This window comes from Mesorhizobium sp., assembly GCF_041661565.1.
Classification (GTDB): domain Bacteria; phylum Pseudomonadota; class Alphaproteobacteria; order Rhizobiales; family Rhizobiaceae; genus Mesorhizobium.
Window position 1 is genome coordinate 1 of record NZ_JBAZUD010000025.1, and the last position, 43522, is coordinate 43522.

Annotated in this window: 38 protein-coding genes and 2 tRNA genes; 25 read left to right on the plus strand and 15 right to left on the minus strand. The window is 63.2% G+C overall.

What is annotated here, in order from left to right; all coding sequences use genetic code 11:
* The 3 genes from WC739_RS06865 to WC739_RS06875 form a co-directional block, all read left to right on the plus strand.
* Nucleotides 1-488, plus strand: a 488-nt coding sequence (locus WC739_RS06865; RefSeq protein WP_372952268.1) for a DUF445 family protein, incomplete at its 5' end; no start/stop codon positions are given.
* 106 nt (nucleotides 489-594) lie between these two features.
* A complete protein-coding gene (locus tag WC739_RS06870; protein ID WP_372952269.1) occupies nucleotides 595-1023 on the plus strand; it encodes a phasin family protein in 429 nt (142 codons plus the stop codon).
* Nucleotides 1024-1211: 188 nt separating this feature from the next.
* Nucleotides 1212-1709, plus strand: coding sequence for a MaoC family dehydratase (locus WC739_RS06875; RefSeq protein ID WP_372952270.1), 498 nt, complete (start codon nucleotides 1212-1214; stop codon nucleotides 1707-1709).
* Between the two features lie 36 nt (nucleotides 1710-1745).
* Here the strand turns inward: WC739_RS06875 and WC739_RS06880 are convergent, their stop codons facing one another.
* A complete protein-coding gene (locus WC739_RS06880) occupies nucleotides 1746-3212 on the minus strand; it encodes an MFS transporter (RefSeq protein WP_372952271.1) in 1467 nt (488 codons plus the stop codon).
* A 129-nt stretch (nucleotides 3213-3341) separates the two neighbouring features.
* Between WC739_RS06880 and WC739_RS06885 the strand changes: the two genes are divergently transcribed.
* On the plus strand, nucleotides 3342-4232 hold the full coding sequence (locus WC739_RS06885; protein ID WP_372952272.1) for a LysR family transcriptional regulator: 891 nt from the start codon (nucleotides 3342-3344) through the stop codon (nucleotides 4230-4232).
* Nucleotides 4233-4250: 18 nt separating this feature from the next.
* Here the strand turns inward: WC739_RS06885 and WC739_RS06890 are convergent, their stop codons facing one another.
* Entirely contained in the window at nucleotides 4251-5669 is a 1419-nt protein-coding gene (locus WC739_RS06890; RefSeq protein WP_372952273.1) for a PLP-dependent aminotransferase family protein, read from the minus strand.
* A gap of 105 nt (nucleotides 5670-5774) precedes the next feature.
* Here WC739_RS06890 and WC739_RS06895 point away from each other — a divergent pair, with 105 nt between their 5' ends.
* The gene (locus WC739_RS06895) at nucleotides 5775-6638 is read left to right on the plus strand and encodes a DMT family transporter (RefSeq protein ID WP_372952274.1); all 864 of its coding nucleotides are present in this window, start codon (nucleotides 5775-5777) and stop codon (nucleotides 6636-6638) included.
* A 12-nt stretch (nucleotides 6639-6650) separates the two neighbouring features.
* Here WC739_RS06895 and WC739_RS06900 read toward each other — a convergent pair whose 3' ends face one another.
* Together WC739_RS06900 and WC739_RS06905 are read right to left on the minus strand one after the other, a co-directional pair.
* Nucleotides 6651-7691, minus strand: a complete 1041-nt coding sequence (locus WC739_RS06900; protein ID WP_372952275.1) for a zinc-dependent alcohol dehydrogenase family protein — start codon at nucleotides 7689-7691, stop codon at nucleotides 6651-6653.
* Between the two features lie 120 nt (nucleotides 7692-7811).
* Nucleotides 7812-8507, minus strand: coding sequence for a fumarylacetoacetate hydrolase family protein (locus tag WC739_RS06905; protein ID WP_372952276.1), 696 nt, complete (start codon nucleotides 8505-8507; stop codon nucleotides 7812-7814).
* A 172-nt stretch (nucleotides 8508-8679) separates the two neighbouring features.
* Between WC739_RS06905 and WC739_RS06910 the strand changes: the two genes are divergently transcribed.
* On the plus strand, nucleotides 8680-9363 hold the full coding sequence (locus WC739_RS06910; RefSeq protein WP_372952277.1) for a response regulator: 684 nt from the start codon (nucleotides 8680-8682) through the stop codon (nucleotides 9361-9363).
* A 33-nt stretch (nucleotides 9364-9396) separates the two neighbouring features.
* Here WC739_RS06910 and WC739_RS06915 read toward each other — a convergent pair whose 3' ends face one another.
* Both WC739_RS06915 and WC739_RS06920 read right to left on the minus strand, forming a co-directional pair.
* Nucleotides 9397-10737, minus strand: coding sequence for a hybrid sensor histidine kinase/response regulator (locus tag WC739_RS06915; protein ID WP_372952278.1), 1341 nt, complete (start codon nucleotides 10735-10737; stop codon nucleotides 9397-9399).
* 15 nt (nucleotides 10738-10752) lie between these two features.
* Nucleotides 10753-11937 (minus strand): FIST N-terminal domain-containing protein, encoded by a 1185-nt coding sequence (locus WC739_RS06920; RefSeq protein WP_372952279.1) that lies wholly within the window; start codon nucleotides 11935-11937, stop codon nucleotides 10753-10755.
* A gap of 250 nt (nucleotides 11938-12187) precedes the next feature.
* On the opposite strand from WC739_RS06920, the gene WC739_RS06925 reads away from it, so the two are divergent.
* From WC739_RS06925 to WC739_RS06935, 3 genes are all read left to right on the plus strand, one after another.
* Nucleotides 12188-12688, plus strand: a complete 501-nt coding sequence (locus tag WC739_RS06925) for a (2Fe-2S)-binding protein (protein ID WP_372952303.1) — start codon at nucleotides 12188-12190, stop codon at nucleotides 12686-12688.
* Nucleotides 12689-12813: 125 nt separating this feature from the next.
* A complete protein-coding gene (locus WC739_RS06930) occupies nucleotides 12814-15165 on the plus strand; it encodes a xanthine dehydrogenase family protein molybdopterin-binding subunit (protein WP_372952280.1) in 2352 nt (783 codons plus the stop codon).
* Nucleotides 15166-15176: 11 nt separating this feature from the next.
* Complete coding sequence (locus tag WC739_RS06935) at nucleotides 15177-15974, plus strand: xanthine dehydrogenase family protein subunit M (RefSeq protein WP_372952281.1); 798 nt, start codon at nucleotides 15177-15179, stop codon at nucleotides 15972-15974.
* 221 nt (nucleotides 15975-16195) lie between these two features.
* Here WC739_RS06935 and WC739_RS06940 read toward each other — a convergent pair whose 3' ends face one another.
* The 3 genes from WC739_RS06940 to WC739_RS06950 all read right to left on the minus strand — a co-directional run bounded on the left by WC739_RS06940 (nucleotide 16196) and on the right by WC739_RS06950 (nucleotide 17999).
* Nucleotides 16196-16696, minus strand: a complete 501-nt coding sequence (locus WC739_RS06940) for a GNAT family N-acetyltransferase (RefSeq protein WP_372952282.1) — start codon at nucleotides 16694-16696, stop codon at nucleotides 16196-16198.
* Entirely contained in the window at nucleotides 16693-17469 is a 777-nt protein-coding gene (locus tag WC739_RS06945; protein WP_372952283.1) for a copper homeostasis protein CutC, read from the minus strand. Before WC739_RS06945 ends, WC739_RS06940 begins: the two co-directional genes overlap by 4 nt.
* Nucleotides 17470-17567: 98 nt before the next feature.
* Nucleotides 17568-17999, minus strand: coding sequence for a cupin domain-containing protein (locus WC739_RS06950; RefSeq protein ID WP_372952284.1), 432 nt, complete (start codon nucleotides 17997-17999; stop codon nucleotides 17568-17570).
* Between the two features lie 626 nt (nucleotides 18000-18625).
* Here WC739_RS06950 and WC739_RS06955 point away from each other — a divergent pair.
* Nucleotides 18626-19705, plus strand: a complete 1080-nt coding sequence (locus WC739_RS06955) for a calcium:proton antiporter (RefSeq protein WP_372952285.1) — start codon at nucleotides 18626-18628, stop codon at nucleotides 19703-19705.
* A gap of 24 nt (nucleotides 19706-19729) precedes the next feature.
* Here the strand turns inward: WC739_RS06955 and WC739_RS06960 are convergent, their stop codons facing one another.
* On the minus strand, nucleotides 19730-20089 hold the full coding sequence (locus WC739_RS06960) for a winged helix-turn-helix transcriptional regulator (RefSeq protein ID WP_372952304.1): 360 nt from the start codon (nucleotides 20087-20089) through the stop codon (nucleotides 19730-19732).
* Between the two features lie 152 nt (nucleotides 20090-20241).
* Between WC739_RS06960 and WC739_RS06965 the strand changes: the two genes are divergently transcribed.
* Nucleotides 20242-20976, plus strand: coding sequence for an SDR family NAD(P)-dependent oxidoreductase (locus WC739_RS06965; protein ID WP_372952286.1), 735 nt, complete (start codon nucleotides 20242-20244; stop codon nucleotides 20974-20976).
* Nucleotides 20977-21257: 281 nt separating this feature from the next.
* Nucleotides 21258-22373 carry an acyltransferase family protein gene (locus WC739_RS06970; RefSeq protein ID WP_372952287.1) on the plus strand — a complete coding sequence of 372 codons (1116 nt, stop codon included), beginning with the start codon at nucleotides 21258-21260 and terminating at the stop codon, nucleotides 22371-22373.
* Nucleotides 22374-22576: 203 nt separating this feature from the next.
* Here the strand turns inward: WC739_RS06970 and WC739_RS06975 are convergent.
* A tRNA-Asn gene (locus tag WC739_RS06975) sits at nucleotides 22577-22651 on the minus strand.
* Nucleotides 22652-22876: 225 nt separating this feature from the next.
* On the opposite strand from WC739_RS06975, the gene WC739_RS06980 reads away from it, so the two are divergent.
* The 9 genes from WC739_RS06980 to WC739_RS07020 all read left to right on the plus strand — a co-directional run bounded on the left by WC739_RS06980 (nucleotide 22877) and on the right by WC739_RS07020 (nucleotide 34222).
* Nucleotides 22877-23134, plus strand: coding sequence for a hypothetical protein (locus WC739_RS06980; protein WP_372952288.1), 258 nt, complete (start codon nucleotides 22877-22879; stop codon nucleotides 23132-23134).
* Between the two features lie 170 nt (nucleotides 23135-23304).
* Nucleotides 23305-23378 (plus strand) — tRNA-Cys (locus tag WC739_RS06985).
* 89 nt (nucleotides 23379-23467) lie between these two features.
* The gene (locus WC739_RS06990) at nucleotides 23468-24136 is read left to right on the plus strand and encodes a protein-L-isoaspartate O-methyltransferase (protein ID WP_372952289.1); all 669 of its coding nucleotides are present in this window, start codon (nucleotides 23468-23470) and stop codon (nucleotides 24134-24136) included.
* A 186-nt stretch (nucleotides 24137-24322) separates the two neighbouring features.
* Complete coding sequence (locus WC739_RS06995) at nucleotides 24323-25711, plus strand: TolC family outer membrane protein (RefSeq protein ID WP_372952305.1); 1389 nt, start codon at nucleotides 24323-24325, stop codon at nucleotides 25709-25711.
* A gap of 194 nt (nucleotides 25712-25905) precedes the next feature.
* Nucleotides 25906-26754 (plus strand): DUF2497 domain-containing protein, encoded by an 849-nt coding sequence (locus WC739_RS07000; protein WP_372952290.1) that lies wholly within the window; start codon nucleotides 25906-25908, stop codon nucleotides 26752-26754.
* 233 nt (nucleotides 26755-26987) lie between these two features.
* A complete protein-coding gene (locus WC739_RS07005) occupies nucleotides 26988-29771 on the plus strand; it encodes a valine--tRNA ligase (RefSeq protein ID WP_372952291.1) in 2784 nt (927 codons plus the stop codon).
* A 358-nt stretch (nucleotides 29772-30129) separates the two neighbouring features.
* The gene (locus WC739_RS07010; protein WP_372952292.1) at nucleotides 30130-31395 is read left to right on the plus strand and encodes an OmpP1/FadL family transporter; all 1266 of its coding nucleotides are present in this window, start codon (nucleotides 30130-30132) and stop codon (nucleotides 31393-31395) included.
* Nucleotides 31396-31686: 291 nt separating this feature from the next.
* Nucleotides 31687-33411: a dihydroxy-acid dehydratase gene (gene ilvD, locus WC739_RS07015; RefSeq protein ID WP_372952293.1), complete on the plus strand. Its 1725-nt coding sequence runs from the start codon at nucleotides 31687-31689 to the stop codon at nucleotides 33409-33411.
* Nucleotides 33398-34222, plus strand: a complete 825-nt coding sequence (locus WC739_RS07020; RefSeq protein WP_372952294.1) for a tetratricopeptide repeat protein — start codon at nucleotides 33398-33400, stop codon at nucleotides 34220-34222. The genes ilvD and WC739_RS07020 overlap by 14 nt, the downstream gene beginning before the upstream one ends.
* Before the next feature lie 42 nt (nucleotides 34223-34264).
* On the opposite strand, the gene WC739_RS07025 is transcribed toward WC739_RS07020, so the two are convergent.
* The 4 genes from WC739_RS07025 to erpA all read right to left on the minus strand — a co-directional run bounded on the left by WC739_RS07025 (nucleotide 34265) and on the right by erpA (nucleotide 36178).
* Complete coding sequence (locus WC739_RS07025) at nucleotides 34265-34564, minus strand: hypothetical protein (RefSeq protein ID WP_372952295.1); 300 nt, start codon at nucleotides 34562-34564, stop codon at nucleotides 34265-34267.
* A gap of 69 nt (nucleotides 34565-34633) precedes the next feature.
* Nucleotides 34634-35428, minus strand: a complete 795-nt coding sequence (xth, locus tag WC739_RS07030) for an exodeoxyribonuclease III (protein ID WP_372952296.1) — start codon at nucleotides 35426-35428, stop codon at nucleotides 34634-34636.
* 7 nt (nucleotides 35429-35435) lie between these two features.
* Nucleotides 35436-35828 carry a VOC family protein gene (locus WC739_RS07035; protein WP_372952297.1) on the minus strand — a complete coding sequence of 131 codons (393 nt, stop codon included), beginning with the start codon at nucleotides 35826-35828 and terminating at the stop codon, nucleotides 35436-35438.
* Between the two features lie 2 nt (nucleotides 35829-35830).
* On the minus strand, nucleotides 35831-36178 hold the full coding sequence (gene erpA, locus WC739_RS07040) for an iron-sulfur cluster insertion protein ErpA (protein ID WP_372952298.1): 348 nt from the start codon (nucleotides 36176-36178) through the stop codon (nucleotides 35831-35833).
* Nucleotides 36179-36254: 76 nt separating this feature from the next.
* Here erpA and WC739_RS07045 point away from each other — a divergent pair, with 76 nt between their 5' ends.
* The 4 genes from WC739_RS07045 to nagZ all read left to right on the plus strand — a co-directional run.
* Entirely contained in the window at nucleotides 36255-37469 is a 1215-nt protein-coding gene (locus WC739_RS07045) for a deoxyguanosinetriphosphate triphosphohydrolase (protein WP_372952299.1), read from the plus strand.
* A 74-nt stretch (nucleotides 37470-37543) separates the two neighbouring features.
* A complete protein-coding gene (argS, locus tag WC739_RS07050; RefSeq protein WP_372952300.1) occupies nucleotides 37544-39301 on the plus strand; it encodes an arginine--tRNA ligase in 1758 nt (585 codons plus the stop codon).
* 103 nt (nucleotides 39302-39404) lie between these two features.
* A complete protein-coding gene (locus WC739_RS07055) occupies nucleotides 39405-42521 on the plus strand; it encodes an SPOR domain-containing protein (RefSeq protein WP_372952301.1) in 3117 nt (1038 codons plus the stop codon).
* 132 nt (nucleotides 42522-42653) lie between these two features.
* Nucleotides 42654-43522 (plus strand): beta-N-acetylhexosaminidase (gene nagZ / locus WC739_RS07060; RefSeq protein ID WP_372952302.1); only part of this gene is annotated, 869 nt, incomplete at its 3' end.

Here is a 43522-nt window from a genome sequence, read left to right on the forward strand (position 1 = left end):
AGTTCGACCATTTCGTCCAGACATTCATCGAGAAACTCAGGACATCGAAGCAATATGCCAAGCGCGCGGAGAAGCTGAAGCGCGATTTCCTGGCCCGGCCGGAGGTCGTGGGATTGGCGAACGACATGTGGGCAAGCCTCGGCCAGTTCATCGAGCAGGACACCAGGGCTTCGGATTCGATCATCCGCGCGCATCTGGCGAACATGTTCGTCGAGGTCGGACGGCACCTCGCCGGCGACTCGCGGATTAGGGCCGACATGAACCAGGGGTTCGTCGTGGCCCTGGCGGCCTTCGTCGAAAGCCAGAAGAATGGCGTGTCGAAATTCATCGCCGACCAAGTCAAGCGCTGGGACCTTGCCCAGCTGACGCGGCTGATCGAGATGAACATCGGCAGGGACCTGCAATATATCCGCTTCAATGGCATGATCATCGGCGGGCTTGCCGGTGTGGTGCTCTACATGGCCGAGCGGCTGTTCCTCGCCGGCTGACACCCCGTCTGTGATTGCGCCGGCTCGAATGGACACGCGGCGCTTCGATGCTATTGTCATTCCCGGGAAAAGCCATTTCGGTGGCGACAGGGAGGAGACCACTATCATGGCAAAGCAACCGGAATCCGATTCGTTCATGGACATGTTCGGCAGGTTCGGCCGCGATTTGAAGCTGCCCACAGTCGATGTCGAAACCATCCTTGCGCATCATCGCAAGAATATAGAGGCGTTGGAGCAGGCGGCACGAGTGAGTGCCGCCGGAGCGACCTCGCTGTTATCGAGGCAACGCGAGTTGCTGCAGGACACGCTGCGCGAGGTCACCGATATGGCGCAAAGCTACAAGGCGCCCGGCACGCCGCAGGAACTGATGACCAAACAGACCGACTTTGCCAGGAAATCCTTCGAAACCGCGTTGAAGAACGCCGGCGAAGTGGCTGATCTGGTCAAGAAATCAGGTGCCGAGTCCGTGGACATCCTGCGCTCGCGGATCAAGGAGGCGATGGAGGAGATCCGCGCCGGCTACGAGAAGAAGTAGCGCCTTTGAGCCGAGCCGCTTGTCTGCCGACGGCGCCTAAAGCGAGGAGAATTCCGATTGGACCCGCCGCCGCGCGGGCAAGATGGCCGGATGGCGGCCGAAATCGGCGGAACGGATTCCCCGACGATGAATTGACAGAGGCCGCCGGTTCGTGGTCGGGAGGCGTGGAAGCGATCGGGATAGCATGAATGACCGAAATACGGCCTAAAACGCCGCCGACCTACGCAGAGTTGAGGACGATGGCCGGGCAAGAGCTTGGCGTGTCGGAGTGGACAACGGTCGACCAGGACCGCATCAACCAGTTCGCCGAATGCACCGGCGACCATCAATGGATCCATGTCGACCCTGAAAGGGCGCGGCGGCAAAGCCCGTTCCGCACGACGATCGCGCATGGCTACCTGACGCTGTCGATCATCGGCGCGCTGGCGCTCGGCATGGGGATCGTGCCCGAGAACACGCAGGCCGCTTTCAACTACGGCTTCGACAAGGTTCGTTTCCTGGCGCCGGTGAAGGCCGGCGCGCGCATAAGGCTGCGCGTGGTTCTGCTTTCCGTGGAAGACTGGGGGCCGGGCCAATATTTAATGAAAGCAGCCAACACGGTGGAGATCGAGGGCGAAGAAAAGCCGGCTTTGACCGCTGAGACACTGGTCATGCTCTATGAGCGCCGCAAGCGGGCAGGAGCCTGAGGCGTTCTCCAGCGGGTCGACGGCCAGGCGTGACCTTCAAGACGAGGCGCCCAGCAGCCGACGCGTGGCGTCGGCGCGATCCGAGAGCAGCGCGACGACCAGCGCGACCACCGCAAGCGCCGTCGCCACCTGAAAGGTGACTTGCATTCCCTGGGCCGCCGCCGCGGAGCTCAAGACATTCTGGGCGATGCCGTGCTGCCTGCCGGCGGACGCGGTCGCGAATATTGCGCCCATCAGCGAGGCACCGGTGATCAGGCCGAGATTGCGCGACAGGTTGAGCAGGCCCGATACGACGCCTCGTTCGCCGGCGCCTACACCGCTCATGACGGCTGCGTTGTTGGAGGTTTGGAACAGGGCGTAGCCGAAGCAGGTGACGGTGATGGGAACGACATAGCTGGCAATGCCGAGCCTCGTCATGGCGAGCGACAGCAGAAATGTGCCGATGGCGAGAGCGAACAGGCCGGCTGCCATCATCCTGGGGGCTCCGAAGCGATCGGCGAGCCGTCCGGCCAGCAGCGCCGACAGGGCCGAGACAAGCGGCCCTATCGACAGCGCCACGCCGACCATGGCGGCATCGAGCCCAAGCCCGCGCGATAGATAGAACGGGGCGACCACCAGGGTCGCCATCATCACTGTGGCGACGATGAGGTTCATGGCCAGACTGGCGCTGAGCCGTGGATCCCGGAAGCTGCCAAGCTGGACCAGAGGGGTCTTAACTTTCCCCTGGGCGATGGCGAAAAGAGCCGTGCCGAGAACAGTCGAGGCCAGCAGGCCGATGTTGAGTGCGCCAAAACTACCCCGGCCAAGCGTCATGGCCAATGCATAGGCGGCCAGCGTCACGGCCAGCAGGACGGTGCCCATCGCATCGAACTTGCCTCGATCCGCCTGCGCGCTCTTGTCGCCCGCAGGCAGGCCCCGCCAGGCGAGCGCGAAGGTCAGAAGGCCCAGTGGGACGTTGACGAGAAAGATCGCCCGCCAGCCGAGGCCGGCGATCAGCAAGCCACCGAGCGAGGGTCCAAGTGTCGTGCCAATGGCCGACATGGCGCCGAGCAGGCCCATGGCGCTGCCGGTCCGGTCCTTGCTCACGGTCTGCGCCACAAAGGCCAGGGTCAGCGACATCATCAACGCCGCGCCAAGCCCTTGCAGGGCACGCGCGGCGATCAGCAGCCAAAGCGTAGGCGCCAGCCCGCACAACACCGATGCCGAGGTGAACAGCGCGATGCCACCCAGCAGCAAGGGGCGACGCCCGAACATGTCGGCCAGCCGCCCGGCGCTGACGATCAGCGTGGTGATCGCAAGCAGATAGGCCAGCACCACCCATTGCACGGCCTGGAACGGCGCCCCGAACGTCTGCATCAGCGACGGTAGACCGACGCTGGCGATGCTTGTTCCGAGCGACGACAGCAGCGTGGCGAGCGAAAGGCTTGCCAGCGCCCAGACGGCGGATGAATTTTCCTGTGGGGCCGACAGCGGCCTATCCCGATTTTGCGCGGCGACTGCCATGGCGATCTCCTTTCCATTCGCCCCGGAAGCGGAGCTGTCGGAGATCTAGTCCTGCCCTTGATATGGCGGAAGGCGCAGCATTTGCATCATAGTCGTGCGCCGGACGCCATATCATGTTAGAGTCCGTGGATGACATCGCCCGATCTCAACCTGCTGTTCGCCCTCGACGTTCTGCTGGCTGAAGGCAGCGTGGCCCGCGCCGCGCGCCGTCTGCGCCTCAGCCCTTCGGCAATGAGCCGGACGCTGGCGCGGCTGCGCGATGCGACGGGTGATCCCTTGCTCGTCCGCGCCGGGCGAGGCCTGGTGGCGACGCCACGCGCGGAGGAACTGCGCCAGCAGGTCGGCACTGTCGTCCAGAACGCCGAGGCCCTGCTGCGGCCTGTCAGACTGCTCGACCTCTCACGCCTGGACAGGGTCTTCACGCTGCGCACCAATGAGGGCTTCGTCGAGGAATTCGGGCCTGGCCTGGTCGCCCGCATCGAGGTTGATGCACCAGGAGTGCGGCTGCGTTTCGCGCCCAAGTCCGACAAGGATATGATGTCGCTGCGCGACGCGGAGATCGACCTTGAAATCGCCGTCGCCGGTGAAACCGGGCCTGAAGTGCGCATCCAGGCGCTGTTCCGCGACCGCTTCATCGGTGCCGTGCGAGCAGGCCATCCGCTGGGGGAGGGCGTGGTGACGCCTGAACGCTATGCGGCGGGTCGGCACATCAGCGTCTCGCGACATGGCCGCGAGAAAGGGCCGATCGACGATGCCCTGGCAGCGTTGGGCCAGCAGCGGACAGTGGTGTGCATGGTTTCCGGTTTCTCGGCCGCGCTCGCCATGGCTCGCGCATCCGACCTCATCGCCAGCGTGCCGGAGCGGCACACCGAAGGAGCGCGGGCCGGAATGCACAGCTTTCCGCTGCCCTTCGCCACCATGGAAGTCACCATCTCCATGCTCTGGCATCCGCGCCTCGACGCCGATCCGGCGCAGCGCTGGTTACGCGACCGCGTACGGGAGGTCTGCGCGAGCCGCTGATTTCAGAGTGACGTGCAATCAGCGCGACATTGCAGTTTCAAGAACCTTGAAAATCCGCTCGTCTCCGCACTGGGCAACGTTGAAGCGCAGGAAGCGACTTGCCGTCCCCGACAGACTGAACGCGTTGCCGGGCGCCAGCACGACATTGTCGGCCAGAGCGCGGCGGGCGACTTCGGCCGCATCCACACCATCGGGCAGGCTGCACCAGAGGAACAGGCCGGCGGGCTGGTCGATCCACGGCGTGATGCCGATAGACTTCAGCCTTGTGCCGGTCTCGGCCATGGCGCGCGCGAGTTTGACGCGCAGCAGGTCCATGTGTTTGCGGTAGCTGCCGTCCTTCAGCAGGGTCAGCACAAGGTCAGCCGCCAGCCTTCCACCGCCGAATGTCGTGGCGATCTTGAGGTCGGTCAGCCCCTCTATCCAGGCGCGGGGCGCGGCGATGAAACCGCAGCGGACCGAGGCCGACAGCGTCTTGGAGAAACTGCCGATCTGGACGACCCGGTTCAGGCCATCGAACGCCGCCAGCCGGGGCGCGGGCGTATGTTCGAAATCAGCAAAGATGTCATCCTCGACGATGGTCAGATCCGATTGCTCTGCCAGTTTCAGCAACCGGTGCGCCGTGACCGGCGACAGCACCGCACCCGTCGGGTTGTGAATGGCGGAGTTGGTGATGTAGAGGCGCGGCCGATGTTCCGCCAGCGCCTGCGCGAACAGGTCGACGTCCGGGCCGGAACGTGTGTAGGGAACGCCGACGACCTTGGCCCGGTGGGCGCGCAGCAAAGCATGGAAGTTGAAATAGCAGGGGTCGTCGACCAGCACCGCATCGCCAGGTTCGATCAGGAACCGGCAGAGGAGGTCGATGGCCTGCGTGCCCGATTCCGTCAGCATGATCTGTTCGGGAGAGGCTTCGATGCCATGCCCGGCCAGGCGTCGCGCCAGCAGTTGGCGCAGCGGTGGCAGGCCGAGCGGCGTGCCGTAGTCGGCAAGTGCGACATCATCTGCCCGCGCCGCCGTGCGCAGTGCCCGGCGCAATGCCGCCTGCGGCATCCACGAGGCCGGCAGCCAGCCGCAGCCGGGTTTAAGCATCTCGTCGCCTCCCTCCAGCGACTGGCGCGAGACCCACAGTGGATCGACGGCGCGGTCGAGCCGGGGACCGATCTCGGCCAGCGACAGCGGCGCCAGCGACCCGGCCGCATAAAAACCGGAGCCCGGCCGGGAGCGGATCGCGCCTTCGGCGGCAAGACGTTCATAAGCTTCGACCACGGTGGATTTGGACACCTGCATGGATTTGGCGAAGGCGCGGATGGAGGGCAATCGAGCCCCCGGTGGCAGGCTGCGCGCAGCGATCCGCTGGCGAATGGTCGCCATGGTGGTCTCAACCAGGCTAGGGCTGAGCAGGGTTCGCCCGCTGTCGTTTTCCAGAGCGACACTTGCCATCCGTACTGCTCAAACATCCATTACAGTTTCACGGAATTGTACCCCATTGGCTCTGGTCGCGCCATGGCTATCCGGGCGATGGAGCGCAAGAACATGGAGCCTGGAATGGACAAGACCGCGAGCGGCTGGCTGAACGGATTCGTCGGGGTGTTGATCTTCTCGGGATCGCTGCCTGCGACACGTGTGGCGGTGATGGATTTCGACCCGATATTCCTGACCTCGGCCCGGGCAGCGATCGCCGGATTGCTTGGCCTGGCAATGCTGGTCCTGTTCCGGCAGAAACGTCCGGAGCGCGGCGACCTGCTGTCACTGGTGATCGTGGCGCTGGGCGTGGTCGTCGGTTTTCCCTTGCTGACTGCCCTGGCGCTCAAGCATGTCACCTCGGCCCATTCGATCATCTTCATTGGCCTGTTGCCGCTGGCGACCGCGGTCTTCGGCGTGTTGCGGGGCGGTGAGCGGCCAAGGCCGGCCTTCTGGCTGTTCTCATGCATCGGCAGCGGGCTCGTCGCCGGCTTCGCGCTGATGCAGGGCGTGACAGCTTCGCCGCTAGGCGATAGCCTGATGCTGGCCGCCGTGCTTGCCTGCGGCCTCGGCTATGCGGAGGGCGCCGCTTTGTCGCGCCGGCTCGGTGGCTGGCAGGTGATCTGCTGGGCGCTGGTGCTGTCGCTGCCGATCATGCTGGCACTGACCTTCGCGACGCTGCCGCAGTCCTTTGCCGCTGTCGGCTCCCACGCCTGGATCGGTCTCGCCTATGTGTCGCTGTTCAGCATGCTGATCGGCTTCGTCTTCTGGTATCGCGGCCTGGCGCAAGGCGGCATCGCTGCGGTCGGCCAGTTGCAATTGCTGCAGCCCTTTTTCGGCCTCGCGCTTGCGGCAACGCTGCTGCACGAAAAGGTCAGTCCCCTGATGATCGTCGTTACGCTCGGTGTGGTGGCGTGCGTGTTCGGGGCGAAGAAGTTCGCGCGGTAGTTTCGTCCGTTGCTAGAACTTCGTCACCACCCCGATGCCGATGCCCTCGAAGCCACCCATCGCCATCAAGGCAGCGGGCGCTTCGTCAAGGCTGATCTTCTTGCCGACCAGCAGCTCGGGATTGAGCTTGCCGGTTCGGATCATCTCCATCATCGCCTGATAGCGGAATGCCTGCATGCCGTGGCTACCCAGGATTTCAAGCTCGAAAGCGATTATCTTGCTCATCGGCACGGAAGCCTTGGCATGCTCGCCAAGCATCAGCCCGACCTGAACGTGGCGGCCGCGCCGGCGCAGGTTCGAGATGGAATTGAACGACGTCGTCGGGTGGCCGAGCGCGTCCATCGACATGTGCGCGCCGCCATTGGTGATCTGCTTGACCGCCTTCACGACGTTCGACGTCGTGGACGCATTGATCGTCGCCACGGCGCCGATCTTCCTGGCAAAATCCAGTTTCGCCTCGGTGAGATCGATGGCGATGACATTGGCGCCCATGGCGCTGGCGATCATGATCGCCGACAGCCCGACGCCGCCGCAGCCATGCACGGCCACCCATTCGCCCGGCTTGACGCGGCCCTGGTCGACGATGGCGCGGAAGGAGGTGACGAAGCGGCAGCCGAGGCTGGCGGCGGTTGCGAACTCCATCTCATCGGGCAAGCGCACCAGATTGGTGTCGGCAAAGTCGATCGCGACATATTCGGCGAACGAGCCCCAGGCTGTAAAACCGGGCTGGAACTGATGTTCGCAAACCTGGTGGTTGCCGGAGGTGCATTCGAAGCAATGTCCGCAGCCACCGACGAACGGGACGGTCACCCTGTCACCCGCCTTCCAACGGGTAACCCGCCCACCGGCTGCGACCACGACGCCGGCCAATTCGTGGCCTGGCACGTGCGGCAGCGTTATGTCGTCGTCGTGGCCCATCCAGCCGTGCCAGTCGCTGCGGCATAACCCCGTCGCTTCGACCTTGATGACGACACCATCGGCGGCCGGCTTCGGATCGGGAACGCTCTGGATCGTCGGCGCTTCGCCGAATTTCTCGAAGACGACGGCTTTCATTGGCAACTCTCCTGCACTGCAGGGGAAACGATAGCCGATTCCCGTTCCAGTGCGCGTGGTTATGATGAAGGTGCGGTGGCAGAGCGATAGTCGTTGTGCAGGACGATATCGCTCATGCGTTCACTTCGGCTGGCCGATGGTTATTTCGATCGTGCCGATGCCGTCGACGCCACCGGCCATCGTGTCGCCGGCAAGAACCGCGCCAACGCCGGCCGGCGTGCCGGTGAAGATGAGGTCGCCTGGCTGCAGTTCCACCGCCTCGCTGCAGGCCGAGACGATATCGGCTATCGGCCAGATCAGCTCTGAGAGATCACCGTCCTGCCTGGCCTCGCCGTTGACGGTGAGCCAGATACGGCCCTTTTGCGGGTGGCCGGATTTTGCCGCGGGGATCAGCGGGCCACACGGAGCGGACCGGTCGAAAGCTTTGGACCAGTCCCAGGGTCGCGCCATCTTCTTGGCTTCATCCTGCAGGTCGCGGCGGGTGAGGTCGATGCCGACGCCGTAGCCCCAGACATGGTCCAGTGCCTTGTCACGCGGGATGCGGAACCCCGGCTTGCCGATCGCCGCAACCAGTTCGATCTCATGGTGCAGGTTGGCCGTCAGCGGCGGGTAGGGGATTTCAGCCCCGGAATCGACCACCGCGTCGGCCGGCTTGGTGAAGAAGAAGGGCGGATCGCGTTCGTCATTGCCGAGCTCCCTGACATGGGCGGCGTAGTTGCGGCCGACGCAGAAGATGCGGCGCACGGCGAAGCGCTCCGTTGAACTCGCGACAGCCACCGATGGAGTCGGCGGCAGGGGAAGCACGAAGTCTGTCATGCGCTATCTCTGCTCCAAGCTTTCTTCGCGGGCACATTCGACCGATTTGGGCGTCCCGGCAAGACAGGACGTTCGAGAAGTCCCCTCGACCAAGATGGTGATGTACTATTTGGCAATAATCTGGGCATGGTCGGGGGACTATCCTGCGCCGGACCGAAGTGAAACGAGCACCATGACCGCAGCCAATGATAGCGCCCGGTTCCTGATCATCGACGACCATCCGCTGTTTCGCGAGGCGCTGCACAGCGCGGTGCGGATGGCCTATCCGGAGGTGGACACCGTCGAGGCGCGTTCGATCACCGAAGCGCTCGATCTGCTGGCCGGCATCAAGCCGTTCGATCTTGCGCTGCTCGACCTCAGCATGCCCGACGTGCACGGTTTCGAAGGTCTACTGCAGCTTCGGACCCGTTACCCGCGCCTGCCGGTGGTTATCGTTTCCGGCCATGAAGAGCCGAAGATCATTTCCGAAGCGCTGTCCTACGGGGCCGCCGGCTTCATTCCGAAATCGTCGCGCAAGAGCGATCTGGCCAACGCGATCCGCTCGGTGATGGAAGGCGCCATCTACGTGCCAGAGACCTATGAGGGCCAGCCGCCGGACGCCAAGAGCACCGACCGCGCCGATATGGTGCAGCGCCTGTCAACGCTGACGCCGCAGCAACTGCGGGTGCTGCAGATGCTGCGCCAGGGCCTGCTCAACAAGCAGATCGCCTATGAGCTGCAGGTCGGCGAGACCACGGTCAAGGCGCATGTCTCCGAGATCCTGCGCAAGCTCAATGTCTACAGCCGCACGCAGGCTGTGATCGAGGTGTCGAAGCTGGACAACGCCGAACTGTTTCGCGATCAGGCGGGGTTTTGAGCTTACCCTCTCCATCCCGGGCGGGGTAAGCCCTCAAGCCAGCAAATGCGCCAGCAGCGCGCGCAGCTGCGCCGGTTTCACCGGTTTGCGCATCAACTCGATGCCGCCCGCTCGTGCCGCCTTGGCGACGGCCTCGGAACTGTCGGCGGTCACGATCAGCGCCGGCACGGCGCGGCCGAGATAGTCGCGGACCTCCGCTATGGTCGCGGTACCGAGATCGCCGCCGTCGAGATGCTGGTCGGCAATGACGATGTCAGGCACCCACTCGGTATCGCCGAGCATGTCCAGCGCATCGTCGGTCGAGGTGGCCGATCGTACCAGGCATTGCCAGCGCTCGAGCAGGAAGGTCATCGCCCGCAGCACCTCGGTGTCGTTTTCCACCAGCAGCACCTTGGTGCCGAACAGGCCGTAGCCACGCGGCCGCTCCAGGTCGGCAAGGCGGGCGATCGCATCGGCGGGGACGCCGAGGCCGACAGGAACATCGATGTGGAAGATCGTGCCGCGCCCGACCTTGGATGAAAACGTCACGGGATGCCCGAGGGCACCGGCCATGCGGCGCACGATGGCGAGCCCGAGGCCGAGGCCGCCGCTCTCCATATCGGCATTGCCGGGAGAGGTGCCGCGGTGGAATTCCTCGAACACCGCCTCGCGCTGGTCGTCGGGAATGCCGCAGCCCGTGTCGGCCACATCGATCCGGATGGTGTCGCCGCGATGCCGGGTGCCGACAAGCACGCCGCCCGAGCGCGTGTATCCAAGCGCATTGGAAAGGATGTTCTGCAGGATGCGGCGCAGCAGCGTCCGGTCGGAACGGACCGAAGCGTTGACCGGCCGGAACTTCAGCGACAGGCCCTTCATTTGCGCCACCGGCTGAAAATCGGAGCGTAATGACGAGAACAGCGCTTCGAGGCTGACATCGCCGATTTCAGGCCGCACCACGCCGGCGTCGAGCTTGGAGATGTCGAGCAGGGTGCGCAGCAGGTCCTCCATCGTCTCCAGCGAGCGTTCGACCTGCCGCACCAGTTTCCTGCCCTCGTCGCTGGTCTGCACTTCGGCGAGCGCCGAGACGGACAGGTGGGCAGCATTCAGTGGCTGCAGCACGTCGTGGCTGGCGGCGGCGAGAAACCTGGTCTTCGACAGGTTCGCGAGTTCGGCGTTTTCCTTCGCGGCGCTGAGGTCGATGTTCGACTGTTCCAGCCGCCGCAGCGTGGAATGCAGTTCCTCCGTGCGCGTGCGCACTCGATTTTCCAGCGAGATCGCGGTCTGGAACAGCGAGAAGGCGTTGCCTTGCTGGTCCATCGACCGCTCGACGCGGCTGACAAGGGCGGCATTGATCTTCTTCAGCTTTTCGAGATCGTTTATGTCCCTGAGCGGCATACTATTCCGCTGCCCCTATTCCGCCGCTTGCCGGTCGCCGAAGGCAATGCCGGTGAACGTCTGGTTGAGGTGCATCGAGCGGTACTGTTCGCCATAGGTGCCGAAACCGATGACATTGTTGACCCGGTAGAGCTCGGAAATATCGCGAAACACCTGGCGGTTGCGCGCGTCCAGGCGACGCAGCACGCAGTCGAAGCCGAGGATCATGTCGATGCCGCCGAGCCTCTCCTCGACATCACGCAGGGCGGCGCGCGTCGATTCGACCATGTCCATGGGCTGGGCGATCGACAGCACGACGCCGTCGTCTATGGCGCAAAAGAAGGACAGTGAGCCGTCGGCGTGCATCTTCTGGATCGAGCGGCAGTAATATTCGCCGCCGACCTTCACCACCACGGGATGCGAGGCAAAGCTGAGCGGCGTGAGGGTCCGCGGCAGGATGCCGACCGCAGCGGAATATTCCTCGGCCGCATTGGTGGCATTGAACTCGCGCACGATGCGGTGATCGGGATCGGATGCCGTCACCACCAGCTTCTCGTCGGTGGGAACGAAGTTGTCGGTTTTGAAGACGAGGAAGGGAATTTCCGTGGCGATCAGCACGATGATGGCGCTGTCGGAGGTGACCCTGCCGTTCGAGATCAGGCGCGTCGTCTCGAATTTCAGATCGTCACCGGCCGAACCGCCGATCAGCGGTATGCCGTCGAGCCCCCAATGGATGGCGGAGCTCACCGCTTCCTCGGCATAGGAGAGGCCGTCGATGAAGCAGAGCGCGAATGTGGCCTTGGCCGGATCGTAGCCGAGGCGCGCCCGAAGCTGTCGCCGCAAGGACTCGACTTCACCGGTGATCCTGTCCATGCCCGATGACGACAGATTGTCCACCATCACGCCCACGGCGGTAAACGCGGCGGAAGGGAGGAGCATGGCCAGCACGTGGCCGTCCTCGAGACCTTCCGGCGTGATCTCGCCGGCAGTCGAGCAGCCCGCGTATTCGAGTGTCGGCGCGTGGATTGCGAGTGCCCGCGAAAGGGCGCCGGCCTCGATCAGGCTCTGGGAAAAAAACAGCAGGGCGAAGCCGGCGTCGATCGCCGCTGCTTCCGACGCGATCGCCTTGGCGAACGCTTCCATGTCGGGCTCATCCGTCGTGAGCGCCGACAGGCCGCATGCATAGCGCGTCCATGAACTGGCCAGCGATGTCCTCCGCATTTCCTCCGACGCTGTTTTTATGCGCGTCGGGCGCGCGGGCGTCGGGTGCCATTGTTGTCTCCAATCGGCGTTTTGGCAATGGGGGCGATCGCCGAGCCCGTTCCCGTCCAGCCATGATCGAAAGTACAATCCGGAGCGTTTTCGACGCGCTGTTTTTTGTGCGGTATGCAGTGTACGAATGAAGGATGGCCGATGCGCTGGCATTCGCATCGGCAACGTGATGGCCAAGGTCGATACCCAGGGAGGATTCATGTCGGACGTGTCGTTGACGGTAAACGGGAAGCGGGTGAGCGGCGTTGCCGAAGACCGCACGCTTCTGGTTCATTTCCTTCGAGAAAACCTCGGCCTTACCGGCACGCATGTCGGTTGCGACACCTCGCAATGCGGTGCCTGCATCGTCCATGTCGACGGCAAGGCGGTCAAGTCCTGCACCATGCTCGCCGTACAGGCCGCCGGCTCGACTGTCCTGACGATCGAAGGCCTCGCCAATGGCGCCGACCTGCACCCGGTGCAGGCGGCGTTCAAGGAGCATCATGGGCTGCAATGCGGCTTCTGCACGCCGGGCATGATCATGACCGCGACCGACATGATCAACCGCCACCCCGAGGGCCTCGACGAGGCGACCGTGCGGGCCGAGCTCGAAGGCAATATCTGCCGCTGCACCGGCTACCACAACATCGTCAAGGCGATCCTCGCGGCATCTGAGACGATGTCGAAGGGCGTTAAGGGCAAGGCGAAACAGGCTGCGTAAGCGCAAGGGAATAGGGGAATAGGGCAGTAGGGGAGTAGGGCAAGAAGGCCAAACCAATTGGACCGGTTGCCTACTCCCTCACTCCCCTACTGCCTTACTCCCCTACAATCTCGGGAGGAATTCTAATGGGCATTGAAGGTGTTGGCGCTCGCGTCGCGCGCAAGGAAGACAAAAGGTTCATCACCGGCGCGGGCCGCTATGTCGACGACATGGTGGTACCCGGCATGAAGCATGCCGCCTTCGTGCGCAGTCCGCACGCGCATGCGCAAATCAAGAAGATCGACGTCAAGAAGGCGCAAGCCATGCCCGGCGTGATCGGCGTGCTGACCGGCAAGGAATTGAAGGCCGACGGCATCGGCAACCTCATCTGCGGCTGGATGATCCACTCCAAGGACGGCTCGCCGATGAAGATGGGGGCATGGTCGCCGCTCGCTTTCGACCGGGTCCGCTATGTCGGCGATGCCGTCGTCATCGTCGTCGCCGAGACCAAGGGGCAAGCGCGCGACGCCGCCGAGGCGGTCGAGATCACCTACAAGGAGTTGAAGGCGGTCGTCGACGCGTCGAAGGCGATGGACAAGGGCGCGCCGCAGATACACCCGGAGGCCGAGAACAATCTGATCTTCGACTGGGATATCGGCAACGCCGACGACACCGCGGCTGCCTTCAAGAAGGCCGCCCATGTCGTCAAGATGGACATCATCAACAACCGGCTGGTTCCGAACGCCATGGAGCCGCGCGCCGCGCTTGGCCACTACGACAAGGCCGAGGACCATTACACCTGCTGGACGACATCGCAGAATCCGCATGTCGCGCGGCTGGTGATGAGCGCCTTCTACAATGTCGCGCCGGAAAACAAGCTGCGGGTCATAGCCCCTGATGTCGGCGGCGGTTTCGGTTCCAAGATCTACATCTACCCCGAAGAGATCATCTGCCTGTGGGCGTCCAAGAAGACGGGCGTGCCGGTGAAATGGGTGGCCGACCGGACGGAGAGCTTCCTGACCGACGCGCACGGCCGCGATCACCACACCCATGCCGAGATGGCTTTCGACGACAACCACAAGATCCTGGGGCTGAAGGTCGAGACGCAGGCCAATCTCGGCGCCTACATGTCGCTGTTCTCGTCGGCAACACCCACCTATCTCTACGCGACGCTGCTGTCGGGCCAGTACAACATCCCGGCGATCCACGCCAATGTGAAGGCGATCTACACCAACACCGCGCCCGTCGACGCCTATCGCGGGGCGGGGCGGCCGGAAGCGACCTTCGTCATGGAACGCATGATGGAGACCGCCGCGCGGCAGTTCGGCGTGTCACCCGCCGAGCTGAGGCGTAAGAACTTCGTCACCTCGTTCCCGCACCAGACGCCGGTGATCATGTGCTACGACGCCGGCGACTATGCTGTCTCGCTCGACGCGGCCATGAAGGAATCCGACTATGCCGGTTTCCCCGAGCGCAAGGCGGCAGCGGCCAGGAAAGGCCTGCTGCGCGGCATCGGCATGAGCTGCTACATCGAGGCCTGCGGCATCGCGCCATCGGCGGCAGTCGGCTCCCTCGGTGCCGGCGTCGGCCTTTGGGAATCGGCTGAGGTGCGCGTCAACGCGGTCGGCACGATCGAAGTGCTGACCGGCTCGCACAGCCACGGCCAGGGCCATGAAACCACTTTCGCGCAGCTGGTCAACGAGCGCTTCGGCGTGCCGCTGGATTCGGTCTCTATCATCCATGGCGACACCGACAAGGTGCAGATGGGCATGGGCACCTACGGATCGCGCTCGGGCGCGGTCGGCATGTCGGCCATCGTCAAGGCGCTCGACAAGGTCGAGGCCAAGGCCAAGAAGATCGCCGCCCACCTTCTCGAGGCCGACGAGGGCGATATCGTCATCGAGAACGGTGCGCTGAAGGTGGCCGGCACGGACAAGAACGTGCCGTGGTTCCAGATGGCGCTCGCCGCCTATACCGCCCACAACCTGCCTGGCGGCATGGAGCCGGGACTGAAGGAGACGGCATTCTACGATCCGTCGAATTTCACCTTCCCGGCCGGCTGCTATATCTGCGAGGTCGAAATCGATCCGGAGACCGGGACGACCGAGATCGTCCAGTTCGTCGCCGCCGATGATTTCGGCAACATCATCAATCCGATGATCGTCGAAGGCCAGGTGCATGGCGGATTGGCGCAAGGCATCGGCCAGGCCCTGCTCGAGGGCGCGCACTACGACAATAGCGGCCAGCTGCTGACCGCCAGCTACATGGACTACACGATGCCGCGCGCGGGCGACCTGCCGTCGTTCAAGGTTTCGACCTCGAACACGCCGTGCCCGGGCAATCCGCTCGGCATCAAGGGCTGCGGCGAGGCCGGCGCGATCGGCTCGCCGCCGGCGGTGATCAACGCCATCACCGACGCCATCGGCAGCAACGATCTCGCAATGCCCGCATCGCCGTCCACCGTCTGGGCAGCGATCCGCGCGACGACCAAACACTGAGGAGGAACGACATGTACTCGGTCAATTATCACCGCGCCGCCTCGGTCAGCGACGCCGCCGAGCTGGTCAGGAGCGGGGACGCCAAGCTGCTGTCCGGCGGCATGACGCTGATCCCGGCCATGAAGACGCGGCTGGCGGCACCATCGGATCTTGTCGACCTGGCCCGGATCAAGGAACTGCAAGGCGTCACGGTGGCGGGCAAGACGGTCACCATTGGTGCCGGGACCACACATTACGAGGTTGCCAATGACCAGAAACTGAAAAAGGCCTGTCCGGCGTTCTCGCACCTGGCATCGCTGATCGGTGATCCCGCTGTGCGCTACAAGGGCACGATCGGCGGTTCGATCGCCAACAACGATCCGGCGGCCGACTATCCGGCGGCGCTGCTGGCGCTCGGTGCCACCATCGTCACCAACACGCGCGAGATCGCGGCGGCTGCTTTCTTCACGGGTTTGTTCGAGACCGCGCTGAACGAAGGCGAGATCATCACCGCGGTCCGCTTCACCGTGCCGGCCAAGGCGGCTTATGAGAAGTTCCGCAATCCGGCATCGCGCTACGCCATCGTTGGCGTGTTCGTGGCCCAGGGCAAGGACGGCGTCAGCGTTGCCGTCACCGGCGCGGGCGACAACGGTGTCTTCCGCTCGAAGGAGATCGAGACGGCGCTGGCCAAAAATTTCGACGCCGCCGCGCTCCAGGGGGTCACTGTGCCCGCCATCAACCTGATGAGCGACCTCCACGCTTCCGCCGATTATCGCGCCAACCTGATCACCGTGATGGCCAAGCGGGCGGTGGCCACCGCCAACGCCTGAACGCCGGCGATTTGAGGCCAAAAAAGGAGCCGTAGAGGCTCCTTTCTTATGGGGTCCAATCTCCCGCTTGCACAAAGCCAGTATAGATAGGGGCGGGGAATGTGAGGCCAGGTTCCGAGCGCGTCGTTCGTTTCGAGCCCTTCGCGTTGTTCGCTTTTATCTCAGCGGATTTCTGTCGTCCGGCGACGCTGCGTATGGTCTGTCCTGCCTGGCGCTCGAGCTTAGTCCCGCGGCAGCGATCTCGCATAATAACGCACTGCCTTCGTGCCGCCATGGATCACCGCGCCGCCTATTTCGGCAAAACCCAGAGCAACGTGAAAGGCATCGGAGGCCGGATTGGGCGGGTCGCTGTTGACCTCGCATGTAACCAGCGTGTGCCCCGCCCGTGCGGCGTGGTCGAACAGATCCTGATATAGACGGCGGGCATGGCCGCGGCCACGCGCTTGCGCTGCCACGACGACGCGATCGACATAGACGAAGTGGCTGTGGCGTTCACGGAACCACAGAAAATTCGGGCTGTCGTAGCGGGCATCCTGGTCGAAGGTCATGATGAAGGCTTCGACCTCGCCGATGCGGCGTGCGTAAAACGCCTGGCCAAGCAGGAAGGAAAGCCGCTCGGGCTCCAGCCAGGACAGTTCGGCGGCGTGCTCGTTGTTGAGCGCGAGGATCGCCGCCTGGTCCCCGGCCGACACAGGGCTGAGCGGGGCGGCGGCCCGGCTCATGCCTTGGCCGCGTTGATGGTCGCGGCGACGAGGTCGATGTCGGTCAATGTGTTGCGGTACTCGCGGTCGAGGTCCGAGCCCCCCATGCCGACCTTGGGGTTGCGGTAGATCATCGCGCTCGGCACATCCTTGAGCGCGGCGAAATGCATTTCGACCAGCCCTGTTTTCGCCCGCACTTCGGCGATGGTGTGCAGATCAAGCCCGCCGCAGCCCAGGATGATGATGCGGTCGCCGGCCGATCGCACCAGATCCGCCAGCAGCGACACGCCCTCGACGGCCGTGTCGCGCTGGCCGCTGGTCAGCACGCGGCCAACCTTGCAGCGGATCAGCGCCTCGAGCGCCTCGATCGGGTCGCGTGTCATGTCGAAGGCACGATGGCAGGTGACGTTCAGGGGTCCGGCGTCCTCGGTCAATGCACCCATGCGGTTCTCGTCGATGGTGCCGTCGGCGTTCAGGCAGCCGAACACCACGCCGGGCACACCGAGTTCGCGCAGAGCGGCGACATCGTCGAGCATCGAGCGGTATTCGGTTTCGCTGTAGAGAAAGTCGCCGCCGCGCGGCCGCACCATGACGTGAAACGGCACCGTCGCCTGGTCAAGGGCGGCGCGCACCGTGCCGAGGCTCGGTGTGATGCCGCCTTCGATGAGGCTGGCGCACAGCTCGACCCTGTCGGCGCCCGCGGCTTGCGCGGCCAGGAGGCCATCGATGCCTTCGACACAGATTTCGATCAGCGGTGGGCGGATTCCGGTGGTCAAGGGGCGTTTCCAATCCATGAGGTCGTCGCCAGCCCTAGCATCGAGCCGTTTGACGCGAAAGCGTGAATTGTGAGCGCCAACCGGCAGGGCACTCGTGACCGCGGCGGCGTTAGCCGCTACTGGCGCAACTCCGTGTTCTTGGCGCCTTCCTCTACCTGATCGATCACCAGCAGCTTGACCGGACCATCGCCGATGTTGGTGGCCTGATGCCACTGGCTGATCATCTCGATGATGAAATCGCCGGTCTTGTAAGTGTTGCTGTCGCCGGTCTCGACATTGGTGACTTTGAGCGTTCCCGCCTCGACATAGGCGTAGCGCGGGAAGGGATGCCGGTGGACAGGCAAGGTCGCCCCGGCCGCGATGTCATAGGTCGAAACCAGGACCTGCACGTTCTTCCCCGGCAGCGTGATCGGCTGGCCGGACGCGGTGGTCGTGCGGGAAGCCAGCGGCGTTACGACGACGGGCGTGCCGCTGCTGTCCAGCGCCCAGGCGCTGTGCGCGTATAAGGCCGCCGTGAGCAACAGCGCCGACACCAGGATTTTTCGCATGATTCCCTCCAGGACTGCGTGAGCATCGCGCGCCCGCCGGCCGCGCGCAAGGCCGCTCCGGGCTCCGGCACGATGCCGCCTGACCTGTTGCCGAAATTATTGCCCAGCGGACAGGGGAGGTCTGTTCGGGCTTTCCCTTGCTCAAGCGCCTGGTCCGGTAGCTGCAGCCCGCGCGATCGGTAGCCCTACTGAAAAAAGGGGGCGCGAGAATCTCGGAGGAGAAAGTTGGCCGGCGACATTGGGGTGGGAGCTAGGATGATGGCGCCGGCCAGGCGAATCAGATCCGCCGCAAGAGCAATCTAGCAGTGGCGGCTCCGCTGCGTATGGCGTGATCGCGTAACCCGCTCCCGGCCGCCGGCGATGGGATATCCTCTCCCGTACTGGTCATGCCCGGCCTGTTCGTGCTCTTGTCCGTGGGAGAGAAGGGATGGCGTCATGGCGGCGAGCGGGTGTGGAGTAGTAGCCTGCAGTCGGCTTGAAAGCCGTCGATCCGCGACCTCCTTGGAAAGCGGACCCTTGGATATGCAGCCGGACCGGACCCAATGATCGCCCAAAGCGAAGTGACTGAGACCACCGCGCGCCGGGCCGCGGGGAATGCAGAGCAGAGGCATCCGGTGCGGTCGCTGATGCGGCTTCTTCCGGTTGGCACTTTCATCCTTGCGGCGGCGTGCCAATCTGGTCTGTTGCCGTTGGACGATTTGGGTTTTTCGGCCAGGACGGTTCTCTCGCTGCTCGCGGCATGCGTGGTGTTCGTGACGGTGTTCATGGTGCTGCGCAATGCCGAAGCGGTCGCACACCGCGTCGGAGAACCATATGGTACGCTGGTCCTGACCCTGGCGGTCACCGCGATCGAAGCCTCGGTCATCATCTCGATGATGCTGCATGGCGAGAACAATCCAACGCTGGCGCGGGAGTCGGTTTTCTCGACGGTGATGATCGTGTGCACCGGCGTCGTTGGCGTGTGCCTGACCTTCGGCGGCTGGCGGCACCTGCATCAGGATATCATGCGCCAGGGCACAAGCAGCTATCTCGGCGTGATGATCGCACTGACGGTGCTGACGCTGGTCCTGCCCAATTTCACCTTGACGACCAGCCCCGGCACTTTTTCGCCAATGCAGCTGGCGTTCGTGAGCACCCTGTCGCTCCTGCTATACGGCGCGTTCGTCTTTGCGCAGACGGTGCGCTATCGCGGCGACTTCATCGGGGAGTTGGATCCGCGCCCCGACAATGCTCCAGAGACGCCCGCGGAAGCGCTGGCGCCCAATATCGTGCTGCTGGTGCTCGGCCTTACCGGCATCGTGCTGCTGACCGAATTGATCGCGGGGAGCATCGAAGACGGGTTGGCGGCGCTACAGGTCGCGCAGAGCGATGCGATCGTCGGCGCGTTCATCGCCACGCTTGTGCTGATGCCGGAGGCCGTCTCGGCCATCAGGTCCGCGCTCAGGAACGACCTTCAGCGCAGCCTGAATGTCGCTCTGGGCTCCGCCTGCGCCACCATCGGCCTGACCATCCCGGCGGTCTCGGCCGCCAGCCTCATCACCGGGAGAGGACTGACGCTGGGGCTTGGTTCAGGCGACACCGTGCTGCTGCTGCTGGCGCTGGCGATCAGCGTGATATCCTTTGGAACCGGTCGCACGACGGTTCTGACGGGCCTCGTCCACCTGGTCGTTTTCGTCGCCTATCTGTTTCTCATCATCGTGCCGTAGGCCCCGGATACCGAGACATTTTGCCTAGCGGCCCTTGCTGTTCAGCTCATCGCGCCGGGCGAAGACGCGAGTGACCTCGGCCATATTTTCATTTCCCCAGGTACATAGCGGCACCAGGGCCTCGGCCAGACTGCGCCCCAACGGCGTCAGGCCATAGTCCACCCGTGGCGGGATTTCCTTGTAGTCGGTGCGCTTCACGAGATCGTCTGCCTCCAACTCCTTGAGCTGTTGGATCAGCATCTTGTCGCTGACATCGCGCACGGCCCGCCGCAGTTCGCCGTAGCGGATCGGGCCGCCCTGGGCGAGGAAATAGAGGATCAGCGGTTTCCACTTGCCGGAGATGAACCGCAGGCTCGCGTCGAGGCCGCAGGTGAAACCAGGCAGCGTCGAGGTCGAAGTTGGCTCAGCGGTTTGGGCCTGCGACGACGCCGGCCTCGAAGGATTTGACGACATTCTGCCTACTTACCAAAAGGTGCATACTTGTCAATAGGTGGGTGAAGAGCCAACTCTGTGCAACCTCAATGAAGGAGCACATCATGAGCAGACTACAGGGCAAGACAGCGGTGGTGACGGGCGGCGGAAGCGGCATCGGACTTGGGGCCGCGAAACGGTTCATCGACGAAGGCGCATTCGTCTACATCTTCGGGCGGCGGCAGGACGTCCTCGACGCCGCGCTGGCCAAGCTGGGTCCCCACGCGCGGGCGGTGAGTGGTTCGGTGACCGATCCCGCCGACCTCGACCGGCTGTACGAGACGGTAAAGGCCGAACGAGGCCAGCTCGATATCCTGTTCGCCAACGCGGGGACCGGCTCGTTCGCGGGACTGGGAGAGATCACCCCCGAGCACTACGATCAGATTTTCGACGTCAATGTGAAGGGGCTAATCTTCACGGTGCAGAAGGCCTTGCCGCTGATGAAGGCGGGGTCGTCGATCATCCTGACCGGTTCAAGCACCGGTGTAATGGGTACGCAGCGCTTCAGCATCTACAGCGCGACCAAGGCGGCGATCCGCAATCTGGCGCGCAGTTGGGCGCTGGACCTGCGCGGCACGGGCATCCGAGTCAACGTGCTGTCGCCGGGACCGACCAAGACGGAGCTGGCGCTGGAAGTGCTGGGCGAGGACGCGATGGACGCGCTTGGGGCGACAACGCCGCTAGGCCGCATGGGTGACCCGACCGAGACGGGTGCCGTAGCAGCGTTCCTCGCCTCCTCCGACAGCAGCTTCATGACTGGCGGCGAGGTCTTCGTCGATGGCGGTCTGGCACAGATCTGAGGACGGTCGATAATCCGGTATAGGGGCTTCGGTCACGGGACCGGAGCCCTGGGGGGCTCAAGGTGAAATCGCTTTCATCGGTAGCACAGATCGTGCCGCTGGTAGCGGATTACGACTGGTGAGGGCAGGGCGGCCTAGCCCAGTGCGCGGCGCGATCCACTCGCATGCCAAGCTGAAACTCGCTGCTGACCGCTGGACCATACAAACGGATGATATGCATGAACTTTCGTACGCGATGAACGTGGCCGGATTTCAATCCAAAATACAAACAGATCATTTTTGTGTTTGGATTTACTTTATTGGAAAGAGAATCGGAACCAACTCTTTCATATTTGCCCAGATTCGATGGTCTTCGCGCCGTTGCCATTATGGGTGTCCTCATCGAACATTTCGTGCCCTCTGGGTTTCTCAGGAGCCTGAGTCCGGGCGGTGCGGGCGTAACGCTTTTCTTTGTACTTAGCGGGTTTCTGATTACGCGGATCTTGATCAGCTATAGAGGTGTATCAATCAGAATCGCTGCCAGGCAATTTTATTGGCGAAGATTTCTCAGGTTAAGCCCACCATTATATCTCGCGATAACATTTGCCGTGTTATTCGGCTTCGGTTCCATCAGGAGGTATTGGTGGGTCCATGCGCTCTATCTGACGAACTTTCAGATAGCGATGGCCGGCCAATGGTTAGGAAGCGGGGATCATTTCTGGAGTCTGTGTACCGAGGAACAATTCTACCTGCTCTGGGTTTTTATCGTCTTGCTGACGTCGCAGGAGTCACTATTTATTTATATATTAATTTCATTTTTTGTAACGTTAATATTCAGATCGTATGTGTATTTCTCTAACGATTCGTCCTTGATCACAGTTCTGCTTCCCGGAAACTTAGCAAGTATGGCCGCGGGAGCTCTCCTCATTACTGCGTTTATGTCAGAATCTTATAAGTGGATCTGGATGGCGGCAGCAAGCAAGAGGTGGCTAATCGCAACAGCAACAGTATTTCTTCTTGTCTCTTTCTCGATCCGATTTATGGAAATGCCCAGAGCAATTTTCTATCCATTCATTGCATCCGCCTTTAGCGCGTGTTTGGTCGCGGCGGCCGCAAACGGCAATGCTGATCCTTGGCTGGATTGGCTAAGCTGGAAGCCTGTCCGATATGTCGGGAGAATTAGCTACGGGATTTATGTCTATCACATGTTTCTGCCGCCGTTAGTCAGCACGATCCCTTCACTTCAATGGGTCGGAAATGGAGGACTTATTGGTTCTGTAGCGCTGATTGGCCTCTCGGTTGGCATCGCACACTTGTCTTGGATTTTTATCGAAAGCCCGATTCTTCGTTACAAGAATCGCTTTCCGTTGGCACGTTCAGCCTCAGCAGCCATGCTTAATCCTGCAAATCCGAGTTAGGCTCAGGGGCCATCGATCATGCCCGAGGGATCGTCAAGTTAGTGATCGCGCTCAATGGCCCGCGCGATGTCGGCCCGCGCGATGTCATTTTTGGCGGGGCATGCACCGTGTCCGGGTTCGACGTTGGTCGGTAGAAACAGATATGCGCGCACGCCACGCTAAAAGCGCGACGTATCGACTTTCGCTAAATGCTTGAAAAGATTTGGCTCCCCGGGCCGGATTCGAACCAGCGACCAACCGGTTAACAGCCGGTTGCTCTACCACTGAGCTACCGGGGAACAGAGGCTCTCATGTGAGTGGGGCAGCCTATAGCAAACCCTTTTCGGCTTTGCAAAGAAGCATTTCGCATTTTTCCGAAGCATTTTCGCGCGGTGGTTTCTCGCAATCGTCTGGGGCTGCCCTCATATTAGCCGCCTTGAGGTCCACATCGGAACCGAAATCGCGCCCACGGGTTGGGTGCGAGCGTGATCTTTCAGGGTTCAACGGGTCAATCTTTCGAAACGATGACAGCACAAGACGATCAGTTCCCCGCGAGGAAAATCTCGGTTTTCGGACGCGAGTTCAAGATGCCGCGTTCGCGCCGGCTCAGGATCGCCATCGGTATCCTGCTGACCATGGGCGGCGTCCTGGGTTTCCTGCCGATTCTCGGCTTCTGGATGGTGCCGCTCGGCTTGCTGGTGCTGTCCTATGAGTTCGCCATGGTGCGACGCCACCGGCGCCGCTTTGTCGTCTGGTGGGAGCGGCGGCGGCGGCCGAACTGAAGCTGCTGTTTCGCCCCCGGCAAATGCAAAGGTCCATGCGACTGCCGGCAAGGGGAGGGTTCGGCCGTGCCGAGGCCTCGCCAGAGGAAACCTTCCGGAATGCGGCTTCGCGGCTTGACGGCATTTTCGCCGCAACCTATTGGAACCGGGTGGAACGCCGGGAGCTATGAGGCCTCGTGGCGGAGTGGTTACGCAGAGGACTGCAAATCCTTGCACCCCGGTTCGATTCCGGGCGAGGCCTCCAATACCCGGGCTCCCGCGCACTCGCGCTGGGGCCTGATGTTCCGGTCGTAATGAACCGCGGTTCTGGCGCGGCAGGCGGATGGTTGGAACATGAGCGCTGATTTCTCCGAGCTTCGCGTCAAGATGGTCGATGGCCAGGTTCGAACCACCGACGTAACCAGCGCCCCATTGCTCGATGCGATGCTCGACGTGCCGCGCGAAGCGTTTGTCGGCTCCGGGCAACGCGATCTCGCCTATATCGACGAGGACATCCGCATCGCGACCGGTGCCGCCGGTCCGCGCTACCTGATGGAAGCCTCGCCATTGGCCAAGTTAATCCAACTGGCCGAGGTGGATCCGACCGATTCGGTACTCGATGTCGGGTGCGGCACCGGCTATGCCTCGGCGCTGCTGTCGCGACTCGCCAGGTCCGTGGTGGCGCTCGAGAGCGATTCGGCGCTGGCTGAAATCGCCAGATCGACGCTTTCCTCGCTTGGTTGCGGCAATGTGACGGTGGTGGAGGGCGCGTTGGCGCAAGGACATGCCGCCAAGGCGCCTTACGACGTCATCTTCATCGGCGGCAGCGTCGAGGAAGTGCCGGCGTCGCTGCTCGACCAGCTTGCCGAAGGCGGCCGCCTTGTCGCGGTCGAAGGTCAGGGCAATTCGGGCGTTGCCAGGCTTTTTTTTAAGACCGGGGGGGTTGTAACGGGAAGACGCGCGTTTAATGCGGCAATTAAGCCACTACCGGGATTCGAACATGTGCATGCCTTCGAATTCTGAATGATTTTGCCTTGCAGGAGAGGCTTTGTCATGGTCGCTTGCCATTGAACAATCGTTGCTGATCCGCAAACTGGGGGCACTTTGGGGCTGAGCAGCAGGGAACATCAGACACGCGGCGCCGGCTGATCGAACAGAGAAGCCGACGCGGCGCGGTTCCCATGGAAAACGAATGAGGGATATACCGTGCTGCCTGTACGCAAGAGCCTTTTTGCCGCCGTCCTCGTTTCCGCCACCGCGCTGTCTCCATTCACGGCCTCGGCGGAATCCATCCTTGGTGCGCTCGCGAAAGCCTACCAGAACAATTCCACGCTGAATTCGGCACGCGCCGGCGTTCGTGTCACCGACGAGAGCGTCGCCATCGCCAAGTCGGGCTGGCGCCCGAGCATCGCCGGGTCGGCTTCGATCGATTACTCGAGCAGCCATGTCAACGGCACCAACTCAAGCGCTCGCCTGACCTCCGGCAATTTCGGCGTCCAGATCAACCAGACGCTGTTCGACGGCTTCCAGACCAGGAACAACGTGGCGGCCGCCGAATCGCAGGTCCGTGCTTCGGTCGAAAGCCTGCGCAACACCGAAGAGAACATCCTGTTCAGCGCGGCCCAGGCGTACATGAATGTGATTCGCGACCGTCAGGTCGCCGTGCTCACCGAGCAGAACCTGCAATTCCTGACCGAAACGGCGCGCGCGGCTCGTTCGCGCTTCGAGGTTGGTGAAGGCACCCGCACCGACGTGGCGCAAGCCGACGCCTCACGCGCCGCCGCGGTGGCGCAGGTGAGCGCCGCCCGCGCCCAGGCGTTGGCAAGCGCCGCGACCTATCGCCAGATCGTCGGTGACGAGCCGGGCAAGCTCAACGGCGCTTCGCCCGTGGGCAAGCTGTTGCCGTCGAGTCTCGCCGCCGCCATCGGCGTGGCCTCGAACGAGCATCCGGCTATCCTGGCGACCCAGCATCTGGTCGACGCCGCCGCGTTTTCGGTGAAGTCGGCCGAAGGCGCGCTGCTGCCGCAGTTGTCGGCTTCCGCCGGTGTTTCAAGCGCCTATCGCAACACCTCGCCTTTGCCGGGCGTCAGTTCCCAGGACGGCACCACCAATTCGGCCAGTGTCGGGGCAACGCTGACCATCCCGATCTATTCCGGCGGACGCACCTCGGCGATCGTGCGGCAAAACAAGGAATCGCTTGGCCAGGCCCGTATCGAGGTCGACGTCAGCCGAGACCAGGTGCGCCAGGCCGTCACCGCGGCGTGGACGGAGTACACCGCCGCGCAGGAGAGTCTCGCGGCCAACAGGCAGGTGATCCAGGCTGCCAGGCTGGCGCTGAACGGCGTCATCGAGGAGCGCAATGTCGGGCAGCGCACCACGCTCGACGTCCTCAACGCGCAGGCGACGGTCATCACCGCGCAGATCAACCAGGCCAGCTACGAGCATGACGTGGTGGTCGCCAGTTACGCCATCCTGCAGGCGACCGGTCGCCTGTCCGTCGACCGTCTTGGCTTGAAGGTGGCGAAGTACAGGCCCGAGGAGCACTACAACGCCGTCAAGGACAAGTGGATCGGCCTGCGCACGCCGGACGGACGCTGAGGCGAGGGGCCGAATCACGGCCTCGCTGTCGAAACACCCGGTTTCGGTTTCTTGCTCTAATCTGTTGAAATCCCACAAGTCCCCAGATTGGGGATTCTCGCGCGGCGCTCAGTCGGTTACGCTACGGACATGATTCGATCCGGCATGCCCGGAGCGGAAATCTGCACTGGGTCACAGGGGCGGCGTATCTGACAATGGCAACGGCAAGCAGCCTACAGCGCGAACCTTCCATGGAAGAGATCCTGGCTTCCATCAGGCGGATCATCGAAGACAGCGACACCGGCCGCAAGCCGTCCGGTGAGACCGACGAGCTGCGACAGGATCTCGAACGCTTGTCCCAGGTCGATCCCGTTTCCGAGGCCGAGGCTTCGCGAGGCGATCCGTACGCCGCTGCCAACGCCAGGAAGCCAGTCACGCTGGCGGAAGTCCAGGCGCGTCCACCGGCGGCCGAGCCGACCGTCGCGCGCATGGAAGCGCCGGTGCGCTCCGATCCCGCCATGATGCGACCCTCCTTGACGCTGGCAGAGGTCCGCGCCCCGATCGCCGCAGAGCCAGCCGCGGTCGACGAGGCGCCGGTGGCCCCGCCTATCGCCACGACCGACGCCATCGTCGCGGATTGGCGTCGCGAGATCGCCGCGGTCGGTGAGCAGGCCCGGCTTGCGCCGGACAGGAGCGAGGCACGCGGAGCTGGTGAAGCGCGCGGAGCTTTCGTGCGGCCGGAGGTGGTCAGTTTCAGCGACGAGCCGATCGCCAAACCAGCTTTCGAGCAGGCGCCGTCCGACGCAAGTCCGGAAAGGCCGGTTGCCGAAGAGGCGCCGTCGGCGCGTCCGGCGATTGTCTCCGAGCACACAGGCCGGCAGGTTGCCGCCGCCTTCGGCGAGCTGTCCGACGCGTTCGCCAGCCGGAGCAAGAAGACCTTCGACGAGATGGCCGAGGAGATGCTGCGGCCTATGCTGCAGGACTGGCTGGACAACAATCTGCCGACGCTGGTCGAGCGCTTGGTGCGCGAGGAAATCGAGCGCGTGGCGCGCGGCGCGCAGTAACACCCCGGTCCCGGATGAGATGCCGCCCGGGGGCGGCGTTTTTGTTTACAGCGTCTGTCCGAACGCCGAGGGCGAACTTGTGCGCCGAATGTGTGTGCATTGCCTTCCGTTGAAATGACCAATACCGCGCCTATGTGCGTGTGGTGAGCCGCGTCGGCCGTTGCGGTTGACTTGGCCAAGACCTTCCGATTTACACCGGACCAGCAAAATCCCGACAGCTCGGACCATTTCCCATGCTTGAAAAGACCTACGACGCAAAAACCGTCGAGCCGAAGATCGCCAAAATCTGGGAAGAGGCTGACGCGTTCCGCGCCGGCGCCGGGTCCGAGGAAGGGGCCGAGGCCTTTACCATCGTCATCCCGCCGCCCAACGTCACCGGCTCGCTGCATATGGGCCACGCGCTCAACAACACGTTGCAGGACATCCTTGTGCGCTTCGAACGCATGCGCGGCAAGAACGTGCTGTGGCAGCCGGGCATGGATCATGCCGGTATCGCAACGCAGATGGTGGTCGAACGCCAGCTGATGGAAAAGCAGATCCATCGCCGCGATCTGACGCGCGAGCAATTCATCGACAAGGTGTGGGAGTGGAAGGCCGAATCCGGCGGCGCCATCTTCAACCAGCTGAAGCGGCTTGGCGCTTCGGCCGACTGGTCGCGCGAACGCTTCACCATGGACGAGGGGCTCTCCAAGGCCGTGCTCGAAGTGTTCGTCACCCTCTACAAGGAAGGGCTGATCTACAAGGACAAGCGCCTTGTGAACTGGGATCCGAAACTGCTGACCGCGATCTCCGACCTCGAGGTCGAGCAGCAGGAGGTGAATGGCAACCTCTGGCACTTCCGCTATCCAATAGAAGGTGTGGTCTTCGACCCCGAGGACTCGAAAACCTTCATCACTGTGGCGACGACGCGCCCCGAGACGATGCTGGGCGACACGGCGGTCGCCGTGCATCCTGATGACGAGCGGTTCCGGCACCTGGTCGGCAAGAACGTCGTCCTGCCGATCGTCGGCCGCAAGATTCCGATCGTGGCCGACGAGTATTCGGATCCGGAAAAGGGCTCCGGGGCGGTCAAGATCACGCCGGCGCACGATTTCAACGACTTCGAGGTCGGCAAGCGCCACAAGCTGCCGGCGATCAATATCCTCACCATCGAGGCCGCCATCAATCTCAGGGACAATGAGGATTTCCTCGAGGGCCTCGAGGCGACGCCCGAGCGTCAGGCGGTCTGGGATGAACTCGACGGCCTCGACCGTTTTGTCGCGCGCAAGAAGATCGTCGATCTGATGGAGGCCGGCGGCTTCCTCGACAAGATCGAGCCGCACCGCCATGCTGTGCCGCATGGCGATCGCGGCGGCGTGCCGATCGAGCCGTTCCTGACCGAGCAGTGGTATGCCAATGCGGCGGAACTGGCCAAGCCGGCCATCGCCTCGGTGCGCGAGGGCCGCACGAAGTTCGTGCCGAAAAACTGGGAGAAGACCTATTTCGACTGGATGGAGAACATCCAGCCCTGGTGCATTTCGCGCCAGCTGTGGTGGGGTCACCAGATTCCGGCCTGGTATGGGCCGGACGGGCGTGTCTTTGTCGAGAAGACCGAGGAAGAGGCGCTGGGCGCGGCGATCGAATATTATCTGGCGCTCGAAGGGCCTTGGAAGGCCTGGGTCGAGGACAAGCTGGAGAACTTCAAGCCAGGTGAAATCCTGACCCGCGACGAGGACGTGCTCGACACCTGGTTCTCGTCGGCGCTGTGGCCGTTCTCGACACTGGGATGGCCGGACCAGACGCCGGAACTGAAGACCTACTACCAGACCGACGTGCTGGTAACCGGCTTCGACATCATCTTCTTCTGGGTTGCCCGCATGATGATGATGGGCCTGCACTTCATGAAAGAGGAGCCGTTCCACACTGTCTATGTTCACGCGTTGGTGCGCGACAAGAACGGGCAGAAGATGTCGAAGTCGAAAGGCAACGTCATCGATCCGCTCGACCTTATCGACGAGTACGGCGCCGATGCGCTGCGCTTCACGCTGACGGTTATGGCGGCGCAGGGGCGCGACGTGAAGCTCGACCCGGCGCGCATCGCCGGCTATCGCAATTTCGGCACCAAGCTGTGGAACGCGACGCGTTTCGCCGAGATGAACGAGGTGGCGCGCAACGACGAGTTTTGGCTGAACGATGCCAAGCTGGCGGTCAATCGCTGGATCCTGACCGAATTGACGCGCGCCGCGCGCGAGATCACCGACGGCATCACCTCATACCGCTTCAACGAGGCGGCGGGCGCCGCCTACCGCTTCGTCTGGAACCTGTTCTGCGACTGGTACCTGGAGCTGCTGAAGCCGGTGTTCATGGGCCCGGACGAGGCCGCGAAGGCCGAGAGCCGCGCCTGCGTCGCCTTCGTGCTGGACGAAATCTACAAGCTCTTGCATCCGATGATGCCGTTCATGACGGAAGAGTTGTGGGCGCAGACAGCGGGCGAGGGCAAGGAACGCGCTTCGTTGCTATGTCACGCTGCGTGGCCGTCGCCCGACTTCGAGGACGCCGACGCGGCCGCCGACATCAACTGGCTGGTCGACCTCGTTTCGGGTATCCGCTCCGTGCGCTCGGAGATGAATGTGCCACCGGGCGCAATAGCACCGCTGGTCGTGGTCGGGGCCAACGAGGTGACACGCGAACGGCTGGTGCGCGAAGAGTCCGCGATCAAGCGGCTGGCGCGGGTCGGCGACATCTCGCTGGCTGACGCAGCCCCCAAAGGCTCGGCACAGATCGTCCTCAACGAGGCGACGATCTGCCTGCCGCTGGGCAGCCTGATCGACCTCACCGCCGAGGCCGCCCGGTTGCAGAAGGAACTCGCCAAGGTTACCGAGGAGATCGCACGCCTGCACAAGAAGCTGTCCAACGAAAGATTCGTTGCCAGCGCGCCGGCCGAAATCGTCGAGGCCGAGCGGGAAAAGCTCGCCGAATACCGAGACGCGCAGGACAAGCTTTCGGTGGCGTTGACCAGGGTTCGCGACGCGGGTTGAAGGTTAGATTCGGGGCCGTTTGGCCGCGTCGAAACCGGTGCTTTGCCTCTTCAAAAATGGCATGCCGTTGCGTTAGTCTTGACGTAAACGGATACTTTTCGCCCTATTGTTGCCATAATGTAACAATGGGGCGGCTATCCTCCAAAAAGGGCTGTTTTCCAGCCATTTTGGGGTCTTTACCGAATTTTCCGCGTCATTAGGCACACCGGGGGATGGTTTTCGGCCTTGCTGGGCCCATGCGCTTTTTCTCGATAGAACGTTTGGCATGCATGTACATGTACGTCCCTTGAATTCGTTGTTGCAGCGTTAACCTGAATTGGTTCTAGCTTGAGCCACTGGTTATTCGGGGAGGACATCCATGAACAATTTGCGTCTGAAAGTACTGCTGGGGGCGGGGTGCTTTTCGCTTGCTTTGATCGGGACGACCATGAGTTCGGCGCATGCCGGCGGCCTGGAGCGCGGCGGGTACGACATCGACCTGCTGTTTGATCCGGCGCCGGTCACGGGTGAGGTCACCGGCACCTATGTGATGCCGCAACGCAACCTGAAGAACGTGAAGGACACCGACCCGTCCGATGGTCCTCTGAATCTCATTCCAGGTTTCTCCGACAGCGCCCGCGACACCAAAAGCTATTGGGTGCCGAGCGTCGGTATCAAGGCGGGCATGGGTCCCGTCGATTGTCTCGTCGACTACGGCCAGCCGATCGGTGCATCCAGCAACCCGGGTCGGAACTGGGCCGGTGCGAACAGCAATGTCGACACCGAGGTACGGAGCGAGGCCGTGGGTGGCACGTGCTCCTACAAGATGGATCTTGGAAAGGGACAGTTTCGTTTCATCGGCGGCGTGTTTCACGAAAATGTCTCCGGCTTCAAAGAACAATTGGTCGCTCCCATTCCCGGTGCGGGCATCGGGCGCCTTGACCTTGAAGGTGACGGTTGGGGATGGCGAGCCGGCGTTGCCTACGAGATTCCGGATATCGCGTTACGCGCCAGCCTGGTCTACAACTCCCAGGTAAAGCTCGACAGTCTGGACGGCACGCTGGATCTGACGCAGGTACCCGGGATCCTCAATCCGGCAAATCCGTTCTTGGGCAAGGTGACGAATGTCAGCGGTTCCTCGGCGGTTCCGGAATCCCTGGAGCTTAAGCTTCAGTCCGGCATAGCTCCCGGCTGGCTGGCATTCGGATCGATAAAGTGGGTGAATTGGAGCGAGTTGCAGAGCATTCCGTTTTGCCCGACCGGCACGGCTTCCTGCACGACGACCAGCCCTCTGAAGCTTACCTCGCTTGATCTCCTTTATCGCGATGGCTGGACGGTTTCCGGCGGCGTCGGCCACAAATTCAATGATCAGTGGAGCGGTGCTGCGCTTATCACCTGGGATCGTGGAACCTCCACCGGCCTCAGTGCCCAGACCGATACCTGGACCCTTGGCGGTGGCGTGTCATATACGCCAACCCAGAACGTGGAGCTCCGTTTTGGGGGTGCGGTCGGCGTGCTTACCAGCGGATCGATTCATACGGCCGTAAACTCAGAGGATGGTCAAACCTACGACAATGGCTATACCGCCGACTTCGGCAACGACCTTGTCACGGCGCTTTCGACTTCGTTCAAGGTCAAGTGGTAACTCATTGAGATTGAACATCAAAGGCCGGGCACTGCCCGGCCTTTTCAGTTTGAGCCGGCATTGTTCCGCTCCGGGTAAGTCGAGCTCCGTTGCATATTAGTCGCACTCTGTTGGGCTCGTGCGATTGTGACGTTTCGGCAACACTTTCTGAACAACCCTTGCGCTACAAATCCCGCCAAGGACATTGCCCATTTCCCGCCATAAACCAAGCGCACCTCGATCCTGTCTCGGGACACGCGCCAAAAGGCTCGGCGATGGGGCACCGCCGCACCGCCCGCGGCAAGGAAGAGTATGGACGCCAGAGTCATCTCAAAGGCCAAGCTCCCCAGCCGCCATGTGACCGTCGGTCCGGCGCGCGCGCCGCATCGTTCCTATCTCTATGCGATGGGGCTGTCGGCCGCCGAGATCGCGCAGCCACTGGTCGGCGTCGCGTCCTGCTGGAACGAGGCGGCGCCCTGCAACATTTCGCTGATGCGCCAGGCGCAGGTGGTCAAGAAGGGTGTGGCCTCCGCCAACGGCACGCCGCGCGAATTCTGCACCATCACGGTCACCGACGGCATCGCCATGGGTCACCAGGGCATGAAGTCGTCGCTGGTGTCGCGCGATGTCATCGCCGATTCCGTCGAGCTCACCATGCGCGGCCATTGCTACGATGCGCTGGTCGGGCTGGCCGGCTGCGACAAGTCGCTGCCCGGCATGATGATGGCGATGGTGCGCCTCAACGTACCGTCCATCTTCATCTATGGCGGCTCCATTCTTCCCGGCAGCTATCGCGGCCGGCAGATCACCGTCCAGGACGTGTTCGAGGCGGTCGGCCAGCACTCGGTCGGCACGATCGGCGATTCCGAGCTGCTCGAAATCGAGCAGGCCGCCTGTCCGTCGGCCGGCTCCTGCGGGGCCCAGTTCACCGCCAACACCATGGCCACCGTCGCCGAGGCGATCGGCCTGGCGCTGCCCTATTCCTGCGGCGCGCCGGCTCCATACGAGATGCGCGACCGGTTCAATTTCGCCTCGGGCGAGAAGATCATGGAGCTTATCGAGAAAAATATCCGGCCGCGCGACATCGTAACGCTGAAGGCGCTGGAAAATGCCGCGACCGTCGTCTCCGCCACCGGTGGTTCGACCAACGCCGCGCTTCACCTGCCGGCGATCGCGCATGAGGCCGGCATCAAGTTCGACCTGTTCGATGTCGCCAGGATCTTCGAGAAGACGCCTTACATCGCCGACCTCAAGCCGGGCGGCAAATACGTCGCCAAGGACATGTTCGAGGCAGGCGGCATTCCGCTGTTGATGAAGACCCTGCTCGACCACGGCTATCTGCATGGCGACTGCCTGACGGTCACCGGCCGTACTTTGGCCGAAAATATGGAACATGTTGCCTGGAATGAACATCAGGATGTGGTCCGTAGCGCCGATCGACCAATTACAAAAACCGGCGGTGTCGTGGGGTTGAAGGGAAACCTTGCCCCCGAAGGCGCGATCGTGAAGGTCGCCGGCATGTCGGAGTTGAAATTCTCCGGCCCGGCTCGCTGCTTCGATTCGGAAGAAGAATGTTTCGAGGCGGTGACGCATCGCAACTACCGGGAAGGCGAAGTGCTCGTCATCCGTTACGAAGGCCCGCGCGGCGGTCCCGGCATGCGCGAGATGCTGTCGACGACGGCGGCGCTCTACGGCCAGGGCATGGGTGGCAAGGTGGCGCTGATCACCGATGGCCGCTTCTCGGGCGCGACGCGCGGTTTCTGCATCGGCCATGTCGGGCCGGAGGCTGCCGTGGGCGGCCCGATCGGACTGCTGATCGATGGCGACGTGATCTCGATCGACGCCGTTGCCGGCACGATAGAGGTGGCGCTGACCGAAACGGAACTGGCGGAGAGGGCGAAGAATTGGAAGCCGCGCACGACCGACTACCAGTCGGGCGCGATATGGAAATATGCACAGACCGTGGGTCCGGCGCGCGATGGCGCGGTGACCCATCCGGGCGGTGCCAAAGAAACACACTGCTATGCGGACATCTGAGGTGTTGAGGTCGGGGATGTTGTCGGTGCTGGTCGCGACGGCGATCCTTGGCGCCGTCGGCCAGGCCATGGCCTTCGATGACAAGGTGTTCGACGACAAGACCGGTGTGAAGCCGCAGTCGAGCCCGTGGGCCGTGTTCCAGTTCGGCTTTTCCGCCTACAAGAGCGGTCACAAGGAACAGGCCGCCGAGGCCTACAAATACGCCGCCGAAAACGGCCAGATCGGCGCGACCTGGAAGCTTGCCCGCATGTATGCGGAGGGCGACGGCGTGGAGCGCGACGACTATGAGGCGTTCAAGTTCTTCTCCGAGATCGTCGACCAGGATGTCGAACCGGGTTCACCCGAGGAAAGCTATGTCTCCGACGCGCTGGTGGCGCTTGGCGACTATCTGCGCAAGGGTATTCCCGGCAGTCCGGTCGCCGAGAATGAGGTGGCGGCGCAGGAATACTACATGCGCGCCGCGGCCAACTACCGAAATCCGAACGCTCAGTTCGAGATGGGACAGATGTTCCTGAAGGGCGAGGGCGGGGTGAAGGCCAGCGTCAAGCAGGCCGGGCGCTGGTTCCAGCTTGCCGCCGAAAAGGGCCATGCCGGCGCCCAGGCGACGCTCGGCAATCTGCTGTTCCAGAGCGGCAAGATCGTTCGTGGGCTGGCGATGATGACGGCGGCGCTCGAACGCGCTTCACCGGCCGATCAACCCTGGATTCGCGGCATGCAGGAAGAGGCGTTCGCCGCTGCCGGCGAGGCCGACCGCCGCACGGCGATCTCGCTGGCCGACGACATCCTCACCAAGGGCGGCGGCGACCAATAGTCCCGCCGTGGCTCCGCCAAACACGCTGGTTTTCAGGCTTGATCAGTTTTCGGTCGGTTCCGTCGGCACCATGCCGGGAGCCGGTGTCGAGACCGGTGCGAGCGGCGGGCGCGGCGCCATCGTGTTTTCAGGACAAATGTCGCCGATCTTCACCCATGACGTGTTGTTGAGCACCATCCCGCAACGGGCAAGATGGCTCATTTCTGCAACCGTCAGGCAGGCGACCTGTCCGACCTGATAGGATTTTCCGTTGGCCAGGCATTCCTGTCCGGCAAGGGCGGTCGCGGGCGCGGCCATGGCAAACGCCAGGCCGATCGGACACAGGAGCAATCTTGTGGTCATGGGCACCCCCGGCCACCATGCTGGCCAGCAATCAAAGGCTCGTTTGTGGCGATATATGGTTTGGCGCCGTCACGCTGGCAGCAGCGCCAGGTCGATTGCCACCGGCACATGGTCGGACGGTTTTTCCCAGGCTCGCACGTGCTTCTCGATCGAAGCGGAGGAAAACCGGTTGGCCGCCTCCGGAGACAGCAGCAGATGGTCGATGCGAATGCCGTTGTTCTTCTGCCAGGCGCCGGCCTGATAGTCCCAGAACGTGAATGTCTCAGGCGCGTCGGTGACCGCGCGCACTGCCTCGGTGAAGCCGAGGTTGAGCAATCGCCGGAAGGATTGCCGTGTCTCGGGCTGAAACAGCGCGTCGCCCAGCCAGTTCTCCGGAAACCTGGCGTCGATCGGTTCTGGAATGACGTTGTAGTCGCCAGCCAGCACCAAGGCCTCCTCGAGTTTCAGCCGTTCCTGCGCCCAACGCTCCAGCCGCGCCATCCAGGATAGCTTGTAAGGGAATTTCCTGTCGTCATCGATGGGATTACCGTTCGGCAGATAGAGCGAGACAACACGCAGCGCACCCTTGTCGGTCGAGAATACGCCTTCGATGAAACGCGCCTGCTCGTCGGCGTCGTCGCCGGGCAGCCCCCTGATAACCTCGTCAAAGCGCAGCTTGGACAGGATGGCGACGCCGTTGAAGCCTTTCTGGCCGTGCGTCTCGACATTGTAGCCAAGCGCCTCGATCTCGGCGCGCGGAAACTGCTCGTCGACCGATTTGATCTCCTGCAGGCAGACGATGTCGGGCGCGCTCTCGGTCAGCCAATGGGTCAGGTTGCCGATGCGGGCACGGATGCCATTGATGTTCCAGGTAACGATTTTCATGGCAGCCTCAGGCAGGTTCAGGCGGAAGACGTTCGACAAGGCCGATCGTATTGCCTGCCGGGTCCTTTAGAAAGGCCATCCACTCGCTTTCCCCCGCCTGGCCGAACTGGCCTTCGGTGTCGCGATGTACGAGCGTCGGCGGCGCGGTGAAGGGGACGCCCGCGGCATTCGCCTCGGCATGAAACGCTTCAAGCCCGGCCATGTCGAGATAGACCGTGCCGGCCGGTATGCCGTCGGTGAACAACAGGCGCACCTCGCCGGCCATGATGAAGGCTATGCCGGGCGGATCGTAGCGGGCGTGAACGCCCATGCCGAGCACATCGCGCCAGAAGACCAGCGTTGCGTCGAGGTCGCGGCCAGCCGACAGCGCGATCTGACGAACCGCGCCAACAGCAGGCATTCCTAGATGGAGAAGCTCGTGCCGCAGCCGCAGGAGGCGACGGCGTTCGGATTGCGGATCTGAAAGGACTGGCCCATCAGGTCGTCGACGAAGTCGATCACCGACCCGCCCATGTAGACAAGCGACAGATCGTCGATCAGCACCGTGGCGCCGTCCTTTTCGATCGCGACGTCGTCGTCATTGCGGGCATCGACCAGATCGAACTTGTAGGAAAAGCCGGAACAACCGCCGCCTTCTACAGAAACGCGCAATGCCGTCTTGCCGGCTTCGCCGGACACGATCCTGGCGATCCGTTTGGCGGCAGCCTCGGTCATATCGACTTTCATGGCGGTCTTGGCATCAGCGCCCATGGGCGTCACCTTGCTTTCGGTTTCACATGATAGGTATGAAGCGCGAAGGGGCAAGTCAACCGCGGCGGCATCAGCCATGACAAATGAGCTTGGCGACATTGGGTTCGGCTACCGGCCGCGCGCGTCCTATGCCACGGATCCCGCGCTTTCGCGCGGCCGCCTGTTCGACGAGGTGGAGAGCCCGACCCGCACGCCGTTCCAGCGCGACCGCGACCGCATCATCCATTCGACGGCGTTCCGGCGACTCAAGCACAAGACGCAGGTCTTCATCGCGCATGAAGGCGACCATTATCGCACCCGGCTGACCCATTCGATCGAAGTTGCCCAGATCGCCCGCGCCCTGGCACGGGCGTTGCGCGGCGACGAGGATCTGGCCGAAGCGGTGGCGCTGGTGCATGATTTTGGCCACACGCCCTTCGGCCATACCGGCGAGGATGCGCTGAACGAGAAAATGGCGGCGTGGGGCGGCTTCGACCACAATGCGCAATCACTGCGCATCGTGACACGGCTGGAGGCGCGCTATGCCGAGTTCGACGGGCTGAACCTGACGTGGGAAACGCTGGAAGGCCTGGTCAAGCACAACGGGCCACTAACCGACTCCAGGGGAAAGGGCCTGAGGGGTCCGGTGCCGCAAGCGATTCGGGACTATTCCGAACTCCACGATCTCGAACTGGACCGGTTTGCGGGCATCGAGGCGCAGTGCGCAGCGATCGCCGACGATATCGCCTACAACACGCATGATATCGACGATGGGTTGAGGGCAGGGCTGCTGACGCTCGACATGCTGGAGGCGGTGTCGTTGCCGGGAAAGATCCTGGAAAGCGTGCGCGCCCGCTATCCTGCTCTCGATACCATGCGCACCGGCCACGAACTGATGCGACGGCAGATCACCGCCATGGTCGAGGACGTGATCAGGTCGACGACCGCCAATCTCGAGCGCATCAAGCCAATGAGCGCCGACGCGGTGAGGTCGGCGGGCGAGACGATGGTCACTTTCTCCAGCGCCATGGCGCAGTCAGAGAAGGAGCTGAAGGCGTTCCTCTACAAGCATCTCTATCGCCACGAAGAGGTCATGCGGGTGCGCGCGGATGCCGAGCGGATCGTCAAGGACCTTTTCGATGTCTATTTCGCCGATCCGCGGGCCATGCCGGACGGCTGGCGCGAGGGGCTGGACCGGGCCGACGATCGCATCAAGGCGCGCAGCGTTGCCGACTTCCTGGCCGGTATGACCGACACCTACGCGCTCAAGGAGCACCGGCGTTTGTTTGACCATACGCCTGAATTGAGCTAGGGCGGGCCCAAATTTACCGGCCACGTGCCGGATTCGCTGCAAAGCCGCAAGAGCCAGACCCCAGAGCCAGTCCAATGAACATCTTCGCCGATTTCAACGCGCGAGTCATAAAAGCCGTCGAAGCGCTTGACCTGAAAGACAGTAATGGCGGTTCGCCCGACCTGTCGCGCATTGCCGTCGAGCCGCCACGCGACGCCAGCCATGGCGACCTGGCGACCAATGCGGCGATGGTGCTGGCCAAACCGACGGGCCAGAACCCGCGCGTGCTGGCCGAAAGGCTGGCGCAGGCGCTTCGTGAGGACAAGGATGTTGCCGGCGCCGACGTCGCAGGTCCGGGATTCGTCAATCTCAGGCTGCAGGACGAGTTCTGGCAGGCGCATCTGACCGCGCTGCTTGGCCGGGGCCGCAACTATGGCCGCTCGACGGTCGGTGGCGGCCGGAAGACCAATGTCGAATATGTTTCGGCAAATCCTACCGGCCCGATGCACGTGGGCCATTGCCGGGGCGCCGTGGTCGGCGACGCGCTCGCCAATCTGATGGCGTTTGCCGGTTACGACGTGACCAAGGAATATGTCATCAACGATGCCGGGTCGCAGATCGACGTGCTCGGCCGTTCCGTCTTGCTGCGCTACCGCGAGGCATTGGGCGAGGACATCGGCGAAATCCCGGCCGGGCTCTATCCCGGCGATTACCTCGTCCCCGTCGGGGAGGCATTGGCCAGGGAGTTTGCCGGCTCGCTGCTGGAGATGCCGGAGGACGAGGCGATGGCCATCGTCAAGGACCGCACCATCGACGCGATGATGGCGATGATCCGCGAAGATCTGGCGTTGCTCAATGTGCATCACGACGTGTTCTTTTCGGAGCGCACGCTGCACGCCGACAATGCCAGGAAGATCCGTTCGGCGATCAGCGACCTGACGCTGAAAGGCCATATCTACAAGGGCAAGCTGCCACCGCCCAAGGGCGAGAAGCCGGAGGACTGGGAAGACCGCGAACAGACCCTGTTCCGCTCGACCGCCGTCGGCGACGACATGGATCGCGCACTGGTCAAGTCCGATGGCTCGTTCACCTATTTTGCCGGCGACGTCGCCTATCTCAAGGACAAGGTCGATCGGGGTTTCGTCGACTTGATCTATGTGCTCGGCGCCGACCATGGCGGCTACGTCAAGCGCCTGGAAGCCCTGGCGCGAGCGATCGCCGGTGACCGCGTGAAGCTCACCGTGCTGCTGTGCAACCTGGTCAAGCTGTTTCGCGATGGTGAGCCGGTTCGCATGTCGAAACGGTCCGGCGATTTCGTGACGTTGCGCGAAGTGGTGGAAGAGGTTGGCCGTGATCCGGTCCGCTTCATGATGCTGTACCGCAAGAGCGACGCGCCGCTCGATTTCGACTTCGCCAAGGTGACCGAGCAGTCCAAGGACAATCCGGTGTTCTATGTGCAGTACGCCTCGGCGCGGTGCCATTCGGTGTTCAGGCAGGCGAGCGAGCAGCTGGGCGAGGCCAATTTCGATCGCCACAGCCTTGCCTCCGCCGCGAATTTGCTCACTGACGAGGGCGAGATCGGCCTGATCCGCAAGCTGGCCGAATATCCACGCCTGATCGAGTCCGCGGCCCTTGCGCTCGAGCCGCACCGGCTGGCATTTTACCTCTATGACCTGGCTTCCAGCTTCCATGGACACTGGAACCGCGGCACCGATAATCCGGACTTACGTTTTGTTAAGGTTAACGACCGACAATTGACGCATGCCAGACTAGGGCTGGTGCAGGCTGTTTCGGACGTTCTCACGTCCGGCCTGACGTTGATCGGAGCCGCCGCGCCCACCGAGATGCGTTAGGTCCGACTAAACAATCTGTCACCTTTTGCCCACATTGCGCTGGTAAGGGCCAACCCTGCGCGACGTCCATGGCGTCCGAATGAGTGCGAGTTCGGGAACAAAAATGGCAGACAGAACCCAGCTGAGAGCAGCCGACCACAACGACATCGCAGACGATGATCCGTTCGCGGAACTGACCAGGATCATGGGATTCGACCCGCGCCAGCCGGTCGAGCCGCAAAGGTCTGGCAAGGGGAAAGCCGACGCCGGTCCCGTGGCGGACGAGGTCTATTCCGACATCGACCTCGACCAGGAGCTACTGGGCGAGTTCGGCGCGTATGACAGCGACCCCGCCCAGGTCGGCGACGCGCATGATCTGGCGTTCGAAACCCCCGACGCCAAGGCGTCGGATGATGGGTTCTCACTGTCGCTTGACGATGATTTCGATCTCGACATGGCGGATATTGTCGGCCAGGCGGCTTCTGCCAGTCATACGGCCGCAGGCTCTGCCGAAGCATCACCAACGCTCGACTCGGCCTTCGATGCCGATTTCGACAATGCGGTCGCCAGTTCGCTAGAAGACGTGTCGCCGTTCGAAGATGATCAGCCGATGGAAGACGAACTGGCCGCGTCGCTCGACCGGAGCTTCCAGGTCGCCCATGAAGCCGAAGAAACCCGCTACGCCGTGCGTACTTCTGTCGATGTCGAGCCGGCCCTGGACCATGAATTCGATCATGCGCTCGCGATCTCGCTCGAGGACGAGCTCATGATCGACGAGCATCCTTCGGACCGGTACGCCGCATACGATGCCCCGGCTGCCCATGCCGTGCCGGTGAGGGGGCACGATGCCCAGTCGATCCCGGATGAGGATTTCACAGGTCATTTCGAAGACGCCATGGCCGATGTCGACATGGACTTCGACATTCAGGCGGATGAACCATTGGCTTCCGAACCAGTGGCTTCCCGTGAGCCCCAGGAGGCCATGCCTGCTCACGTCACGGGTGACGATGTCTCCGGCCGTGCATCCGAGGCAGCGTTGGATGATGCGTTCGACGTGGATTTCGACGATGCGTTTGCTGTGACCGCCGAAGAGCCGGTCGCCGCGGTCGCGCCAGCGCCAGCCGCGCCTGTGGCCCAGCCGACACCTGTCGCCGTCAAGGATGAACGAAGCCTCGAAGACGAGCTGAACGCGCTTCTGGGCGCCATGACCGCGCGCACGGCGCCGGCCAGGGAGCCCATCGCCACGCGGCCAGCGCCCGTCCAGCCGCCTGCGAAGACCGCCGAGGAACCGGCCGATCTGGTCGGCGACCTCGACTGGGGGCTGGATGAGCCCACGCCGTTGGGGCCGCATCACCTCGATGTCGCACAGGGCGAGGTGCGTGTCGACATTGATGCGTCCGCCACGGCTTCGGACACCCGCGACGCGGCGATACCCCCGGTGGATCCCCTGGATTGGCTGGCTGAACGGTCCGCGCCGGCGGAGCCGAGCCGTTCGTGGAGCCGCGTGACACCCGTCCCGCAGGCGCCGGCATTCTCTGCTCAGCCGACCGCGCCGGTGGCTGCGAGCGTCGTGACGCCGGCTGTTGTGCCGTCCTACCGTTCGACGGAGTCGGCCCCCCAGGCGGCCCCGGTTTACGCGCCGCAACCGCGACAGACCGCTCACCACGAAGATATGCCCGATGTCGAGACTGTCGATGTGCCCGAGCGCGTCGTGGCGCTCGCGGACGATCTCGATATTCCGGAACTGCATTTCGAGGACGATGAGCCCGCCACGGCAGGCTATGACGACCTCGACGCGGAGTTCGCCAGCCTTCTCACCGACATGAATGCAATGGAAGTCACCGCCGCGCCTGCCGGCAATGCCCCCAGCGCATCCTATGACGACGAATTCGACAATGCCGGATTCAATTCGGGCTATGGGACCGCCAAGCCGGCCTATCAGCCGGAAGCGCGGACCTATGCGGCGCGGCCGGTGGAAATGCCTGTCCGCGCGGCTGCGCCCACCGCCTATGCCGACGCCGATGGCTTCGATCTTGGCAATCCGCCAGGCGGCCAGCCGGTTGCGCAGGCGGACGATTTCACGGTCGACGAGCTCGATTACGATCCCGAGCTGGACGAGGCGATGACTGTTCCGGGCATCGGCGAACGGGAAGCCGCCAGGTCCTCGCGGGGACGCGGGCTGTTCATCGTGGCGATTGTCGGCGCGGTGGCTGTCGTCGGCGGCCTCGGCGCCTTTGCGCTGTCGCTGGGCGGCAAGGGTGGCAGCGAGGCGCCGGTTATCGTCAAGGCCGACAATGCACCGATCAAGGTTAAGCCTGAAAACCCGGGTGGGGCCGTGGTCCCCAACCAGGACAACAAGGTCTACGACGCGGTGGTCAAGGGCGTGAAGCCCGCCGAGCCGGTCCAGGAAAAGCTGGTCACGAACAGCGAAGAGCCTGTGGACGTGCAGGCCAAGGACCCTGCCCGTGCCATCGATCTTTCGCCTGGTGCAGCCGATGGTGCCGATGCCCTCGGTGACAGCGCGGACGCCGCCGGCGATGCCGTTGCCGGGGCGCCCGCACCGAAATCAGAGGATCGCATCGCCCAGGTGCTGCAGGATAGCGACCAGGGCGCCAACATCGTCGCCGTCGCGCCGCGCAAGGTGAAGACCATGATGGTCAAGGCGGACGGTTCGCTGGTGGCGCGCGAGGATCCGGCGCCGGCCGCTGCGCCGGTCCCCGCGACCGAGCCGGTCGATCCCGCGCCGCAGCATGTCGCGCCGTCGGCACAGGCCGATGCGGACCAGACCGGCACCGTCGCGCCTCAGGCCGCGCAGGCTGGCGACGAGCCAGCGCTCAAGCCGGCAGCCAAGCCCAGGGCCGAGGCCCAGTCGGCCAACACGCCGGCGAAGGTTCCGGTCGCGCCGCAGCGCCCATCCGACCAGCCGGTCGACGTCGTCGGCGAGGTCAAGCCCGATCAGGTTGCATCCATAGATCCGGCGTCGACCGCTGCCAGCGGCGGTTCGTGGTCGATGCAGATCGCTTCTCAACCCACGGTCGAGAGCGCCCAGTCAAGCTATCAGGACCTTCAGCGCCGGTACGGCAGCGTGCTGGCCGGTCGCACCGCCAACATCGTCAAGGCGGAGATCGCCGGGAAGGGCACGTTCTACCGTGTCCGCGTGCCCGCGCAATCGCGCAACGACGCGATCAACCTTTGCACCAGCTACAAGGCCGCCGGCGGCAATTGCTTCGTCTCCCGCTAGACGGTCATCCAAGCTGAAAGCCGGCGCGGTCCAAAACCGCGCCGGCTTTTTCATGTGGAGACAGAGCTGGCGCTCGACGGCATCCGGGTCGCGACGATTCCCTTCGGCCGCGCGAAGCCCTAGACTGCGGGCATGACCGAATCAAAATCCATGATCCTCGGCTGTGCCGGGAAATCGCTCACCCGCGAAGAAATCAATTTCTATCGCAATGAATGCCCGTGGGCGTTCATCCTGTTTGCGCGCAACATAAGCGAGGCCGAGCAGATCCGGGATCTTGTGGCGCAGATGCGTGACTGCGTCGGGCGCCCGGACGCACTGGTGTTCATCGACCAGGAGGGCGGTCGCGTGCAGCGCCTGCGGCCGCCGCTGGCGCCGAACTATCCTGCCGGCGGCGCGCTTGGCGCCTTGTGGCGCGACGACCACGATGCCGGTGCCCGTGCCGCCTGGCTGATGGCGCGGCTGCATGCCTTTGACCTGCTGCGCTATGGCATATCAGCCGATTGCCTGCCAGTGCTTGACGTGCCGATCGAGGGCGCCAGTGACGTCATCGGCGCGCGCGCCTACGGCAAGGACCCGCGACCGGTGATCGAACTCGGCCGCGCGGCCGCGGAAGGACTGATGTCGGGCGGTGTGCTGCCTGTCATGAAGCACATCCCCGGCCACGGGCGAGCCTTCGCCGACACGCATTTCGAATTGCCTGTCGTCAATGCCTCCTTCAGCGATCTGCAGCGGCATGATTTCGCCCCGTTCAAGGAGCTCAGCCATCTGCCGATGGCGATGACGGCGCATGTCGTCTACAGCGCGATCGATCCCAACAATCCGGCCACCACGTCGGGCAAGGTCATCGACGAGATCATCCGTCGCGAAATCGGCTTCGACGGGCTGCTGATGAGCGACGACACCTCGATGAAGGCGCTTTCTGGGGATTTCCCGACAAAGGCGGCCTCGATCCTTGCGGCGGGCTGTGATCTGGTCCTTCACTGCAACGGTGTTTTCGAGGA

Coding starts and splice junctions, on each gene's coding strand:
- WC739_RS06980 (WP_372952288.1), top strand. CDS start 22,877: ATGACAGCACAAGACGATCAGTTCCCCGCGAGGAAAATCTCGGTTTTC.
- WC739_RS07020 (WP_372952294.1), top strand. CDS start 33,398: ATGCGGACATCTGAGGTGTTGAGGTCGGGGATGTTGTCGGTGCTGGTC.
- WC739_RS06925 (WP_372952303.1), top strand. CDS start 12,188: ATGTCGGACGTGTCGTTGACGGTAAACGGGAAGCGGGTGAGCGGCGTT.
- WC739_RS06895 (WP_372952274.1), top strand. CDS start 5,775: ATGGACAAGACCGCGAGCGGCTGGCTGAACGGATTCGTCGGGGTGTTG.
- WC739_RS06900 (WP_372952275.1), bottom strand. CDS start 7,691: ATGAAAGCCGTCGTCTTCGAGAAATTCGGCGAAGCGCCGACGATCCAG.
- WC739_RS06940 (WP_372952282.1), bottom strand. CDS start 16,696: ATGAGCCGGGCCGCCGCCCCGCTCAGCCCTGTGTCGGCCGGGGACCAG.
- WC739_RS07055 (WP_372952301.1), top strand. CDS start 39,405: ATGGCAGACAGAACCCAGCTGAGAGCAGCCGACCACAACGACATCGCA.
- argS (WP_372952300.1), top strand. CDS start 37,544: ATGAACATCTTCGCCGATTTCAACGCGCGAGTCATAAAAGCCGTCGAA.
- WC739_RS06885 (WP_372952272.1), top strand. CDS start 3,342: ATGACATCGCCCGATCTCAACCTGCTGTTCGCCCTCGACGTTCTGCTG.
- ilvD (WP_372952293.1), top strand. CDS start 31,687: ATGGACGCCAGAGTCATCTCAAAGGCCAAGCTCCCCAGCCGCCATGTG.
- WC739_RS06875 (WP_372952270.1), top strand. CDS start 1,212: ATGACCGAAATACGGCCTAAAACGCCGCCGACCTACGCAGAGTTGAGG.
- WC739_RS07005 (WP_372952291.1), top strand. CDS start 26,988: ATGCTTGAAAAGACCTACGACGCAAAAACCGTCGAGCCGAAGATCGCC.
- WC739_RS06870 (WP_372952269.1), top strand. CDS start 595: ATGGCAAAGCAACCGGAATCCGATTCGTTCATGGACATGTTCGGCAGG.
- WC739_RS06950 (WP_372952284.1), bottom strand. CDS start 17,999: ATGCGAAAAATCCTGGTGTCGGCGCTGTTGCTCACGGCGGCCTTATAC.
- WC739_RS06945 (WP_372952283.1), bottom strand. CDS start 17,469: ATGGATTGGAAACGCCCCTTGACCACCGGAATCCGCCCACCGCTGATC.
- WC739_RS06905 (WP_372952276.1), bottom strand. CDS start 8,507: ATGACAGACTTCGTGCTTCCCCTGCCGCCGACTCCATCGGTGGCTGTC.
- WC739_RS06965 (WP_372952286.1), top strand. CDS start 20,242: ATGAGCAGACTACAGGGCAAGACAGCGGTGGTGACGGGCGGCGGAAGC.
- WC739_RS07025 (WP_372952295.1), bottom strand. CDS start 34,564: ATGACCACAAGATTGCTCCTGTGTCCGATCGGCCTGGCGTTTGCCATG.
- WC739_RS06955 (WP_372952285.1), top strand. CDS start 18,626: ATGCGGCTTCTTCCGGTTGGCACTTTCATCCTTGCGGCGGCGTGCCAA.
- WC739_RS06880 (WP_372952271.1), bottom strand. CDS start 3,212: ATGGCAGTCGCCGCGCAAAATCGGGATAGGCCGCTGTCGGCCCCACAG.
- WC739_RS06915 (WP_372952278.1), bottom strand. CDS start 10,737: ATGCCGCTCAGGGACATAAACGATCTCGAAAAGCTGAAGAAGATCAAT.
- WC739_RS06935 (WP_372952281.1), top strand. CDS start 15,177: ATGTACTCGGTCAATTATCACCGCGCCGCCTCGGTCAGCGACGCCGCC.
- erpA (WP_372952298.1), bottom strand. CDS start 36,178: ATGGGCGCTGATGCCAAGACCGCCATGAAAGTCGATATGACCGAGGCT.
- xth (WP_372952296.1), bottom strand. CDS start 35,428: ATGAAAATCGTTACCTGGAACATCAATGGCATCCGTGCCCGCATCGGC.
- WC739_RS07010 (WP_372952292.1), top strand. CDS start 30,130: ATGAACAATTTGCGTCTGAAAGTACTGCTGGGGGCGGGGTGCTTTTCG.
- WC739_RS06910 (WP_372952277.1), top strand. CDS start 8,680: ATGACCGCAGCCAATGATAGCGCCCGGTTCCTGATCATCGACGACCAT.
- WC739_RS06920 (WP_372952279.1), bottom strand. CDS start 11,937: ATGCGGAGGACATCGCTGGCCAGTTCATGGACGCGCTATGCATGCGGC.
- WC739_RS06930 (WP_372952280.1), top strand. CDS start 12,814: ATGGGCATTGAAGGTGTTGGCGCTCGCGTCGCGCGCAAGGAAGACAAA.
- WC739_RS07035 (WP_372952297.1), bottom strand. CDS start 35,828: ATGCCTGCTGTTGGCGCGGTTCGTCAGATCGCGCTGTCGGCTGGCCGC.
- WC739_RS06890 (WP_372952273.1), bottom strand. CDS start 5,669: ATGGCAAGTGTCGCTCTGGAAAACGACAGCGGGCGAACCCTGCTCAGC.
- WC739_RS07000 (WP_372952290.1), top strand. CDS start 25,906: ATGGCAACGGCAAGCAGCCTACAGCGCGAACCTTCCATGGAAGAGATC.
- WC739_RS06990 (WP_372952289.1), top strand. CDS start 23,468: ATGAGCGCTGATTTCTCCGAGCTTCGCGTCAAGATGGTCGATGGCCAG.
- WC739_RS07045 (WP_372952299.1), top strand. CDS start 36,255: ATGACAAATGAGCTTGGCGACATTGGGTTCGGCTACCGGCCGCGCGCG.